Origin of the sequence: Vibrio sp. 1167, assembly GCF_033340375.1 — a bacterium.
Taxonomy (GTDB): domain Bacteria; phylum Pseudomonadota; class Gammaproteobacteria; order Enterobacterales; family Vibrionaceae; genus Vibrio; species Vibrio alginolyticus.
Map to the genome: position 1 here is coordinate 287,842 of NZ_JAWOWK010000001.1, position 57,671 is coordinate 345,512.

The following is a 57,671-nucleotide window of genomic DNA, read 5'->3' on the forward strand; positions in this document are numbered from 1 at the left end:
CGGGTTTACTGCTTCCGCTTCTTTTGAACTTCGGTCTTCTGGAGCTATTTGGTGCGTTACTCAGTAAAATAATGCGTCCGGTATTCAACCTACCTGGCCGCAGTGCAATTGACTGTATGGCATCTTGGTTAGGCGACGGAAGTGTTGGTATCTTGCTAACCAGCAAGCAATACGAAAATAAGTTCTATACTCAGCGTGAAGCGGCTGTTGTCGGGACCACTTTCTCAGCAGTATCGATCACGTTTAGCTTAGTTGTTATCGCTCAGGTAAAACTAGAGCACTTATTTTTGCCTTTCTACGGCGCTATCTGTCTAGCTGGTATCGTAGCTGCGATTATCATTCCTCGCCTGCCTCCGCTTAGTCTGAAGAAAGATCGCTACATTGACGGCGGCAACCCTGATAAAGACGCAGATGCAGTGCCAGAAGGCCACACCACATTCTCTTGGGGTATGGATCTAGCTCTTAAGCGAGCTGGTCAAGTCACATCGGTTCAGTCTGTATTTAAAGAAGGCGTACACAACGCAGTCGATATGGTATTTGGCGTACTACCTGTAGTTATGGGTCTTGGTACCGTTGCATTGGTGATTGCAGAATACACGCCTGTATTTGCAATTCTGGGTCAACCGTTTATCCCATACCTAGAGCTACTGCAAGTCCCTGAACCTGTTGCAGCATCACAGACAATCGTTGTTGGCTTTGCGGATATGTTTATTCCAGCAATTTTAGCGGCCTCAATCGATAACGAAATGACACGTTTTGTTATTGCGGCAATGTCAGTAACTCAGCTTATCTACATGTCGGAAGTAGGTGCCCTACTGTTAGGCAGCAAAATTCCAGTAAACATTGTAGAGCTCTTCGTAATCTTCATTTTACGTACGCTAATCACGTTACCTGTGATTGCTGGCGTTGCTCATCTTATTTTCTAAAATCGAGACGTCAATTAACAAAGGCTCCGCATCGTCGGGGCCTTTTTTATACCTAAAACTCCGTCCACATTAGGCTTTTAGTAAAAAGCTCATAGTTTACAAAGACAAAACTTAAACAAAACACCTGTCAGCACCAACAAAATTTTCATCACCTCACCTGTAAAACCAGTTGATACCACTGTTTGTTAAGCAATTCTTTTCATTATGACGATTTCATTAATCGAGCTCGCAAACATGATCACACTCACAAGTTTTAACGTAAACTATCGTTTTGTTTAAATTTAGTTAAAAAAGACGACAAATGAGTTCATGTTTTTGACAAAGATGTCGATAAAAATATAACCAAACACAATAGGTTTCTCTTTATGCCCAATTCGCCCGGTTTAAAAGAGGCGAAAGCAAAGTGGAACCAACCGGGAGAATCAGAGGAAAGCTCATGAAATTCAGACATAAGGTTGTCACAGCCTCTTCATTTTTGCTGCTAATTACCGTGTCGTTATTGTCGACACAACAAGTTATGACCATCCGCTCCCAAACTCAGGAGCAAATCGACTCAAGTGTCAACGAGATATTGACCAGTGTTGGTAACACTGTGCAATCAGAAATGAATGCAAAGAAGGATCTCGCTCGCTCCATTACTGAAGTGATTGAGCTTGATCCCAGTTCACATAGCTATGTTCAAAACATACTTGAAAGACCCACGCCAAAAAGCAGCTTCCTTGCCATCGGTTTTGGTTATGAAAGTAATGGCTTTGTGATTGAAAATGACGACGGCTGGGATGCGGGTCCAGACTACGACCCACGTCAGCGTCCTTGGTTTATTGCAGCTAAGAGCAAAGGCGATTTGGTCGTAACCGATCCGTACGTCGATGCGTCTTCGAAAAACGTTATCATCTCTGTTGGTACGCCAGTAAAAGAAAATGGCCAGTTTTTAGCCGGTATGTTTTATGACCTCGAATTAACTACCCTTTCAGATCTGGTCAACCAAGTGAATCTGTTTGATGCTGGTTACTTATTTCTGGTCACCGCTGATGGCACAACCATTGCTCACCCTCAAAGTAAATACAACGGTGAGAAAGTCGGTAGCTACCTCCCACAAATCGAACTTACGCAATCAGCACAACATGTTGAGATTGATGGCAACCGCTACATGGTTAACCTGACTCACATTCCTGGCGAGAACTGGTACGTAGGTTCGGTGATCGATGAAGCTGTTGCCTATTCTGCCGTAGGAGAGCTCCGTAACAACGCTATTATTTATTCAATCATTGCCGTGATTGCATCTATTATCGCCCTAACTCTGTTGATTCGCACTCTCATGCGTCCTTTGGACACGCTAAACAATGCGATTAAAGATGTAGCATCAGGGAAAGGCGACCTCACACAACGCCTCGAAACAGATACTGACCAAGAGTTTTCTGAGCTTGCCACAAACTTCAATACGTTCATGGAGAACTTACAACAGCAAATCATTGAGTCGAAACGTATTTCTGATCAAATTTTAAACGGAACTCAAATCACCGCTGAGGGCGCAAAAGACTCGGCAGGCGCAATTCACACTCAGCTGCAAGAGCTAGAACAACTTGCTACCGCGATGCATGAGATGTCTGTCACCGCGACAGAGGTTGCTAATAATGCGCAAGGTGCGGCAAGTGCAGCTAAAGAAGCCGACCAAGCAACGGTTGAGGGGTCTTCTATCGTTGGTGAATCGACACAAACGATAAACATGCTTTCCGATAGCATTGACCTTGCAGTCGAAGAAGTACAAGTGTTGGAATCTGCTACCGCCAATATCGAAACGATTCTAAAAGTCATCAACGATATTGCGGACCAAACAAACTTACTCGCGTTGAATGCCGCAATCGAGGCTGCACGTGCGGGAGAATCTGGCCGAGGCTTCGCCGTTGTTGCAGATGAAGTACGTACACTGGCACAACGCACTCAAGAGTCGACAACAGAGATTCGTACTATGATTGAGCAACTACAATCTGGCGCTTCATCTGTGGCAAATGCCATGCATCAAAGCAAAGGTAGTGCTATAGAGGCCGTTGAAAAAGCGGGTTTAGCAAATAGTGCGTTACAACGCATTCGTGATGCGATTCAGCGTATTTCCGATATGAACTTGCAAATTGCCTCAGCAGCGGAAGAGCAAAGCCTCGTCGCTGAAGAGATCAACAACAATACGGTGAATATTAAAGACCTATCGACTCAAGTCGCCGAATCGGCAAATCGAACCAACGACGCGATGCAGGCGCAACAAGAAGATGTACATAAACAAGATCAAATCTTAAATAGATTTACTGTCTAACACTCATTTAAGCAAAAACAGCGAGCACCGGCTCGCTGTTTTTGTTTTTAACCCTCTACCCTAGTATTGGTCGATGTTACATGTGCCATGTTGGTGCTATTAAGCTCAACATTACAAGAACGCCGACTATGTGTCCTTTCAAGTTTAATTGAGCTCGACATGGATATAGCGATCATTAGAACGACGATAATAGCGGTCGTCCACTTTTAGATAAGTGAAATCTCCAATCTTTATGTAGGTACTATTCCGAGGAATTCGGTCATGGTAATAGTAACTGCGCCTTGGTCGTCTGGTCTCCACATAAATAACGTCACGATGTTTGTGTTTATGCTTGTGCTTGCGCTTGTGTTTATGATGGTGGTGATGCGCATGATGGTGATCGTACCCGTACCGATGTCCATGCTTATGCTTCGGGTCAGCCACCGCTTCTGTACTCAACACACCTAAAGACAACATAACGCCAACCATGGCAAAAGATAATTGCTTTGACACAACAGAGCCTCTTATTCATATCAACATTGATATAATAGGAGGGTGAATCACTGTACATGTCAGCCTTTCGCTAAGGAGTTTTACTAAAAAGTCAGCGCTAACCGTGATTATCAGAGAAACGTCAAACATCACAAATGCTGATGACTTTGAGTGGCCTGGGTTCGGCTATGAATACAAAAAAGCCGCCCGTTTGAATACGAGCGGCTCAGTTTTTAAATAAGCTAGCGTGGTTTTATACTGCTTGGGCAAACAGCAAGAAACAGCCGAATAGGAAGATCATGCTCATTCCCATTGCGCCGCCACCAGCTTCATAAATATTGTCATCTTCTACCGGCACTCGGCGCACTTTCATGGTCATTGATAATGGGACAAAGACCGCGAGAAACACAAGAATAATCCCCGCGTAGCTGAGAATAGCTAGGAAGTGTTCTGGCGCAAATACAGCACCTAATAGTGGTAGCACAAAAGTAGTAACAAAAATCACTGGCTTACTTGCTTTCAGTAGGTCTGCATTTTGATCGTATAGCGCCATTGCAACACCTAAGAACGACGTTAGTAGTGCCAAACCAGTAAACATGGATAGGATGAACTCTAAGCCCTCGTATTGCTGACCTAGTACCGAGATCAACTCTGTTACGTTGGAGTATTGAACAAGCTCATGAGGTGGTAGATTGCCGACAACCGCTAACAACCATAATAGGTAACAAACAAGCGGAATAGTTGAGCCCACGATAATCATATTACGCAGCTGTGTTTTACTCGCTTCTTTGTTGTAAGTTACAAGCGATGGGATCACGACCATAAAACCGAAACTGGTGAAAAGCACCGAACTGGTTTTGATAAGTGCCATTTTATCGTCGCTCACAACCTCATCAAGTCCTTCAAACGAGACGCTTGGTGCAAGCGCAAAAAGTGTCAGGATCAGCGCTACGATCATGCCTAGGAACAAACCGCGATTCAGCTTATCTACTACCCCTGTACCTGCCGAAACAATGATACCAACTAAAAGAGTAAAACCGACTTGGCTTGAGATCGTAGATGTTGGAAGCCCAAATGAGGCTGTTACTTTTTGTACGAGATCACCCGCACCAATGATGTAAGCCATTAATAGACAAACTAACAGGGCGTAAAGCAAGCTGTTGGTTACCAACTGGCCTCCTTTACCAAGCGTTTCGCGAGCAATTGCATTCATGCTCACACCACCACCTACTTTACAACTGGCTTCAAGAAGGAGCAGCGCAGCATAAGTCGTTCCAGCCCAGATGAACAACATAAGAAGAGTGCCCCAAAGGAGGCCAAATTGAGCAAGCACCATTGGTATAGCAAGCATACCAGCGCCAAGAGCAGTACCTGCAACGATCAGGGAGCTGCCGACAAGTTTTAGGTTCACGGTTAATACCTCTAAATTCAATCCGTTAATTTCTCACCAGTTGTGCTTTATCTAAAGCACACAACAAAACGCTCCGACTTAGTCAAAATTTGGTTACAAGAGCACTATGTTACAAGAGCCCTGTATGGCTAAGAAAACACGCAACAAAAGGTGGTTAATCATTTGCACATGAACACTTGAGAGTCGTTTTTGGCGATGTCATCGTTGATGAAATGTGCGCAACTTTGGGTTCGAAGCAAAATTGTTCATCTTAATTCATCAACCCCATTCGTTATGAATGGATTTGGTTCGAAAAGATTGTAAGGCATAAGCAAGACGATTGAAAAGCAAAAGGTCAATCTTATAGCGATATATTTTAACAACTCTTATCTTTTACCTAAGATGTGTTGTTTTTTTCGTCACTAATTAGTCTTTTATCGCTTAAAGAGAAGGAAGAACGTGCTCAATGGCTCATTTTGGCTGGGTGTACAGATTAATTTACAGTTTAAGTGAAGGTGTTAGATTCCAAGGACGTAGCCTAGATCGGACAATATCGCTATTATTCGCTGCGTACCGACACTGTTCGGTTCACATACCTCTAAACACTGATTTACGGTTCGAAAATATAGGTAAATGAGTGTCCGAATGCTGGGTGTGGTTCCCCAGCATTTGCATCCTTTCTTTTAGATGTCATCAATTGATCGAAATTGCGTAAATCTTGTATCGCCCGACTTTACGACTGTGTTAATACGCTTTATCTAGCGCGCCAATGATATAAGTTAACACTGGAATACCCATATCGGCGACCTGCTTCTCAGTCTCACTCATATTTTCATGCGCCATCCGCAGCTCTACTTCACTTATCGATTCTTTGTGAAGGTAAAGCTCTTTGTAGTTCATCAATCGCTGTTGTGACTGTTGAATCAGTGTCACAACATTCTCTTTAGTCTCACGATGTTGCTGATCAATTTCACTAAATAAATGATCTAAAATGCGTTGCATTTTGCGAATAGAAGCTTTCGTTTCTATTGATTTGTATGATTGATACTTTTCCATTGAGTTAATAACTGACTAAAATATTTACGTTTTTATAAGACAGTTATTTTTATACTGATTGCAAAGCAGGTAAATATGTGGTGGTTAAACTGGTCCACTTCTTGCTCCGTTTAGGTCAAAACTGTCCTTTCAGGAGAGCACATGCAGGTAGACCCTATAATTCAAGCACTGATCGCAAGACGAAAATCGAATGGCCTCTCCCGTGAGCAAATGGCAAACATCGCTGGAATGAGCGTAAAAACATATCAAAGGATCGAGCGCGGAGAGTCCGATCTTAAACTCTCACAATATCGTGCCATATTGCGTTCGCTTCATTTGACTGACCTAGATATTGCCTTAGATGTACGTGATGTTCAGCATGTCACAGCAAATGACTTAACGGCCGTGGCGCGATTGCTCTCACCGGAAGCTCAGTCCCTGCTCGTTCGCCTGTTATCGTTAATCCTTGAACAAAAGAACAAGAAAGGTGATTAACCACATTACTCATACTCAAACGATGAATGCCCTGTTGAGCGTTGAAACATGAATCGTTTAGACAAAAATAAAACTCGTCAAATGACGAGTTTTATTCTTTATATCAGTCCGTTACTCTAGGCTTTTCAATTCCGATGTATCAACGCCTTTTATCGCATCTTTCGCCACTTTATCAGGATCAAAGACATCACGTTCTTCATATGAATTATCAATCATGCCTTGTCCTATCGCGGTCGCCTGCTTTTGTAACTTGTTACCCTCTACCTCACCAGCATCCCAGCCTTGCCGATAATCTGAGTCGGTTTGATACCTTGTTTCGTCCTTAATATAGTGTTCAAAATCATTCCCTGCCTCTTGCATACCACTATGCCGACCGTCATGAAAGCCTTGGATATAAGCTTCATCATAACCGCTCTCTTTTAACGCGCTGTCACTCGTACCACAGCCTGAGAGGAGAACAAAAAATAGCGAAACGAATACCTTATGAAACATATTTAGGCCTCAAAGCTTTCAAATAAATTAATCATAGTTCGCGATTTCAACTTCTGCTTACTTCAGGCTATTAGATAGCATTGTGACTCGACGAAGCCTGTGAACTTGAGTCCCTACAGTGAGTACAAAGCTGGACAAAGCATCACACCTACTGATAAACGTTATACTCAACGCGCGTTTAATACTTCCATCGCAAGTGCTTCATCATCTTGCTCAGCCAAACCGCTAATGCCAATTGCACCGACGATTTTCCCCTCTTGTTCTATAGGCACACCACCCATAAAGCCTGTGATCTTCGGGTCAGTCCAATAACTCAACTGCTTACCCGTCTCACGAGCCCAAGCACCCAGATTGCCGCTAGGCTGACGGTCTCTAGCCGAGGTGTAAGCTTTGTTCTGTGCCAACAAACCTGCTTGCACACTCACATCATCCATTCGGGCAAAACCGAGCAATTCTCCATGTGTATCAACCACGGCAACCGCAATGTTTTGCTTGCGAGCAGTCGCAATTTCCAATGCCGTTTGAATCAGAGTTTGAATTTGTACGTATTTCATTTTTCTCTCCTACGGGATCTCATGACCAAGGGTTTTCTCGAACAAGCCATACCAATGGCTACGTGATAGCGTGACGTTCTCTACTTGAGCACAAGCGCGAATACGCTGTGGGTTTGCAGTACCAATAACAGGCTGAATTTGGTTTGGGTGACGCGTTAGGAAGGCTAAAACAATCGCCTCAGACGACACACCATATTCAGCTGCCAGCGCCATTACCATCTCCGCCGTCTGTCTGGTATTGTGATCATCAGAATGTAAGCCACGCTCTGAGAATCTTCCTTGCGCCATACTGCCCCACGCTTGCAGTTGGATATTGTGCCTACGGGCATGTTCCAGTGTTCCCGCAACGTAGTCAGATGCGGACGAAGGAAGCCCCATACCTTGCTTGATGAAGTCAGACTTAGCCAGACTCATTTCCAACTGGTTCGCCACAACAACTTCGCCCGTTGCTTGTTGAAGAAGATCAATTTGAGCACTGTTCGTGTTAGAAACACCGAAGTGGTTAACTTTGCCAGCTTGTTTCAGGGCTTTTAGCGCTGTGCCCAGTTCTTCAAATTCAACCAGAGGATCAGGACGATGCAGCATCAAAACATCAAGGTTTTCCACGCCAAGGCGCTCAAGAATGCCCTCAACAGAAGCCGTCACCCATTTGGCAGAGAAGTCATACTGCTTAACACCTTGCTCATCTCCTAGACGGATGCCGCACTTGGATTGCAGATAAATTCGCTCTCGTAAGGTTGAGTCATTGGCTAAGATGCACCCAAACACTTCTTCTGCCTTACCGAATTTGTAGATATCCGCATGATCAAAGAGATTGATGCCAACCTCTAATGCAGCCTCGACAGCGGCATAAGCTTGGTTTTCATCTTGGGCGGTTAATGGGTTGCGATTCCACTCCCCTCCAAGTCCCATACAGCCGAAGACCAAGCGACTAACGTTAGGTAAGGTTTTGGCGAGCGGTAGTGTTGGATTGTTCATCGTTATTCTCACTTTTCCGATTTCTGCGTTTTCAATTTCTTAAGTTAACTCGAACCATCTTACCGTTCGTAAAAATTAGTTTAATACCGTAAAATCGAATTCATTATCCTCGCTACCGAACAATTAAAGCGAACAATAAAGACGAGCAATCAAGATGGCAGATTATAAGAGAATCGAAAAACTGATGCTGTTTGCTGAAGTGGCTCAAACACTCAACTTTTCTAGAGCAGCAGAGCAACTTGGTATCTCTAAAAGTTACCTGTCGGAACAAATCAAGCGATTGGAATCGGAACTCGCCACGCCTTTGATTGTTCGAACCACACGCAGCGTGAGATTGACGGCAGAAGGTGAATCGATCTTTGCACAAGCGGAAGATCTCAAACGCCGCGTAATGGAAATGGAAAAGAGTTTAAGTCAGCAATCTGAGCAAGTAGACGGTCTGATTCGTCTTACTGCTCCCAAGATGTTTGCCGAAGCGGTGCTGCATGATTTGTGTGTGGCGTTTCGCGCTTTACATCCAAACGTAGAGTTCGAGATTCTTTCTAGCTATCAAGCGTTTAATCTGACGGAAACCAGCGTCGACTTTGCGTTTCGAGCAACAAGAACGCCGCCAGAGAATATGATTGCTCATCACCTTTTGGACTACCACCACTGGCTGGTTGCCTCTCCTCATTATCTGCAAGAAGAAGGTACGCCGGAGACGTTAGCGGATTTAAAACAGCACCAATGCTTAACCACATTGCATCAAAAAGAGTGGCCGTTAAAAACGGGAACAGTTCAAACCCAAGGTTGGCTTTCAAGCAATGAAAACCGCTTACTCAAAGAATCAGCCCTGTCTGGCAATGGCATTGCTCGGTTAGCAAGTTACTTTGTCGAACAAGACGTTGAACATGGTCGTCTAATGCAGGTTTTATCGGAAGAAACCGACCACCAGCACAACGCGGTTTACTTGGTGTACCCACAACTTATCTATCAATCGGCGAAAACCAGAGCCTTCATTGAATTCGTGAAGCAGCACTTTGCTAAATAACTAAGGTAGTTAATCTGCCGACCACACCGAGCGGATATCTGGCCAACCCCAATTGGTTAAAGCAACGTCTTCTAATACACCTTGGAAGCGCAAAGTTTGTGTATGGTGGAACATAGGTGCAATCCAATACTCGCTGATCAACGTCGATGAAATTGGCTCCAATGCATTAAGGTAGTCCTCAAGTGGAACGAAAGATCTGACTCTCTGTAGTTGTTCATCTAACCATTGTGCGTTCTTTTCTCCCAAAGTGTGGAATAGCACAGCGTTGCTGAAGAAGTTCGTGAACGCTGAGGCATGACGATTATCATCTAAGTTTATGTTCGTTACGACCATTGTCTCATTTAGCTCACCGTTCTTAGCCTTCTCGTTCAGCTCACGGTAGGAATACATAACAATTTCTACTTTACTGCCAACACTCGCCAAACGATTAGAAATAGCCCGCGCACAGCGACGCAACGCGGTATAGTTATATCCCGCTATCGTAATATGTTTAGGTAACTTAAGCGGCTCACTAAACGGACGGAGCACTGGCTTCCAACCTGGTAGCAGGTTATAAGCGGGTATACTCCCAAATACAATATTCTCGCGGCGCATCACTTCGGCCAAGTGCTCAGGTTGAATTAGCTCACTAATATAACGGCGCTGCGCTAAAGAAAGTTTGTGCTTAGCGTGCTGATTAAATAAGGCGAATAAGCAACCATCTTCTATTCGGCTACGCTTGCTCGCCGATGAGTTTTCTCGGTTTTGCGTCGACATATAGTGTCCACACAAATCCTCCTCGGGCGAAGTATCCCTTTGCAACGTATTTGCTGCCAATGACGGGTTCTCCATTTGCTCGTCATTAACAATCCAGATAGTCACCAAATCCGTTAGAACTCTACATGCATAGTAACCATTAAATGCTTGCAGTTTTAAACGACTTTCATTGTGCTCGACAACAGAGAATGGGCCACTTCCGACCACCAGCTTGTTATTCGCTACGTTAACTTGGCTTACTGGTTGAATGCCGTATTTCACACCAGAAATAAGTCCAGCAAAGCCCAAGTCAGCTCGATTAAGCTTAAAAACAACTTTCAATGGCGTTGGCGCAGTAATGTTAGCAACATGTGCCAACTCTTTTTCGTAGTACTGTAGTGAACTCAACTTTGCAAACAAGCTAACCACTGTTTCTGCATCAATGGAATTACCATTATGAAAAGTCAGACCTGGACGAAGGTAGAAAGTCCATTCGTAGGTGTCTTCGTCATAACGCCAGTGATGTGCGAGTTCTGGTTGCACTTTCCCATTGTTATCACTCGAAACTAAGCAACAATAGATTTGCCTTAATAAGAAACGTTCGCTGCTACGCTGAAGTTGATGTGGAACGACGCGCTCAAACATTCGCTTATAGGTTAATTGAATATTGAGCTGTCCTTCTTGAACAGAAGCACCAGACGTTGTTTTTAACAAACGGCCAAATGCCATTTCGTCTTCATCTAATATCGCCAGTGCTTTTTCATACTTGCCTAACTTGATACGTTCAAGAGCCAAGCTCTCTTTTAAAACGTCTAACTCCATATTCAGAATAAGAGTCGATCGTTGGTTCCGCCCAGCTTTCGGGTGCCAGCTCAACCACGCCTTCTGCTGCATCTGCGCTAGCAGGCTACGAGCATGCCGAGAAGAAGTGAACATGATGTCGGCAATGTCCTGTAACGTGGTTTTTGTTTCATCACCAACGCTAAACGAGAGTAATCGTTGGTAATAGCGAAACAAATTGAGATCAGACACTGAATCAACCTTAGAGCTGTGAAGTTTGTGGATAGGAATAGTTTACTTAAGTTGGCGGCAATAAAATAAGAAAACTTCCTAATTATCTGTTCCCCTTTTCCACAATTAACCTCCAAATTCGGCTTTAAAGCCCCAGATATTTACGTTATTAGGAACAAAGTTAACAAAAGCACTCTCTTTTTTATCTCCCCTTTTATACGCATAATTTACTCGTCAGCGTAAAGGAGGAAGAAATGAAGAAGCCAATGATGGCGTACTTTTTTCAGCAACGCCTAGCTCAATCGAGTAATAAAATAGAAGTCATGACTCTGGTCTATCTTAACGATATGTTCCAGTGGTCATAGCCTAACCTCAAGCAGAACTTAGCTCCTGATACTACACCCCCACTTCGTTGTATCTTAAGTTCTGCTTTTTCATCTTTTGCACTCTACTACCTTATTGCAGGTTACTAAAAGTTAACTAGTTGAAACACCGCAAAACAGAGTCTACATTGAAGTCTCATCCCCCAATCGCTTTGTTGAGAAAGGGGCATTCATGGATATACACCACCAATTCGGGAGTCAATATGGCAACTTCAGTGAAACTTAAAGCGGGCGACAGCTTCCCTCATCTTCAAGCCACTTTGCTAGATGGTTCAAGCGTAACGTTGGGTCAGCCGCAAGGTGATGCGACTTGGCAAGCAGTATTCGTTTATCGTGGTAAACACTGCCCTCTTTGTACTAAGTACCTCAACGAGCTTGAGAGTTACAAACAGGCTTTCGCTGATGCTGGCGTCGATATTCTTGCCGTTTCTGGCGATTCAAAAGCACAGCTAGAGGGGCATCTAGAGAAACTCGAAATCAGCTTCCCTATCGCTTACGGCCTGACCGAAGAACAAATGAAAACGCTAGGCTTGTATGTATCTATTCCTCGATCTGAACAGGAAACCGATCATAATTTCGCAGAACCAGGTCTGTTTGTGGTGAATGAACACGGCGACTTACACGTGGTGGATATTTCAAACAACCCGTTTGTTCGCCCTGAGCTTGGCGCGCTATCACGCGGATTGGCATGGATTCGCGATCCAAACAATAACTACCCTATCCGTGGCACATTGGATTACTAATATCTTCTACACCCAAGTAAACTTTCTATCCTTAAATAAGCTAGGATTCTTGCCTTAGTGAGAATAACTTGGAATGCATATCAGATCCGTGAGATCTGATATGTATAAACAAGTTGGAAATAAAGTCCTTGTTCATTATACAACGTCTTGATGAAAAACAAGATCAGTGAAGCCCAGACTCCCCTCAAACAACGTTAAGTATTTACTTCTAAGTCACTTTCACGATAAACACATGAAATTAAGACTAAAAACTTAGACTTAACGGATATATAAATCATAACGGTACCTACACAAGTAGTTGGCTAGCGATTATTATCCTATTGCAACTCACAATTGTGCAAATCTAATAATTCATACCATAAATGAAAACATAGATACCGTAATAGACAAAATAAAAGCAAACGATTAAATTACCAATAAAACACCGTTCAATTAAAATAAAAAACATTTCACTTTATAAAAATTTAATTAATCGTTATTTGCAATCACACATCTTAATTGAGAAATACAGTATGAATAAAATCTCTTTGCTTTATATGGCCGTTTGTATCGGATTAGTTGGATGCGGTTCAGGAGGAAGCGACAACGATCCAGCAAAAGATATACATCCCACCATTTCAAATCCGGAACAAGTCAACGCAATGACGGTGGACAAAGGTCATTTCTATTGTTCTGTAAACCAACAAAAACTGGAACACGGAGGGACATCTGCAACTATGTCCTACCTGATTGAAAAGAAAAGAAATTCTACGGTTGTCGACGATTATGAATGTACCGAATACGGTTTAAAGAAAGGTGAGTCAATTATCGTCACTAAAAGTGCAATTGAAAACTTTTCATACTCAAAACATTATAAAAGCACGAAGAAGAATGACATTAATAGGTTTAAAATCATCTACCCTACAGGGCTTACGACTCCGATTAATAAAGATTATGAAAAAATTACGATCACGTATAATACGGAGAGACCTGACGTTAACATTAAGATAATTCAATATTTTGACGAAAAGTCTAAATTATATACCATCAAAAAATATGAAAGCCACGTTAACGACAACTCACCAATAGGTTTAATTGAGAAAGAGGAATTCGATAAATATTCCGATTTTGAAAAGAAACTGGAATTAAATAGTGCTTTTTTAAATTCAACTGAAGTGAGTGATTTATTCTACAACTTATTAAGTATGATAAAATAATAACTAAAAATCAAAAACTTAAAAAGTACGATTATGCTCAAGTAGCTTCGATATGCCTGACTCGAAAGAGTACGTTGTTTTACGAAACAAATTACGATTTGAATGAAGCACATCTAAGTTACTTGGGTATAAACGGCGATGTATTGTTAATCAGCTTTCAAAAGAGAGTGACGTTTGCGATTAACTACTTTGGTCTTAACGAAGCTCAATTTGATGCTTTTCAGACCAAATTCGCAAATCATCAAGAATCTTAAGTGCGGTACGGCCGAACTCTGTTAGTTCATAGCTGACTGCAATTGGGCGGTCGCTGATCACTTTACGCACCACCATACCTTCCGCTTCTAGCTCTTTAAGACGTTGGTCGATCATCTTTTTACTTGCACCGCCTAGCATGCGTGCTAAGTCATTGAAACGAACTGGGCCGTCTTTCAAATGATAAATCAGAGAACCTTTCCATTTACCACCAATTAAACGCATCCCTTTCTCGATAGCACATGGCTCCGCACATACGTTCGCCACTGACTTACGACCTTTGCTATCTACACTGATTCTGCTTTCCACAATACACCCCAAGATACGCACCTAATCTAGGTAACGAAAAGTAAGCTAGATACATTTAGTGCTTTAGAGTAATAAAAACGTCACCTCGCCGCAAACAAATAAAAATGGACCGCGTACAGCAGTCCATCTCAATTCATCATTCAGTTCGCACTATCTTTCTAAAAGGATTAGAGGTTTTCGTTAATGTGAGCTTCGAAACGAACAAAATCGTTTTCGATATCTGCGTTCTTCATCACGTCGTAGCAAGCGAATGTAGGTAATGCTGACATACCAAAGAAGCGGAAGTTAGCGTGCATGTGGAACATCAAATCATCCACGCCTTTACCTTGGAATAGGTATTCGCTCTCATCATCAAACGATTCTTCTGGCGCGTTGAATGTCAGTGAAAGCATGTATTTGCTGTTGGTTTGAGTACCGCCTGTACCATAGTTTTTCTTTGGTTCTTCTGCGCTACGGCCATCAAATGCACACAGTGCGCCGCCCATACCCGCAGTAAACACGTCGTCCATGTATTTTTTGAATGACCAAGGCACAGACATCCAGTTGATTGGGCTTTGGATGATCACGCGATCAGCCCACTCAAAGTGTGCGAGTTGCTCATCTACGTTGATCTCATCTTGCATTGTCACAACGCGAACCTCATGGCCTTTTGCTTGCAGAAGCGTCTGTGCTTTGTCGACAAGAGAAGCATTTAGACGACCTTCTGAATATGGTGATGGTTCGTGTGCATTGATGATCAGTACGTTGCTCATGGGATTGCCTTTAAATAAGTTCACAAGATGACGCAGTAACCATTGTGCGTCGGATGTGGTTTATTATGGTAACCTAGAAATATAGTGCAATTAGTTAACTTTTAGTAACCTACTTAATTTTTTATTATATCACTGTTTTTAAAACATATATTTTTTCAATTTTTTATTCATCGTTATTTTACGATTAATTTTTTCATCGAGTTGTTGCATCTTCCACAGAGCAGGCGTACACTTTATCGCAATTCGACGATTAACTATTAAGGCCAGCGAATGAGTGATAAGTGCAAGGACACGTGCGAAGTTGTTTTTCAGACAACGCAACAACAGCTCGAGAAAGAACAAACTCTCGCAGCGCAAGCAAAAGCTTTGTCGCATCCAGCACGTTTGCGCATTCTGCATATCCTGCACACGCTCGATACCATGGGTGGTTGTTTGAACAGTGATTTGGTTTCTGAACTGGGTCTTGCGCAATCTACTGTTTCCGAGCACTTGCGTATTCTCAAGCAAGCAGGCTTTATCAGCGCCGAGCCAAACCCACCTAAGGTGTGTTACCGCATTCAGCGCGACGCGTTTGATCAGTTCAATCTAGGCTTTTCCAAGTTATTTGATTAATTCCCTTTGCACGCTGGTCAGGCGTGCAGAGATAAACTATACCTTCAACTATCGCCTTTCGACGATAAACGAATAAGAGAACACTATGACTACTCAAGTTTTAAATAGTGCCAGCGACAAAATGAGCTTCTTGGACCGTTACCTAACGGTGTGGATTTTTGTCGCAATGGCAATCGGTGTAGGTATTGGCGCAGCGTTCCCTCAAGTTGCTGAGTGGAATGAGTCAATGTCAGTCGGCAGCACGAACGTACCGCTCGCGATTGGTTTGATTTTGATGATGTACCCGCCGCTAGCAAAGGTGAACTACAACCTGCTAGGTACAGTGACGAAAGATAAAAAAGCGATCACGCTGTCTTTAGTCATGAACTGGATTGTCGGCCCTATTTTAATGTTCATCCTTGCATTGACTTTCCTAGGTGATCATCCGGGTTACATGGTTGGTATCATTCTGATCGGTCTTGCTCGTTGTATTGCCATGGTATTGGTATGGAACGATATCGGTGGCGGTAACAAAGAATACGGTGCAGCTCTAGTTGCATTAAACAGCGCTTTCCAAATCGTGACTTACAGTGTGATGGCATGGTTATTCATCACTGTGTTGCCACCAGTCTTTGGTTACGAAGGTTTCGTGGTTGATATCTCGATGATGGACATCGCGGAAAGCGTTCTGATTTACCTTGGTATCCCATTCCTAGCGGGCTTCCTAAGCCGCAAATGGCTGGTCGCTGCGAAAGGTGAACAATGGTACAACGACGTGTTCATCCCACGCATTTCACCAATTACGCTTATCGCCCTACTTGCGACCATCGTACTGATGTTCAGCTTAAAAGGTGAAATGATTCTTGAACTGCCATTGGATGTATTCCGTGTAGCAATTCCACTGGCTATCTACTTTGTGTTGATGTTCTTTGTCAGCTTCTTCGTTGGTAAGAAAATGGGCATCGACTACGACAAAAATGCATCGATTGCTTTCACGGCAACAGGCAACAACTTTGAATTGGCAATTGCGGTTTCTATCGCGGTGTTTGGCCTAAACTCAGACCAAGCTTTTGCTGGTGTCATTGGCCCGCTGATCGAAGTGCCTGTGTTGATTGCTTTGGTGAATGTAGCATTGCGAATGAAGGCCAAATATTATGGCTAACCTAAAAAGCACAAAAAATACAAAAGCGGTAAAACATTAACTCACTACCGTTTTAATATACTCGCTGGGCGTTAGGCCGAACTTACTTTTAAAGCGTTGGCTAAAACGCCCCTCTGACTGATAACCACACAACTGTGCTAGCAGCGCAACGTTATACGAGCCATTTTGCATCAAGTAAAGTGCGTGATTTAAGCGCACTTCTGCCAATACTTCACGATACTGGGTACCTTCTTGTTTCAGTTTGCGTATCAATGTTGCTCGGCTCATAGCAAAGTGCCCCGCGACCATGTCTAATGGATGCTCATCCCCTGGAGAGCGCGATAAGTAACGACTAAGTTTCTGACTAAAAGAGATATGTGAACTCGAGAACAACCGATGCAATAACCCTCTCTCAGCTAGCTGCTGATATAGGCCCATAATCCAATAGCGTTGTGTCGCTTCACTTAAGCTTTCCCGCCCAAACGAAAACAAAGCATTTAACGTCGCTTTCAATGCTTTATCTGTCGCAACAACGGGTACATAGTTTCCTAATGCGTTGCTCATGCTTAGCTCCAACATTTCATCGCTAGGCACACAGTGAAAACTGAACATTCGAGAAAGAAATCGCCCTTGTAGAGGAAGGTTTTCAAAATTTAGGGATGCATTTGCTTCACAAAGCATGATATTTGGATGATGGATGTCGAGTACTTCATCATTCCAGAAAAGATGTTTATTCCCCTTAACAATCTGAATAAGGCTTGGGGAGTGAATCCTGACATTACGAAGCTTCTGCTGCTGCTCCGCACGAAACAGCGTAACCTGATATTGGTGACCCATTCTCTCCCCTTATATTCAATTATCGCGTGTAAGTCGTGGTTAATGTCGCTTTACCCAAAGCAACACTATTCAAAGTAAACCCTACAATGGCTGGTGGCGTGTTTTCATCCAAATTCAGTTCTTCAGTTGGCAATGCCCACACCGTAAACTGGTAACGATGCATCCCATCATTCTTTGGAGGACACGCGCCGCCGAACCCCGTTGTGCCGTAGTCAATACGAGATTCTTTGCCGCCTAACTTATTCATATCAATGCCTCGAGGCAGCTCGCTAACGGTGGATGGAATATTAAACGCTATCCAATGCCAAAAACCACTGCCTGTTGGTGCATCGGGGTCATACACGGTGATCGCAAAACTTTTTGTGCCCTTTGGAGCTTCTTTCCACATCAATTGTGGTGATTGATTCCCGCCATCACATCCCCAACCAGAGTATTCAAATGTCTTCGCCATCGGGTGGCCTTCTTGAATATCTCTACTCACGAGTTCAAATGCATGGGCAGAACCGACCGCAAAAACACTCAATACCAAAACTGACCTGTAGATCGCTTTCATGTTTTTCTTCCTTTCAATGAATTCAACACTAGTCTAAATACCCAGTAGTCCGAATCCTTTTCAGTAAGTATCAAAAAACACAAAATAATCTATAATTTTGACACTTTAAAATTCTAACACAAACTTCTTACTCTCTTAATTGCACTTGGTTTATGCTAATTAATCGCTCACGGAATAAGGAAGGAAAATGGAATTGGATATCTACGTGGTGGACGCCTTCACCGATACGCAATTCAAAGGCAACTCAGCAGCGGTGGTGCCTTTAGAGGAATGGCTAGCCCCAGAGCTAATGCAAAGTATCGCGACAGAAAACAACTTATCGGAAACGGCCTTTCTAAAATCCATTGGCGCAAACCGATATGAGATTCGTTGGTTCTCTCCGATTACTGAAATCGATTTCTGTGGACACGCAACACTGGCCTCTTCGTTAGTGCTGTTTGATGAGTTTGGCATTAATGGCACGATTGAATTTCATACTCTGGAAGTAAGAACCCTCACCGTAGAGAAGAATGCGCAAGGTAAGATCGAGATGACGTTCCCTGCTCGTCCTCCAAAAGCCGTTTCTGATATTCCCTCGGCATTGATTGATGGCCTAAGTTGCGATGTGGAACGCGTACTGCTTAGCCCTCAAGCGTATTTCGTGGTGGTCGGCAACCAGCAGGAGGTACTTGAGGTTCAATACCGTTCAGAGCACCTCAAGACACTCGCTCCTTACGATGTGGTCGTTACCGCGAAAGGTGATCAACAAGACTTTGTATCGCGTTACTTTTGGCCTGCAAATGGTGGTGACGAAGACCCCGTAACTGGCTCGATTCACGCTGGGTTAGCACCGCTCTGGGCAGAAGCGTTAGGCAAAACATCACTGGTCGCTTACCAAGCTTCTCAGCGCGGAGGCATTTTGCACTGTGAAGTTACTGGCGAACAAGTAAGAGTATCTGGCGACGGCGTGCTCTACATGAAACGCAAGATTTTTGTTTAAATGATATTCATGTAATCAACTTAAAAGAGCCAAGTAAAGCACGGCTTCCGCAGGATCAAGCCAGCTTCAATAATTAATCAATTGATGAATATTGAAGGAATTAACTTCCTAGCCGGACAAAACTGACTCACGTTACACTGAATGCAGTCCCACACTCTTCTATAGCTTGATACGAATTCGAGTTCACCTTCTTAGAGGAAGCGTCGCATGATGAAGCGAATCATTCTTGGCACCCTAGCCCTGACTCTTTTAACTGCCTGTTCCAAAGATGACGGACAGCAAGCCCTTGGCACACTAGAACGTGACCGCGTAACCTTTACTGCAACCTCTAGCGAGATAATTCGTGCCCTTCCCATCAAGGAAGGCAGCCAAGTCACCGAAGGAGAAGTGCTGGTTCAGCTCGATACAAAGAACCAAGAAGCCGTTTTAGCTCACGCCGTAGCCGAACAAGCCAAGGCTGACGCCTATCTTTTGAAATTGACCAATGGTGAGCGACCAGAAGACATTGCCGCAGCGCAAGCTCGCGTTGCCAGAGCGGAAGCTCAATTGGTTGAAGCGCAAAAGAACTACCAACGTAAAGCGGAGTTAGTTCGCAAGAAACTCATCAGCCAATCAGAAAAAGACAGCGCTTTAGCAGCCAGAGATTCCGCCCGTGCAGAGCTAGACTCCTCACAAGAAGAGTTCAGCAAACTGACCGCTGGCTCTCGCCCTGAAGATATTGAACAAGCGAAAGCCGCACTCATGGCTGCAAAAGCCGATGTAGCACTGCAAGAACAAAAGCTGGCAGAACTCACCATCACGGCCACGCGAGATGGCTTGTTAGATAACCTACCGTTTAACCTTGGTGAACGCGTTCCTGTTAATGGTATTGTTGCCGTAATTCAAGCCAGCCGCGTCCCATACGCTCGCGTTTATGTTCCTGCTAACTATCGAGTCGACTTTGTGCCGGGTAAAACGGTTAACGTGCATGTAGATGGCGTTGAGCAACCGTATAGCGGCACCGTTCGTTGGGTAGCAACTGAGCCTTCATTCACGCCCTATTTCGCGCTTACCGAGGAAGAACGCTCGCGTTTGATGTACCTAGCAGAAGTCGACCTACAAGACTCCGCACAATCCTTGCCTTCGGGTATTCCAGCGCAAGTGGATTTGGTGGAGTAAGCCAATGACCGAATACGCGATTCAAGCTGAAAATGTAGTGAAAAAGTTTGGTGACTTCACCGCCATCAACAACATCACGCTCAATGTGCCCAAAGGCAGTATTTATGGTTTTCTTGGCCCGAACGGCTGCGGTAAATCGACAACCATTCGTGTGTTGACGGGTTTGCTTAGCCCAAGTGAGGGCAACGTGGACGTGCTTGGGTTAGAGATCCCAAAACAATCGGAACTGCTGCGCCTCAAGATTGGCTACATGACACAAAAGTTTTCCCTCTATGATGACCTGACGGTTCAAGAGAATCTTGAGTTTATTGGACAAATCTTTGGTATGGAAACCAAGGCCCTAAAGGCTCGCATCGAAGAACAACTAGCCACCTACGGTCTCGACCAACTGCGTAAACAGCGCGTCGGAGGAATGAGCGGCGGCCAGAAACAACGCTTGTCTCTCGCCGCAGCCACCATGCATAAACCAGAACTGTTGTTTCTCGATGAACCCACGTCTGCGGTTGACCCAGAGAACCGACGCGATTTCTGGGAGCAGTTGTTTGATCTCTCTGACCAAGGTACGACGATTTTGGTCACAACGCACTACATGGATGAAGCGGAGCGTTGCCATCGTCTGGCTATCATGGAAGCTGGGGAAATCCGCGCCGATGGTGAGCCAGAAGAACTCATGACGCAAATGGGCGTTAACATCGTCGAAGTCAAAGCGGATAACTTACGCGAGCTAAAAGAGAAAGTCATTCGACGCGAAGAAGTCCGTTCTGCCGCACAGCTCGGCATTCGCTTACGCATTTTGATCCACCAGCACATCGAACAACCGATCGAATGGTTAACCCAAACCTTTCCAGAGCTTGAGGGCTGCGAGATGAACATTGCTCGCCCGAGCTTGGAAGATGTGTTTGTCAGTGTTACGGGAGAAGGTCGCCAATGATGAAATCTATTGCCCGTATGAAAGCGGTAATGATCAAAGAGATCCGTCAGCTTTCACGTGACCGCATTACCTTTGGCATGGTCGTGATGATCCCGTTGATTCAGCTCCTGCTGTTCGGCTTTGCCATTAATACCGATATTCGCAACATTCCCGTTGGCGTCGTCGATCAAAGTGGCAGTACTGCCGGGCGCGTGATTACCGAGTCCGTCAAAGTCACACAAGTGGTCGATGTGGTCGAAACCTTCGCTACCGCATCAGAAGCCGAGCAAGCCATTCAAGACGGCTTGGTACGAGCGGCTTTGATTCTGCCTAGCGACTTAACCCAACGTATGGTGCAAGGTCGAGAACTTGGACAGTGGATTGTGGATGGTTCAGACACCATGATCAGCTCTGCGATTCTCTCGCTACAAACCATGCCGTTAACGGATTTTGATTTTGAGATACGCCCTGCCCCAACCAAAACCTTTGAAGTTGCGCTGTATTACAACCCGAGTCGGCGCTCGGCGGTGAACATTGTCCCCGGTTTATTGGGCGTGATTCTGACTATGACGATGATCTTGTTCACTAGTGCAGCCATTGTTCGTGAGCGGGAACGCGGCAATTTAGAGTTACTGATTACTACGCCAATCCACTCCATCGAACTCATGGTGGCGAAGATCATTCCCTACATCTTTGTTGGTCTGATACAGGTGTTTATCATTTTAGGCTTGGGGCACTGGATATTTGGCGTGCCAATAAACGGCGCCATTAGTCAGATACTGTTTGGCACGCTGCTGTTTATCGCCGCGAGTTTAACCTTAGGTTTGGTGATATCCACCATTGCGACGACACAGCTTCAGGCCATGCAGATGACGGTGTTTATTCTTTTGCCATCGATTCTTCTGTCCGGATTTATGTTCCCTTATGAAGGAATGCCCGTCGCGGCACAATGGATCTCAGAAGCCCTGCCTGCCACTCACTTTATGCGCATTATTCGTGGTGTGGTGTTGCGTGGTGCAGATTTAATGGAGCTATGGCGAGATACAGTCTGGTTACTTGGATTCACTGTTATCGGCCTTATTGTCGCTTCATTTCGCTTCAAAAAATCACTCGACTAATCCCACGATATTGCGTTCATTCCTTAAAAACAAAAATAGCCCCAACGAAGGGCTATTTTTTGTTTGTGTATTCATACACTGTGCTATCGAGCTCAACTCTCAGACAATATTAATAGTACTCACCGTAGGAACAATCTCGTAAATCGGAAATATTGTAGTTTTTCAAAGAGTTTATTTTAAAGTTGAACACTACCTGTTTACAGACAACGCCTTCGCGATCCGTGTACGTGATAATACCTTCACTGTACGCACGCTGACCATCGGAGGATGTCACGTCAGCAACAAGTTCCAAATGGCCCTTATGCGCGTCTACGCGATTCATCATCTCAAACACATCTACCCACTCTTCGCGATTTGCCATTTGTATTAGCATGGACTTCGCCTGTGTTTCCAACTGCTGGGGGTATACATAATAACGGTTGTAACCAAAGTATGCGCACATAAGTAATAAAACGAGTGCAAATGAGGTTGTTCTTGTCATACAAGCTTCCTCTTGTTGTTATAAAAATCTTGCTTCGTTAATTCAGTATAGGAAGCGAGCAAAGTTTAGGTTATAGAACTTGCCCAAATAACAGAGGACAGTCAGAGACAGTCAATTCTATGACAAGCTCAACAACAAACTTTATTGCACTCTCATCATGGGCTTGAACAAAAATACGCCATAGAGACAGTAAGAAGTAAGAAGTAAGAAGTAAGAAGTAAGAAGGGAAAACTAACCGGAGCGCGGTGATAACAGAAAAGTAAAAGGAGTTTGAAGAAAAAGACAATCCGAGTGAATGTAGTGAGAGCGGAAATCAAGATTAGATTATCCGCCCATCAACTAGGCTCAAATTGTCAGTGACAACAACGTGACTCACCGAGTTTAAACGTGTTGGTAACTATCTTCGAGAGACTCTGTCTGCGTTGTCTTTTCGCTCACTTCCACTTTAACCGCAGCGACCTTGAACTCAGGGATCTTAGCATGCGGGTCAGTTGCCGTTGTCGTTAGACGGTTGACTGGCGATTCAACAAAGTGGAATGGAATGAACACCACACCTTTTTGAATACGCTTAGTCACAAAGGCATCAATTTCAATGCTGCCGCGACGTGTAGACACTGTCAGACGCTGACCATTACTGATGCCAAGTGCTTCTGCGTCTTCCACGCTCACCATTGCGCGAGGGCCAGCAAGGTTATCCAACCCTTTGGTTTTGCGCGTCATGGTTCCCGTATGGAACTGTTCAAGTACGCGACCCGTCGTTAACACAAGTGGGTACTCTTCATCTGGCAGCTCAGCCGCATAACGGAACGGTACACCCATCATTTGCCCTTTACCACGAGTAAACTGGGTTTGGTGCATGATGCGAGTACCCGCAGGGTTGTTCTTGTTGCTCGGCCATTGCACACCGTTTGGCGTAATGGCATCCCAACGAAGACCCGCGTATTGAGGTGTCACTCGTGCGATTTCATTAGTGATATCAGACACGCAGTGGTAGTCCCAATCACTCCCCATAGCATTAGCGATTTCCTGAATAATCCACCAATCTTCTTTCGCTTCACCCGGTGCCGTTACGACCGGATTTACGCGTTGAACACGACGCTCCGTATTGGTGAAGTGACCCGCTTTCTCTGCAAATGAGCAAGAAGGCAGAACCACATCCGCGTATTGCGCGGTTTCCGTTAGGAAGATGTCTTGAACCACCAAGAAGTCGAGTGCTTCTAAACCTTCAATCACATGCGCTTGGTTAGGGTCACTCAACACTGGGTTCTCACCCATGATGTACATACCACGAACGTCACGATGGCAAGCCGCATCAATGATTTCTGTCAGGGTTAGACCTTGCTCAGAAGGCAGATTTGGTGCGTTCCATTCAATCGCAAACTTCTGACGCACAATTGGGTTGTATACCTTTTGGTAGCCCGGGAAGCTGTTTGGCAAAGCCCCCATATCACACGCGCCTTGAACGTTTGATTGACCACGTAGCGGGTTAATACCACCACCTTCAATACCGATGTTGCCACACAGCAATTGCAGGTTAGCGATAGAACGCACGTTGTCATGACCTGTCGTATGCTGAGTGATACCCATCGAGTAGTAAACAGCCGTACGATCTGCCGTACCGATCATGCGTGCCATTGCTTGAATGTCTTCAGCTTTAACGCCTGTAACCAACTCCACTTTATCGAGGTTGTAAGCTGGCGACATTACTTCTTGCAACAAGGTATCAAAGCCGTCAACACGTTCTTCGATGTACTCTTGATCGTACCAACCGTTCTTGATGATCTGTTGCATGACGCCATTTAGGAGCATCACATCCGTACCCGGACGGTGCGCCATATACAGTTCAGCATGCTCTGCCATATCGACACGTTTCGGGTCAGCCACAATCAAGCGAGCGCCGTGATGACGAATTGCTTGTTTGATGTGTGAAGCGATGATCGGGTGCGCCGATGTGGTATCCGAACCAATAATAAAGATCACATCCGAGTGCTTAATACTTGGGATGTCATTGGTCATTGCACCACTACCCAGTGACGCTTCAAGTCCGGTTACACTCGATGCGTGACACAAACGCGCACAGTGGTCGACGTTATTGGTGCCTAGTTCACGACGGACAAATTTTTGGAACGCGTAGTTGTCTTCGTTGGTGGTTTTCGCTGAAGAGAAACCCGCCAATGCGTTGCTGCCAAAATCTTGCTTGATGCCAGAGAACTTGCTTGCAATCAGTTGAATCGCCTCTTCCCAACTCGCAGGCTGCAACCAACCGTCTTTACGAATCAAAGGCGTGGTAAGACGCTCTTCACTGCCGATGAAATCAAAACCAAAGCGCCCTTTCACACACAGCATGCCTTGGTTCACTGGCGAGTCACCGCCCTTCACGTAACGAATCGTATTGGTTGCTTCGTCCACGAACATAGTCAACTTACAACCCACACCACAGTACGTACAAATGGTGTCGACCGCTTTCAGATCTTCAGTACGGCCTTGCGAACGGTCACGACTATCGACCATTGCGCCCGTTGGACACACTTGAACGCACGCGCCACATTGCACGCAGTTCGAATCACCCATTAGGGTTAAGCCATTCTTGTTACTTCCAAAGTGCGGACGATCGTCAGGACGTAATGCCGGACGACCTTGTTTATCGCACACGAAGTTCAGTACACCGTGCACGGCTTTGTCGCGACACGCTTGGATGCACTGACCACAGCTAATACAGCGGTTAGCATCAAACTCAATAAACTCAGAGCTACGGTCAACTTCGTACTTATGACGCAAGTCTTTCGCACGGAGATCTAACCAATCTTGATGCGATTTAATCTGCAAGGAGAAGTCAAAGCTTTGCTCGGCTTCATATTCGGTGGAGTAATCACGCAGCGCACAATCGGTATTTGCCTGACAACCACATTCTAGACAGCGCGCGGCTTCCTGCATCGCTTCTTCGTTATCAAAGCCCAACTCCACTTCAGCGAAGCTTTGCTCGCGTTGTGCTGGAGTCAATTCTGGCATGATAGATCGAGCGACTTTCTGGATGTTCTCGAAGTGAAGCGGATCGACTTGAGAGAGTTTCTTCTCTTTGCGCGAGTTGAACGCCGCCTTTGGCATATCGGCCATATCGCCATTCAAAAACAGATCAATGGCTTTTGCCGCAACGCGGCCATCACCCACGGCTTCAACTGCCGTTGCTGGACCACGGCGGAAATCACCAATACTGAAGATGTTGCCCGTGCCGGTGTGCATGGTCTTTTCATCTGCATCAGAGGTATTCCAGCGCGTAAGTGGAATCGACAAATCTTCACCTTCGAGGAAGCTCAGATCTGGCTTTTGCGATACTGCCGCAATCACGGTGTCGAACTCTTCGGTAAAGAACTCGCCGGTTGGTTTTGGGCTTCGACGACCAGATGCATCCGGCTCACCCAACGCCATGCGCTCTAGACGAATCGCATTCACGCGTCCGGTTTCATCGGCAAGGTTTTCTGCAGGGTTGGTCAAGAAGTGGAATTTCACCCCTTCGTGTTCCGCTTCGACAATCTCGTAGTCTTCTGCCGGCATTTCGTCACGGGTACGACGGTAAATCAACGTGGTGTCTGCACCAGCGCGACGCGCAGTACGAGCACAGTCAATTGCCGTGTTACCACCACCGATCACCGCGACTTTCTGACCCGTTACATAGTTTTGTTCGGTAACGTAATCTTTTAGGTAATCAACGCCTAAGTAGCAACCTTCAAGGTCACTGCCTGTGTAGTGCATTTCGACCGCTTGAGACGCGCCGACCGCCAAACACACCGCGTCGTATTCTTCACTCAATTGAGAAAGCGTGAAATCCACACCCAGCTTTTGATTGGTGTGAACTTGCATGCCATTGCGGCACATCAGTTCGATTTCTTTATCGAGAATGTCTTTTGGTAAACGGTATTCTGGAATCCCATAACGCAACCAACCACCCGCTTTGGGCATGGATTCAAAGACCGTAACGTCGTAGCCTTCGTTCGATAGGTAGTAACCAGCCGTTAGACCACCAGGGCCACTGCCAACGACGGCAATGTTCAAACCTTTGCTTGGTTTCTTTTCTGGTACGTAGGCTTCATGCGCAGACAAATCCGCATCCGCGGCATGACGTTTTAGCTGACGAATTGCGATTGGCTCATCGACTAACGAGCGGCGACATTCGCTCTCACAAAATGCAGGGCATACGCGGCCAATCGATAACGGCATAGGAAGCGTACGCTTAATCACTTCAATCGCTTTTTGATGGTCGTTCTGTGCGATGTGATAAAGGTACGATTGGATATCCACGCCCGCAGGACACGCGGTTTTACATGGCGCTTCACAATCGGCGTAATGGTCCGTCATGATGCGGTTGAGTGCTTTTCTGCGGTGCTCGCTTAATTGTTCTGATTGCGTGACCACATTAAGGCCGCGGTAAACTTCGAGCTCACACGCACGCTTAGTACCGCCACTTTCGACTTCAACCACACACAAGTCACACGGTACTTTTTCATTGCTTTTGTTCATTCCGCACAGCGATGGGATCTCGACCCCACACACTTTTGCTGCTTCTAAAAGGGTTAGACCCTCTTCTACAATTCTATATTTTCCATCGATGACAATTTCTATCATGCAACCCCCGCAGCAAAGCAAATCCAAATCTGCACAAGTAAAACCATGCATTCTATAAGGATAATCATTTGTAAGACAAGTTAGTGTGATGTAAAACTTATAAACCACATTTTTCACGTGTCATAAAAAGCGAGGGCTTCTTTCGCTAACTTTCAACACTCGGTGTTTAACAAACGTTTTACTCCCTCGAAAGTGCGAAAACTGAAGGTGTGGACTATTTTGATAATAAGAGTAATAAATGATTGACCTTACCCTTAGGTTAACCTTTAGAATCGAAGGGTTTTCATCATTTTCATCAAACACATGGGAAAGGGTATGCACTTAAAATCGCTGCATACAATCTGGTTAACTCTCTTCACGACGCTAGTACTATTGGTATCTAGTGTGGCGAACAGTGAACCGTTGATGAATATTCAAATGATGTCTACTGGCATGGCTCACCATCCTTCTATGATGAGTGACAGCGAACACTGCGGTATGCCTGGCATGATGGACGTATCCATGACTGACGCTTCTATGTCCGAAGATGGCGATGCAAGAGAAACCAGCATGAACTGTGGTGGAGGCTCCGGCATGGTTCATACCTGCTGCACTGCCGCGTGTACGATAGTTTTCGTCCCCCTCCCGAATCCTGTCAATAGCCCGATGCCCGTCGTCTATCGCGCAACTATTACTCCTGAAGTTGCTTCCCCTGTCGTACACGTCAGCCGCGACCTGTACCGACCTCCTATAGCCTAAATCCGTTCTAGCATTCGACCCTGCGTATATCTCGCAGGTTGTTTTAATGCGCCTGAACGATGAGGTAACAAGGCTTTACTGTTCCCGCAATAAAACCCGCACCTCCATCGATCCGGCGAACACTGGATTTAGATTATGGATATCAAACCATACCGCTTAGCTGCAACTATTTTTATGGTGGCTCTGGTCGCTGCGCCAACCTTGGTTAACGCCGCTGGTAAAGAGACGCACGCAGCACAAAATTCCGCATCAAGTGAGCGAGCTTCAACGACCAAGCTTGCCCAACTGATCAACGTCGCTTTGAGTAACGATGGCAATCGTAAGCAATACTCTGCGCAATCTGCTGCCATGCGTGAAACGGGCGTCGCGAGCGCGACCTTGATGGACCCAAAACTGAAAGTGGGTTTTGGTGGCTTGCCTGTCGACAGCTTCAAATTCGATGAAGACCCAATGACCAACATCTCCGTTGGTTTAATGCAACAGTTTGAGCGTGGATCTACCCTTGATTTGCAACAGAAGAAAGCCAACCAACAAGCCGACGGCCTTGGGCTTCAAGTCCATGCTCGTGAGCTTGAGGTAGCCAACAGCATGACTCAACTTTGGTTAGAACTTGGTTACCAGCAACGCGCGGAGCAAATCATGCTTGAGAACCGCAAGTTGATGAAGGAAATGGAAAGCTTTATTCAAACCAACTATTCGATTGGTAAGAGTGAAGCGCAAGACCTACTCAACGCTCAATTACAAGTCAGCAAGTTGGATGAGAAACTGCAAGCCAATGCACAAATGCAACGTCGTCTTATCTCTCAACTCTCCGAATGGTTGGGTTCAGATTGGTTGGCGAATGAACAGGCTCTGCACGCGAGCAACCAACTTAATTGGGACACACTGAACGGCAAACTTGCTGCTAGTCAGGGTTCCACCAAGCATTATCAACAACTCAGCCAACACCCGATGGTCAAGATGGCCGACGTCAGCATCTCTGCCAATAAAACTCAGGTGGAAATTGCTGAGCAAGCCTACAACCCACAATTTGGCGTCGAAGTAATGTACGCCTACCGCCAAGCCGACAATATGATGGGTGAGCCAGCATCAGACTTGGTCAGCGCTTACCTCACCATGGACATTCCGTTGTTTACGGGTGACCGCCAAGATCGCAATCTCGCGGCCGCTCAATACCAAGTTGGCGCGGCACAATCGCAAAAAGACACCTTACTAACGCAGATGAATGCCAAGGTGAACACTTTGCTGGTTGATCGCGGCAACTTAACCCAGCGTTTAGAACGTTATCAATCCACCTTATTGCCTCAAGCGAAAGCGCGCATTCAAGCCGTTGAGCGGGGTTATCAAAACAACACAGCGCAGTTTAACGATGTGATTTCTGCCACGACTGACGAATTGGCTCTGCAATTAGAGCAACAACGTCTACTGACCGATCTCAACATCGCAAACAGCAATTTAGCCACCCTACTCGGTGGTTTCGACTACCAAGTGGCTTCACCGGAAGCTCGCTCTATTTCGACATATTAATTTGTGATTCCCCAAGACAGTTGGGGCTGCAGCTAGGCGGCAAACGAGAGAATCCCATGAGCACTTTCCCTAACAAACTAAGGGATCTGCTATGTGATTTGGGTGAACGAGAGCAGGCAACAACGCTGTAGCGTCAAATGTGAAGGGGAAAATAAGGTAAAACAATGAAAACATTTAAGATTGCAACCATCGCGCTGATTGTTGGTGGAGCTTTAGGGTTTGGTGCTAATCATTTTCTTACGGGCTCGGCTCACGACATGAGTGCAATGGGTGGCGAATCTGCCGCGAGCTCTAATGATCCACTTTACTGGGTTGCCCCAATGGATCCGAATTACAAACGCGACAAACCGGGTAAATCCCCAATGGGCATGGATTTGATTCCGGTTTACGCAGAAGACCTATCCGGTGAACAAGACGCACCGGGTACAGTGACTATTGACCCTTCAGTAGAAAACAACCTCGGGGTTAAAACCGCAAACGCGACACTGCAACAGCTATCACCACGCATCGAAACGGTTGGCTATATTGCCTTTGATGAAAGTCTGTTATGGCAAACGAACGTTCGTGTGGCGGGTTGGGTAGAAAAACTCTACATCAATGCCGTGGGTGAGAAAGTGAAGAAAGGCGATGTGCTTTTCACACTCTACTCTCCAGAACTGGTTAAAGCGCAAGAAGAATTGCTGAATGCGTACCGCACTGGCCGAAAAGGTCTGGTAAAAGGCGCGACCGAACGCTTGGTAACACTTGGTGTTGACCGCGCTCAAATCAAATCCATTACTCGTAGTGGTAAAGCATCGCAAACCATTGAAGTCAAAGCACCTGCTGATGGTGTTATCGCAAGTTTAAACGTGCGTGAAGGTGGCTATTTATCCCCTGCGCAAGCGGTGATCAGTGCAGGTCCCTTGGACAATGTTTGGGTTGATGCAGAAGTCTTTGAGCGTCAAGCACACTGGATGAAAGCGGGCTCTCAAGCCACAATGACCCTTGACGCGATTCCGGGCAATGAATGGCAAGGTGTCGTAGATTACGTGTACCCAATCCTCGATCCGAAAACACGTACGTTGCGTGTGCGCCTTAAATTCCCTAACCCAGATGGCGCATTGAAGCCAAACATGTTCGCCAATATTGCCTTGCAGCCTGTTACTGACGACGCAGTATTAACGATTCCTAAATCATCAGTTATCCGCTCTGGCGGTATGACTCGCGTTGTTCTGGCTGAAGGCGACGGCAAATACCGTTCTGCTCGAATTGAAGTTGGCCGTGAAGCTGGCGAACAAATCGAAGTATTACAAGGACTTAAACAAGGCGATAAGATCGTCACTTCATCTCACTTCATGCTCGACTCTGAATCAAGCCAGTCGGCGGATCTGTCTCGCATCAATGGTGTAGAAGCAGCGGCGGAAACAGCATGGGCCAAAGGTGAGATCACAGACGTAATGAAAGATCACCGCATGCTGACCATCAACCACCAACCTGTACCAGCATGGGATTGGCCGGGCATGGTAATGAACTTCACTTTCGCAGATGGCGTTGAAATGGGTGACTTGAAAAAAGGTCAGGCTATCGAATTTGAAATGCAAAAGACGGAGTCCGGTCAGTACCAAATCATCGACTATAGGGCAGACAACAGCGTCATTGCAGCAGAAGTTTGGTTGACTGGTGACATTAGCATGCTGATGGCTGATTTTGGCATGATCACCTTAAACCACCTACCGGTTGCAGAATGGAACTGGGATGCGGGCGAGATGAACTTCTCTGTGGGTGAAGACGTTGATCTATCTGGTTTTGAAGAAGGACAGAAAGTTCGGTTTCTAGTTGAAAAACAAGGATCTGACTACGTTCTTAAACAGCTAGTTCCTGCAACAACAGCCGTCGAGGGTTAATTATGATCAATGCTATTATTCGTTGGTCACTGAGCAACCGATTCCTAGTGTTGGTCGCGACCTTAGCCCTTGTATTAGGCGGACTTTACAGTGTAAAGAATACACCTGTTGATGCGATTCCGGATCTTTCTGATGTGCAAGTGATCATCAAAACAAGCTATCCGGGTCAAGCTCCTCAAGTCGTCGAGGATCAAGTTACTTACCCACTCACCACCGCCATGCTTGCCGTGCCGGGTGCTGAGACGGTTCGTGGCTACTCTTTCTTTGGTGACTCTTACGTTTATATCATTTTCAACGATGATACCGACATGTACTGGGCTCGTTCACGCGTGTTGGAGTACTTAAGCCAAGTAGCACCAAAGCTGCCACCGAACGCAAAACCAACCCTAGGTCCTGATGCAACGGGCGTGGGCTGGGTTTACAGCTACGTATTACAAGACAAAACTGGCAAGCATGATTTGGCGGATCTTCGCAGCCTGCAAGACTGGTTCTTGAAGTACGAATTGCAAACCGTTGATGGCGTTTCTGAAGTTGCGACCGTGGGCGGTATGGTGAAGCAGTATCAAGTGCAGATTGACCCTGCCAAGCTTCGTGCTTACAACCTCACCCTGCAACAAGTGAACATGGCAATCCAAAACGGTAACCAAGAAACCGGCGCGTCCGTTATCGAAGTGGCCGAAGCCGAGCACATGGTTCGTACCACGGGTTACCTAACCAGCATTGAAGACATCAAATCACTGCCTCTCAAAGTCACTGAGAAAGGCACGCCGTTGCTATTAGGAGACATCGCAGACATTAACCTTGGTCCACAAATGCGCCGTGGTATCTCAGAGCTGAATGGCGAAGGTGAAGCGGTCGGTGGCGTTATCGTGATGCGCTTTGGTGAAAACGCCAGTGAAGTGATTGCGAAAGTCAAAGACAAACTCGCAGACCTACAACGCAGCCTGCCAGAAGGCGTGGAAATTGTTGCAACCTACGACCGCTCTACCCTTATCGATTCAGCGGTAGAAAACCTATGGAAGAAGCTTGCAGAAGAGTTCATCGTCGTTGCGATTGTGTGTGCGTTGTTCCTGTTCCACATTCGTTCTTCGTTGGTTATCGCTCTGAGCCTACCGGTCGGCATTCTCACTGCGTTTATCGTGATGCATTGGCAAGGCATCAACGCCAACATCATGTCCCTTGGTGGTATCGCGATTGCCATCGGTGCCATGGTAGATGGTGCAATCGTGATGATTGAAAACGTTCACAAGCACATTGAACGAACGCCACTGACCGATAAAAACCGCTGGCAAGTAATTGGCAAAGCCGCAGAAGAGGTTGGCGCACCTCTGTTCTTCTCGTTGCTGATCATTACTCTTAGCTTCGTACCAGTGTTCGCCTTAGAAGGCCAAGAAGGCAAGATGTTCTCGCCGCTTGCGTTCACTAAGACTTACGCCATGGCAGCGGCAGCAGGTTTGGCAATCACACTTGTCCCTGTTCTTATGGGCTACTTCATTCGAGGTAAGGTGTTACCGGAGCACAAAAACCCGGTTAACCGTGGCTTGGTCGCGTTGTACCGTCCGCTGTTGAACACCAGCTTAAAATACCCTAAGACCATGATTGTTATCGCATTAGGTCTAATGGCATCGGCTTACTACCCAACCAGTAAACTGGGTAGCGAGTTCATCCCGCCGCTGGATGAAGGCGACTTGATGTACATGCCAACGACCTATCCGGGTATCTCGATTGGTAAGGCGCGTGAGCTTCTACAACAAACCAACAAGCTGATCAAAACCGTTCCAGAGGTGAAAACCGTATGGGGCAAGATTGGCCGAGCTGAGACCGCAACCGATCCAGCACCACTCACCATGATTGAAACCGTGATTCAGTTGAAGCCACGCGACCAATGGCGTGAAGGGGTAACAACCGAGTCACTGCGCAAAGAGTTCGACAAGCTGGTTCAGTTCCCTGGTCTTACTAACGCTTGGGTAATGCCGATCAAAACGCGTATCGACATGTTGGCAACGGGCATCAAAACCCCTATCGGCATTAAGATCGCCGGACCTGATCTGAAAGTGATTGAGAAGATCGGTTCTCAGCTGGAGCCAATTCTTAATGGCGTACAAGGCACGGCATCGGTTTACGCAGAACGTGTAGCAGGTGGTCGTTATGTCACGATCGACATTAAACGTCGTGCAGCAGCGCGTTACGGCTTGAGCATCAAAGACGTTCAGCAAGTGATCTCCACTGCGGTGGGCGGTATGAATGTGGGTGAAACCATTGAAGGCTTGGAGCGTTACCCAATCAACGTTCGTTACCCACAAGACTACCGTGATTCAGTGGTTAAACTGCAAAACCTACCGTTAGTGACACCAAATGGCGCTCGTATTGCGCTGGCTGATGTAGCGGACATTCGTTATGAAGATGGCCCTCCGATGATCAAGACAGAAAACGCACGCCCGAACGGCTGGGTATTTGTCGACATCGATGGTCGTGACCTTGGCTCTTACGTCGTAGAAGCGCAACAGGTTGTTGCTGATCAATTGGAACTTCCTGCGGGTTACTCACTGGCTTGGTCTGGTCAATACGAATACATGGAGCGTGCGAAAGACCGCTTGAGCGTCGTGGTACCAATCACCATCGCCATCATTATGCTGCTGCTTTACTTCAGCTTCCGTCGCGTTGGCGAAGTGATGATCATCATGCTTACGCTACCACTCGCTATGGTTGGTGGTTTGTGGCTCATGCATATCCTCAACTACAACTTCTCGATTGCCGTTGGGGTCGGCTTTATTGCCCTAGCAGGCGTCGCGGTTGAGATTGGGGTTATCATGCTCGTCTACCTCAACCAAGCATGGCACTACAAGAAGCTGGATGCGGAAGAGAGCCAACAGAAGCTTGAGGCGAAAGACCTAACCGATGCCATTCGTGAGGGTGCAGGCTTGCGTGTTCGCCCAGTAATGATGACGGTACTGACAGTAATTATTGGTCTGATTCCGATCATGTACGGCGAAGGTACAGGATCAGAAGTAATGCAACGTATCGCCGCGCCAATGATTGGCGGTATGGCATCGGCACTGCTACTGACGCTGTTGGTACTTCCAGCCATCTTCAAGCTGTGGAAACAAAGTGAGTTGCGCCAAAGCAATGCGTCTAATAACCAAGCTAGCACACAAGCTAGTGATGTAAACAACAAGGCTTAATCCCTACCTTCCCCTCAATCAATTCGTTTGGGGGGAAGCAACCAAGTTATTAATGAATTAAAACAAGGATATAAAAATGAAAAAGACACTAATCACTCTTGCTCTAGCCCTAACAACAACGACTGCGTTTGCCCAAATGGATCATTCAAACATGGACCACGGCAGCATGAAGATGGACCACAGTAAAATGGACCATTCAAACATGATGGATATGCCGGGCATGTCGGCAGTAGGTATGCCAGCAAAAGGGGCAAAGCCAGACAAGGTGGTACACGTTATCTTGGGTGATGACATGACCATCAAGTTCAAGAAAGACGTTAAAATTGAGCCAAACGATGTGGTGCAATTTGTGGTGATGAACACAGGTAAGATCAACCACGAGTTCACTATCGGTTCTGCCAAAGAGCAGCTAGAGCATCGTGAAATGATGAAGACAATGACTGGTGGGCACATGCACGACTCAGGCAACGCAGTTACGGTAGAACCAGGTAAAGCGAAGCAATTACTGTGGCACTTCCACGGTGACAACAAGGTTGAGTTCGCGTGCAACATTCCGGGCCATGCAGAATCGGGCATGGTTAAAAAGATTGAACTGTAAGTAATTATCCAACTAGACAAAGGAGCTGATGATTCAGCTCCTTTTATTTCTCTGGATCAAACTATTCGTTAGCTCATGATAAGAAATTCTGAGCCAGTGTCTCACGCTAAGATATTTTTATGACCGAATTACCGACGTAATATATAAGCCAAACTACAGGCCTTGATAGCAACACTCTTCTCCCCATATTGAGACCGTTTAAGCGTATTGCAAAGAATCCTACATAAAATAGACATAGATTTAACAGTGTTTAGAGTATTGGCTCGTTATAGTTTACGTGACATCGCTACCGTGCGAACTAAAACTAAAATTGAAGAACACGATCCATGAAAAAGTTATTTTTGTTGGCTGGGCTAATGGTTTGCTCAACCCTAAGTTACGCGTCCCAACTGAATGAGGACATTTCTCTCCTCGAGCAACAAACCTCAAGCAGAATTGGGGTGTCAGTTTGGGATACTCAAGCAGACGAGCGTTGGGATTACCGTGGCGATGAACGCTTCCCACTCATGAGCACATTCAAAACCCTAGCTTGTGCCAAAATGCTAAGTGATATGGACAGCGGTAAGCTAAGTAAAAATGCGACCGCAAAAGTCGATGAGCGCAGTATCGTTGTATGGTCTCCAGTGATGGATAAGCTCGCAGGCCAAAACACACGCATAGAGCACGCGTGTGAAGCCGCTATGTTAATGAGTGATAATACCGCAGCCAACTTAGTATTAAATGAAATTGGCGGCCCTAAGGCCGTAACAATGTTTCTGCGAACAATTGGAGATAAAGCAACGCGCCTAGACAGAATAGAACCTCGCTTGAACGAAGCCACACCAGGCGACAGCCGCGACACAACCACACCTAACGCCATACTAAACACTCTTCGAACTTTGGTCGAAGGCGAAACGTTGTCTTATGAGTCTCGTGTACAATTAAAAATCTGGATGCAGGACAACAAAGTTTCAGACTCGTTAATGCGTTCTGTATTACCAACAGGTTGGTCTATTGCAGACCGTTCTGGTGCGGGAGGTCATGGTTCGCGTGGCATTAACGCGATTATATGGAAGGAAAATCATCGACCTGTTTACATTAGTATTTATGTCACAGAAACCGAGCTCTCACTTCAAGCTAGGGACCAACTCGTTGCGCAGATAAGTCAGTTGATTTTACAAAAGTACAAAGACAATTAAGTCACCACTCACCTGACCCTATTTGTATCCTTTTCTAGCCCTTCTCTTCCAGAAGGGCTCATCCTGTACTTCCATCTTAAAAACACCACTTATTGAGTAATGACTTACTTATAAATAGGTATAAGATTTACTTATTTAGGGTGAGTTAACGCCCACATTAAGCAACCAAATTCACACAAATGGCGATAATTAAACCATACTCTTACCAAGAAGCACATTTTCTACAAAATAGCTTCACGTAATTTATTGTTGTTATTTGCAACATTGCCAAGGAGATGTCTATTGAGACTTGAAAGAACTTTTAACCCTGATGACTTATCGATGCAAAACATGGAAAGTCCGATATGTATGCCGATAGGGTTTGTTCACTTTTTAGCTCAATCGGAAACACTACAGCAAGTACTTGATACGGTGGCAGAATGGATAAATCGTATATTTAATTCTGACCGTGCGAGTATCACACTTTATGAAAACAATGATCATTTAAAGGTCTACTCTTTCTCTGGTAGTAAAGCGATTCCCGCTGAATTTTTAGTGCCCATTCATCAAGCGTTTGTTGGCCGAGTGTTCAAAAAGCAACAACTGATGATCTGCGACGATGTTACGCAATCTGATGAGATCGATTGTGTGATGCTCGCATCCAATGGTATGGGTACGTGTATGGACGCGCCTTTAATGCACGGTAAAGTCTGCCTAGGAACGCTTAATGTTGCGCATCATCAAACGCACATTTACACAAACGAACAAGCGGCACAGCTTCAGTGCATCGCTAATTGGATTGCTTTAAACATTGCCCTTCATATACAGATTATGAAAATGGAACACCTCGCCACGACGGATGATCTAACAGGTATTCCAAACCGCAGAGAGTTCATGCGACAAATCGAAAGCCGCCTAAATGAATACCGAACCCTGGGCATTGACTTCCATGTTGCTATTTTAGATCTCGACAATTTTAAAAGCCTCAATGACCGATTTGGTCATGACGCAGGCGATAAATCACTGATCCATGCAGTCAATACTATTAAAAGTCATCTACTTGATTGTGACTTACTTGCCAGAGTTGGCGGTGAAGAGTTTGCCATCGTATTAAGAAGTCGCTCATCACAGCAAGCTCTAGACACATTAGAAACAATTCGTAATGCACTAGAAACGACGACCGTTCAACATTCAGGTTGTGATATGAGCTTCACCGCGAGTATTGGGGTAACTCAAGTCTGTCGTCTCGACGACTCATTTGAACCATTAGTTAAACGCGCCGACTTAGCACTTTACAAGGCAAAAGAAACTGGAAGAAATCGCGTTGAGTTTCATATTGGTGAAGAAAGGTAGAAAAAATAAAAAAAGGTAGCGACTCATTGCGCTACCTTTTATCGATTCTAACCCGCTTAAAATAACTAGTACGAACTTTAAGCCAGTTAAAAATAAGAGTGAGCAAATTTAATTATGCTTTCTTAAGATCTTTAGCTGGGTAAGTTAGTGTTTTTTCGCCTGCTTTTACATGTGTGTAAAAACCGCCACTGCTTAAACCTGTAACAACCATTTCGCCAAGATCGATACCTTTAGTCGCTACTACTACGTCACCGATTGAAAACATATTGAATACCTTGTTTGTTTAGATTAAGACACTAAGTCGTTGCGCGGTATTTAATACGATATTAGGCAAAGCACCTAATCGAGTTTTTTATCGTAAAGATTAATTTATATTTGTCGTGAACTCTAAGTTTCCACATTGAAAATCACAGGATATTTTCCAAAAAAAGATGCGCTATTCTTGTGAAATACGGTAATATTTTCTAGCATCAAGTGCGGAGGTATTCTCCGCCCTCATTGGAGAAAAATGATGAAGAAAGGCCTAAAAATGCGTGCATTAGAGCGTTCTGATTTGCGCTTTATTCATGAACTGAATAACAACCGAAATATCATGGCCTACTGGTTCGAAGAACCTTACGAGTCTTATGACGAGCTCGAAGAACTTTATCGAAAACATATACATGATGACGCTGAAAGGCGTTTTGTCGTCGAAGATGAAGACGGCATCGTAATTGGCTTAGTTGAGCTGATCGAGATTAACTACATTCACCGCAGCGCGGAATTTCAGATAATCATCGCCCCAGAGCATCAAGGCAGAGGTTATGCGACAGAGATGATTAATCGTGCGTTAGATTACTCATTCTCAATTCTTAATCTACGTAAAATCTACTTATTAGTCGCAGTGGATAACGAAGTCGCTATTCACTTATACAAAAAATGCGGCTTTATCGAAGAAGGTCACCTTGTAGAAGAATACTTTATTAACGGCGCTTACAGCGATGTTAAGCGCATGTATATATTAAAACACCAGTACCAGAAAAAGATCGAAGAAAACAACTCAATTCACTAGTTCATTCTATCAAAGTAAAAACGCAGCTATTTGGGCTGCGTTTTTATTTATTCAAATTGATATTGATATGATAATACGATGCGCTTGTCTGCTTCATCCAAATAAGTGTTGTTGTCCATGACAAACGTCATTACGTTAAAAGAGTGGCGTTTGCTCACGAGGTAACCAAGACCAATACCACCAAAGAAGCCTTTGTAGTTCTCTCCTTCACTGTTTTCTGAGCCGTAAGTGCCTGCTGCGAAGCTGATTAACGTCAGCTCTTTGGTAAACGATTTCAGCGCAAATGCACCAACGTAACCGCTACTGCCTGAAGAGCTCATCATATTGAAGCCATTCTCTGCACTTGGCGTACCCGTAAAGTTAGGCTCGCTACAGAGACTACTTTCTGCACCGTCACAAACAGGAACATCACCAGTGTTGTACGTATAGCCTGCCATTGGGAAAATTTGGAAGCCTGCTGGCTCAATCCCGAAATAACTTAGCGGCATAAAGGTACCAACGCTGTAGTTGGTTTGATCCGCGCCGTTTACGTATTCATTTTTACCGAAGTTGAAGTTCACGATACCGACCGGAAACAACCACGAGCCACCAATACGCCACTCGCTCGCATCATCATTGATACGCAGGTTGATTTTGCGCGCTTGGTCAAGCGCAAGTGAGCCCGAGAATGAGATGTTTTGATCATCAAAATCGTAGTTGTTTGCGTATGAGGCGCCAAATTTCGTGATGACTTTTGTTGGGTCATCCGCCAACTTGTTTTTATTGTCTTTTACTCGATGCTCGGCACCATGAGCCAGCGTACTGACCAACAAAGTCGTACACACTAACGCTAGTTTATTTTTCATTTTTTAGTCCTTTGAGATGTTGAATACCCGCACTTAGCTGCGCAGATACTTTTTGAATCATCACTCACTGGATGTGACAGAAGCGCCCTAACTACCTTAGATGGCATGACAGCATCCAGTGCAGGTAGTTAGGGTAGAATGGCCTGTAAGGAAGGCGTTTTAGCGATTAGGAATGATTAGTTTTTCCAGTTGTAGCTCATGCTCATGAAGTACAGAGCAGGCTCATCAAAACCAGCTTGTAAGCGTGGCGTTTCTGACGATTCCATCAAGATCGCTTCAAACGCGAAACCAATTGAGTTTTCTGAATCCAATTTGTAATCAATGCCTGTACCAATGCGGTACGCCTTGCCAGTAGGAACGGTAATGTCACTGTTTGATTGACTTTCATACATGCTGGTATCGAATGCAAAACCTGCATTCCACATCATTTTTTCATTCAGTTTGTACTGAGTACCCAATGCGATTTGGTAAGTGTCTTGTGTCTCTACGTTCAGCGTGGTTGTGTATTCGCTCCAGTCTTGCCAGTTCACGTTCCACATCACCGCTAGGTCATCATTCACTTCGTGGTAAGCACTGAAGATCAGTTGTTGCGGAGCAATGGAGTTACTATTGTCGAATTCAAATTCGGTTTCAGAAGAGTAAGACAACCCAAGACGCGTGCCTGGTGTTGCCTCATAAAGCACACCTACTCGGCCGTTGAGCTGAGTATCTTGGTCTTCGTCATTGAAGTTCAGGGCTCCCTTCGTTTCCACTTCATACATACCGTACTGAATGCCAAGCGCCGCACCCACAGACCAGTGATCATTGATGCGGTAAGAAGCGGAAGGTTGAATGGTTAAGGCTTGCGTCGTTGCTGTAGGAATATCTAAATGATTATTCAAAAGACCTTCGTACTCGAGGCCAAGACCGTAGTTGCCATACAGACCAATACCCAGCGTCCATTTGTCGTTTACTTGTTGGCTGTAAAATGCCGACGCCATAGGAACAAAACCAATCACGTTGCCCGCATCGCCAGTCATCGTGTCTAGTTGCGCGTCACCGTAAAGGCCAATCAGGTTACCAGAGAAAGATTTACCATAAACATTCGCCAGACCAGCCGGGTTTGCTGCCATTACTGAGGCATCTTGCGCACGAGCCGCCATACCAGCGGATGCCAAACCAATATCCGATGCTGTTGTTTCGTAAAGGTATAACCCACCCGCTTGCGCAGCAGCACACGTCAGTAGAGAGCTCGCTACGACGATTTTTGAAAGATTTTTCATGCTAAAACCTATTATTGTTTGGGGAACCCACGCTGCGACGGTGGTTGTATATCAATGAAAGGCATTGGCCAATCGCACACAGCGTGGGGGTGTTGTGGAGTCAGTCAGTTGAAATCAGCGTTATTGCTCGCTCACCTCAAGTTCAGTGGGTTTCTTTCGCTTAAACTTCTCGCGCAGAGATTGCATCATCACGAAGAACACTGGCGTCAGTAACGTGCCTACAAACGTAGAGAGAATCATGCCGCCGAATACTGCAAAGCCCAGTGAGTGACGAGATGCCGCACCGGCACCCGATGCAATCACCAACGGGAATACCCCCCAGATGAAGGCAAATGCGGTCATCTGTACTGCACGGAAACGGATTCGAGCAGCTTCTTTGGCAGCATCAATGATGGATAAGCCCTTTTCTTCTCGCAGAACTTTGGCAAATTCCACGATAAGAATCGCCACTTTGGCGGACATACCGATCAAGATGACCACACCAATCTGCACGTACAAGTCGAACGGTTGTCCCACCAGCAGTAGCGTGCCCATTGCGCCGAGAATCGCGACTGGAACCGCCATCATTACCGCTGCAGGAATGGTCCAACTTTCGTACTGAGCCACCAAGAACAAGTATGTGAACAGCAAAGACAATGCGAACGCGATCGGCGCCATGTTGCCTGCTTTCATCTCTTGGTAAGTCATGCCTGACCACTCGTATGAGTAACCACTTGGCAAAGATTCCGCAGCCAGTTTTTCAATGGCTTTTACAACATCACCCGAGCTGTAACCTGGCGCTGGCGCACCGTTCACGGTTGCAGAACTGAACATGTTGTAGTTCGACAAGGTATCTGGGCCGAAGATCGGCTTCACTTTCACTAGCGTTGCCAGTGACACCATTTTTCCAGAGCTTGAGCGAACAAACAGATGGTTGATGTCGTCGATATTGTCACGGTATTGCTCTTCTGCTTGCACTTTCACTTGGTACGAACGACCAAACAAGTTGAAGTCAGAAATGTAGGCACCGCCCAACTGTGCTTGCAGTGTGCTGAAGATTTCATTCAACGGTACGCCCATCGAAATCGCTTTATCGCGATCAATATCGATGTAACGTTGCGGAATATTCGCACGGAAAATCGAGAACGCACGCGCCACTTCAGGCAGTTGATTGATTTGGGCAACAAAATCAGCGGTTGTTTTTGCCAACTCTTGTGGAGAACGGCCCAAGTTGTCCTGCAGCACAAGGTTGAAACCATCCACCGCACCCATGCCTTTGATTGCCGGCGTCGCGAAAACGAACGAAGCGGCATCTGGCGTTGAGTTCAGCATTTGGTTAACTTTGTTCATCAACGCACGTTGGTGTAGTTCAGGGTCTTTACGTTTGCTCCAGTTATCCAGTTTGATGATCAACATGCCCGAGTTTGGAATCGACGCCATGTTAATTACCGAGAAGCCCGCAACCGAAACCACGTTCTCCACACCTTCCATCTGTTTTAGCTCATCAACGTACTTCTTCATTAATGGTGCAGTACGCTGCAATGCTGCTGCGTTTGGCAAACGCATTTCGACCATGAACACGCCTTTATCTTCGTTCGGTACGAAAGAAGAAGGTACGGTCATGAACGCAAATGCCAGCACCGCAATAAGCGCGCCATAAACACCGATACTCAGCACAATACGACGGCTCAAGAAGCCAACTAAACCTTGGTATTTGCGCGTTATTGCTTCAAAACCTCGGTTAAACGCACGCAAAGGCGCAATAGGTTGCGAGTGAGTAGATTTCAACATCAACGCACAAAGCGCTGGCGTTAACGTCAATGCGTTGATCGCAGAGATCAGCACCGATACACAGATGGTGACCGCGAACTGGTTGAACATTCGACCAGAAATACCCGGCAATAGCGCAACCGGTACGAATACCGCCAACAAAATAAGCGTTGTTGCCAATACTGGCCCCGTCACTTCTTTCATAGCTTGGATCGTGGCCGGAATCGGGTCTAAATGCTCTTCATGGATAACCCGCTCCACGTTCTCTACCACGATGATCGCATCGTCCACCACGATACCGATGGCGAGGATCAAGCCAAACAACGAGATCGTGTTAATGGTCATGCCCATCACGCCCATGATTGCGAACGTCGCAATGATGGAAACCGGAATCGCTAAGGTTGGAATGATGGTCGCTCGCCAGTTCTGCAAGAAAACGTACACAACGAAGGTGACAAGAAGTACTGCAATCACCAGCGTCTCGTACACTTCATCAATCGATGTCTCTACGTATTCGGTAGAGTCATACGCGATGTCGTAGACCAAATCATCTGGGAACGATTTCTCGTACTCTTTCATGGCCTCTTTCACGCGTTCCATCACGTCTAGCGCGTTCGCGGTCGGCAACTGGTACAAGGCCAGAACGGCGGCTGGTTCGTTATTCATACGACCATCAGCTTCGTAACCTTGTGCACCAACTTCCACACGAGCCACATCTTTCAAGCGAATCAAAGAACCTTTCTTGCTCGCACGAATGATGATGTTCTCGAACTCTTCCGCAGAAGTGAGGCGGCCTTTGGTTTGCAAAACATATTGATATTGCTGGTCACCTGGAGCTGGCATACCACCGATCTTACCCGCCGCCACTTGGATGTTTTGCGTTTTAATTGCGCCAATAACATCGCTAGCAGAAAGCTTCAAGGTAGCCAGTTTATTTGGGTTCAACCAAATACGCATTGAGTAGTCTTTCTTACCCAGCAGCGTAATGTCACTCATACCTTCGATACGTTTTAGACGCTCGACAATATTGAGATCCGCGTAGTTAGAAAGGTAGATACTGTCGTGAGACTGTTTCGGAGAACGCAGTGTGATAACGCCCAGCATGTCGGAAGATTTCTTCTTAACCGTCACACCGATTTGGTTTACTTCTTGTGGTAGAGACGACGTCGCCTGTGCCACCAAGTTGTTCACACGAACCTGCGCCATATCGCCATCTGCGCCCACTCGGAAGTAAATACGCAATGTGTATGAGCCATCGTTACCAATCACAGAAGACATGTAAATCATGTCTTCAACGCCGTTGACTTTGGCTTCTATCGGTTGTGCTACGGTCTTTTTAACCACGTCCGCGTTTGCACCCGGATACATGGTGCTCACCGTAATTACCGTTGGAGAGATTTGAGGATACTCAGAAATTGGCAAGACTTTCAGGGCGATCATACCCATCAATGTCATCGCCAGTGAGATCACCAAAGCAAACTTCGGCCGGTGAATGAAAAATTTACTTAACATCAGTACTCACTCAGCCTTGTTCACTCTGTAGCTCAACGTCTTTCACCGTTGCACCCGGACGCACTTTTTGTAGACCATTGACGATGACTTTTTCGTTAGCCGCCAAACCAGTCAGCACAGCACGTTTCACACCGTAGGTCTGACCGAGTTCAACGTTACGACGAGACACCACGTGATCATCACCAACCACCATGACGTAGTCACCCGCTTGGTCTTGCTGAACAGCCGCCGATGGGATAAGCAAACCATCAATGGTTTTGTTGCGCAGCTTGATGGTCAAGTTGCCATATTCACCCGGCATAAGCGCGTAAGTTGGGTTATCGAATTGTGCTTCTGCTCGAATTGAGCCTGTTTCTAAATCGATCTTGTTGCCAACGGCGTAGATCTTGCCATCAAGCGGGTACAATGAACCGTCTGAAAGCGTCAGTGTTAAATCAACATCCAGTTTGTCATCGTTACGATGGGCCACATCAATCGCACTTCTTACGCGGCGGTAGAGCTTCTCATCCACATCAAAGCCAAAGCGAATTGGGTCGATTTGAGTGATCGAAACAAGAGGAACGAGTTGAATTTTCGAAATACGGTCACCCACTCGGAAGTTGCTGAAACCCACGCGGCCAGAGAAAGGAGCGCGCACAGAGCTAAATTCAAGATCGAGCCTTGCTGAAACCAGCGTCGCTTTCGCCTCTTCTACCGAGGCAATCGCTGCGGCGTGCGCAGCAATGGCGTCATCGTATTGCTGCTCACTGATGCTTTTATCTTTGATGAGTTTCTTCACACGTTCTGCATCACGCGTAGTTTGAACGAGTTGTGCTTTTGCTTTTTGCAACGACGCTTTTGCATACGCCAGTGCCGCTTTGTAAGGACGGTCGTCGATTTCAAACAGCAATTGGCCTTTTTCGACCATATCGCCATCTTTAAAATGAATCGCGGTTAATTCGCCACCGACTCGAGGCATAATATCAACGTCATTTACCGCTTCAGTTCGACCGATAAAAGTATGATAAGGAGTGATTTTTGTTTCGGTTAGGGTAACGGTTTCAACAGAGGGTGCTTGGGCTGTTTTCGTTGCGATATCGCCAGTTTTGCATCCTGATAGTAATGCAGAAGATATAGCAATAGATACCAACGCAAATTTATATTTGGCTTTCATGATAAACCTACTTTATTTAGAAAGTGCCCTAGCCTAAATATTTAAATATATGGATAAACACACTTTCTATTCTGGAAATAAACGAGGGAGTTAGAATTGGTAGTTAAATTCGATACGGTGATCACCATCACCGAAATTAACGTGCTCATTCCAGTTTGCAAAGTAACGAATATTTGCGCGAGGATTAATTTGATAAGACAACGCAAACTCATGAGTCAAGATATTATCTTCACCCGCGTAATAAGTATCTTTATATTGACTAGACCCTGACAACGTATGCATATACATTGGGTTGTAGTTAATCCAGATTTTATCGGTTAATTCAATTTTTGAGTACATACCCACAACAGTGAAAGTACCTGGAATTTCATAACCTTTGTCATCACCACTAAAATCATTAGCAATAGTGACACCCGCACCAGCTAAAGGAAATAGCTGCAACATACCAAACTTAGGTAGACCTTGAATAAAGCTATAAGATGCATCTAATTTATCGTTATCAACGTCGTAGTTTACATCTAATTGACGGCCTAGACCTTTTGCGACTTCTACTTGGAAATTACGTAGTCGGAAAGAGTCAATGCTGTCATCAACGTTGGCATATATTGGATCGTCATTGTCGCGAATGCCAAATAGCTCACCACCAATGCCTTTCATTTCAATGATGTTCATCGCCATGGTACCAGGCTGGCTAGATTGGTAAGTTTGACCGATTTTGATGTTCGCGCCTTTATCAGTAATACCAAAGCCAGCTTGGGTGTATACCGCAAGTGGGTCAGACATATCTTGTAGTTCTTCGTTATTGTTTGTCTGCGCATAGGCAGAAGACGCGAGTTGTAGGGCTGCAACCATAATGGCAACAGACGGTTTCACTAAATTCATAAAACTGTATCCATTTTAATGATTATAAAATTATTCACGTCATGAGGTCATCATAAATAGCAAGCAACACAACTCGCTTTGGATAACATAAATTATCAAAGCAAATTCAATAATGACGAAACATTCGACGTTTTAATTAAAATAAAATAAAGCATCGTAAAAGTTCAATCACCGCTACTTATATCTTATATAACTTGAAATTTGGTAATACCAATGAAGAAGGAAATATTAAAACTTATGAAAATTCAATTATCATTAGAACAAATGATTAATTAATTTTACCATATGAATAGAGAGTGCAATGGATTTAGGTGATCGCGATCAATGTTTCATTTCGATCGTACAACACTCTTCAGATTAATTAGAACATTATAATAATTTAAAAACCTTAGTTTGATTAGCCTAGCATCAGATTAGAATAGTAGGCCTATAATAAATAAAAAGGGAATCACTCTCTGTGATTCCCTTTTATTATCGAGCGATAAATCGCCGATGCGTTTCGATAACTAAAACGCAAACAATTCGCACTATTGCAGTTTCTCTATTCCCATATTGAACAGTGCAAAACTATAAATATCTGCATTTGTCTCAATTATTTTACGCGTTGGTGTGCCTGCACCATGTCCTGCATTGGTTTCGATGCGAATTAAGGTCGGATTTGAACCCGCTTGCTTCGATTGCAACTCAGCAGCAAATTTGTATGAGTGAGCAGGAACAACACGGTCATCATGATCACCGGTTGTAATCAATGTTGCTGGGTATTCCACCCCTGCTTTTACATTGTGCACCGGCGAATAACTTTTCAGATATTGGAACATCTCTTTACTTTGCTCTGCCGTGCCGTAGTCATACGCCCAACCAGCACCTGCGGTAAAAGTATGGTAACGCAGCATATCCAGTACGCCGACTGCTGGCAGCGCCACTTTAAACAGCTCTGGACGTTGCGTCATAACGGCCCCTACTAACAAGCCACCATTCGATCCACCGTTAATGGCTAACTTGTTTGATGACGTTACCTTTTCATCAATTAGGAATTCAGCCGCAGCAATAAAGTCATCAAACACATTTTGCTTTTGCATTTGAATGCCAGCGTTGTGCCATTCTTTGCCATATTCCCCACCACCACGAATGTTCGCTACCGCGTAAACACCACCAAGCTCTAACCAAGCCGCACGTGTCGGGCTAAAAGATGGCGTGAGGCTAACGTTGAAACCGCCATAACCATATAGGATGGTTGGTGCACTGCCGTCCATCGGTGTCCCTTTTTTATAGGTGATGATCATCGGCACTTTTGTTCCGTCTTTTGAGGTGTAAAACACCTGGCGAGATTCATACAAAACAGGGTCAAATGGCGCTTTAGATTTGTAGTACACCTCGCTATCACCGTCTTTGATGTTCAGACGATAGGTAGTGCTTGGCATCTTGTAGTTGGTGAAAGAATAGTAGACTTCGGTTTCTTCTTTTTTCCCCGAGAAACCGTATGCGCTGCCAATATCAGGCAATTTGATTTCTCGGATGAGTTTGCCGTTCATGTCGTATTGCTTCACCATCGAGATCGCATCAACAATATAACTCGCAAACAAATTGCCACCCGCGGTAGAAACGCGTAACACATTCTTTGTTTCAGGGATCAAATCTTTCCAGTTTTTGGGCTGCGGCTGACTCGCATCCACCGTCACGACGCGTTTGTTCGGCGCATTAAGGTTCGTAACCAAGTACAGTTTCGTGCCTTGGTTGTCTATCACCCAAGTATCAGAACTGGTGTTATCTAAAATGGTTTTGAGCGAGCTATTTGGCTTACTCAGGTCTTTGAAGAACAGTTTGTTGCCCGACGTCGATACGCTAGCTGAGATAAACAAGTAGCGTTCATCTTCCGACGTGTAACCCCCAACGTAGCGATACTTTTCGTCCTTTACACCACCGAAAATTAATTGGTCTTCACTTTGTTTCGTCCCTAGTTTATGAAAGTAGAGCTTGTGTTGGTCTGTCTTCGCAGAAAGTTCACTCCCTTTTGGCTTGTCATAACTTGAGTAATAGAAGCCTTGATTGCCGAACCAACTGATGCCACTGAACTTAATATCCACCAGCGTTTCGCCGACGGGCTTTTTGGTTTCTGTGTCTAACACAATGACTTTGCGCCAATCGCTACCGCCTTCCGAAATGCTATATGCAACCAAAGAACCATCACGTGAAAAGCTCACTCCCGCTAACGATGTGGTGCCATCTTCACTAAAAGTATTTGGATCGAGGAAAATTTCTGCTTCGCCATCACCTAACTGCCGATAAAGCACATCTTGGTTTTGTAGCCCGTCATTTTTGTAGAAATAAGTGAACTTACCCTCTTTGAACGGTTGGCTTTGCTTTTCGTAGTCCATGAGCTTAGTGATGCGCTCTTCAATCTGCTCGCGGTAAGGGATTTTCGACAGATAATCAAACGTCACTGCATTTTGTGCCTTAACCCATTCTGCGGTTTCTGGGCTGAGATCGTCTTCCAACCAGCGATAAGGATCACTCACTTTTGTACCAAAGTAGTCATCGACAACATCCACTTTTTGTGTGGTTGGATACGTGATGGTTTTCGGGGTTACCTGTTCAACCGACGATTGCGCCGCTTCATTTGCATACGCCACCGACAACACACTTCCGAGTGCGAGAGCCGTTGTGAGTGCTAGGGTATTCTTTTTCATGAAATTCCTTTTTATTTTTCTGTTGTCTTTTTGTGCAATACATCAGAACTCTACTATATATCGACAAAATGAATCTAATTTCATTAAACGAGTTGTGAAAGCCATCCTAACTCCCTCATTTCCTTCCAGTTCTACAAACTAGTAAGTGGCGGTGTAGAACTTGGGAACAATACTGAAGAGCTACGATGGCGTTTACTCTCTTTCGTCTAAGTCAGCTCGATTTGGCGCAAAACCCCAGACTCAGAAGCGAAATCTTGGTCGTGACTGATCAGAACAAATCCACCTTTGTATGTATTTAACGCCTGACTAAGCATTATTTTTGACTCGAGGTCGAGATGATTATCTGGCTCATCAAGCAGCAGCAAAGGCTGAGAGTTTTGGTGGCTGACTATCAGCATCGCGAGCTTCATCTTCTCGCCACCGCTCAGTAGGCGCCCCAATCGAAACACAGCATCTCGACGAAAACCGATCCCGGCCAATAAGGTCCTCGCTTCACTTTCCGTCATCTCTTGGCAGCTCTCCATTACGTTCTCAAGTAACGAAAGATTTGGATTCACTGTACCAAAATGTTGGTCGAGATAGTACAAAGGCGTATTCACTTGCCACTCACCACTCTGCAACGATAACTCGCCAAGCAACGTCTTTAACAAGGTTGATTTTCCGCAGCCATTTCTCCCTTTGAGATGGACTTTGTCGTTCGCAAAAATCTGCAACGTGATAGGCGTAGAATTCCCAAAAGGTAATATACCTTCTTGTATCGACAACACTTTTCGCGAACGGTTCGGATTATCTGTAAGATAAAGCTTTTGCGCCTTGAGTTGCTCATGTCGCGATTGCAACGCCTGTTCTTTGGCTTGTAAATGCGCTTGTCTGAGTTGCTCATTCTTATTGCGATTTGAAGCGCTGGCGGTCGCGCTATCCTTTTTTCCATCAAGCAAAATTTTGGGCTGACTGCCGTCTTTGCGCAGTTTGTTCCCTTGCGCGGCGCGTTGGTCTGCTTTTTCGCGATTTTTCTGGGCTTGCTCGGCTAACCGTTTTTTCTGTTTATCGACTTGCGCTAACTGCCTCTCAACCGCTTGCAGTTCAGTGCGTTTTTTCTCGGCGTACACATCGTAATTTCCACCAAAAGCCTGTAAACCTAGGCCCGATAGCTCCCAAATTTCCTCCATCTCTCGCAGCAGCTCACGATCGTGACTGATGAGTAAAATCGCACCGCTGAAATGCGTCATAGACTCTATCAACCATTGTTTCGCCTCGGTATCGAGGTGATTGGATGGTTCATCGAGAATCAAAAGCTCCGTTTCGTTTTCAAACAACTGCCATAACTGCAAACGTGCCAACTGACCACCACTGAGCCGAGCACAAGAGAAGTCAGGGTCTTGCGGCAAGCCCATCGCAGCAAGCTGCTGTTTGAGTTTCAGTTCAATATCCCACTGTTCGCCAACCAGTTCGAACCAATGCTCAGAAACATCACCTTGTTCAATCTGCTTCAAAGCATGTAAGGCCGAGTCTGTTCCTAGAAATTGGGCGATCGATTGCTGACCTGAAAGCAGATCAGACGGCTGCTGGCGATACATCATGAAAGAAGAGGGAGCAGTCACAACACCGCTGGCAGGCTGAATTTCTCCCGCTAAAATGGAAGCCAAAAGCGACTTGCCGATGCCATTGCGCCCAACCAAACCAACACGTCGTTTAGTCATGGAACAAGAAATAGGCTGGAATAGCGTATCGCCATTATCAAACTGATGGCTAACATTAAAAGCTTGTAAAACTGGCATAATTTGCCTCCTGTATGACAGGGACAACAGCCGTAGCTATGATTTGAAATGGCAACAAAACGCGTGCACAAACGCATTAAGCTCTATGTAAAGCTCGACGATATACGTCAAATCAAAAAGTCGTCTTGTTGCAAAGAAATATCGGAAAGTGAGCTACGCCTACTAACCCTGCAGATCCAAAAAATAAGTAAAAATATGGATGACAGGTTTAGTTCTTCATGTTGGCGTAATCTCCTAGAGAAATGATGCGCAGAGTGTAGCCGCTTTTTTGTTCAAAAAGCAAGCTTTCTAACCAAATGTGAACAAAAAGAAAGTTTCACAGTAAGTTGTTATATCACATTAACTTTTTAACAAGTCTTTGAACAATTTCGAGATCTTAGCAACACAATTTTTATCCAAGCCATACTATGCTTAGGGTAAAGATAATCCACATAAGGGCGTGGTTATGAAATACAAACATATCCTTGTTGCACTCGAACTGTCAGATGAAAGCACCGTGCTTATCGACAGAGCGGTATCAATGGCAAACTATCTCGACTCCGATATCTCCTTTATTCATATTGATGGTACGCACGGAGAAATCTATCGTGAGCTTGTAGACATTAAAGAAAACCCGGATCAAAGGCCGTTGAATGAGCATTCAATGGGATGTTTAAAGACATTTAGTGATTACATGGATTACCCACTTAAACATTTCTTCGTAGGTACTGGCGACTTGGCTGATAAATTAGAGGTCACCATTAAAGAGCAAGAAGTGGATCTTCTGATTTGTGGCCACCACCAAGATTTCTGGAGCAAGATTATTTCTTACTCCAGACACTTAATTAACAAGTCACCGGTGGATATTCTAGTCGTCCCTATTCATGATTAGTAAAACGTAACGCTTCCCAAAACCACCAATTTATTTGGTGGTTTTTTATTGATATTGAAACAGCTTAAACAGTTTTCCAAACTAGCTTGGCGATCATTTATGAGTTACATTTTCTAACCAACCCGCGCTCCTACTGGGTATGGTTACTTAGATAGCAAGGATCCCTATGGCAAATAAAAAAGTACTCATTCTCTTTGCTCATCCTTCCCAGCATCGTTCAGAAGTGAATACTCCACTTTTCAAAGAAGCTCAAAAAATTGAAGGCGTGACATGTGTTGATCTCTATGGCGAATACCCTCGTTTCGATATTAATATCGACCGTGAGCAGCAACGCTTACGTGAACATGACGTGGTGATTTTCCAATTCCCACTATATTGGTATTCAACGCCTGCGATTTTAAAAGAGTGGCAAGATCTGGTTTTGGAATATGGCTTTGCTTACGGTACAGATGGCACAGCACTGCAAGGCAAGACCATGCTTTGTGTGCTGTCTGCAGGGGGTAAAGAAGAAGCTTATAAGGCAGAGGGCTACAACCACTTTACGATTCGTCAACTGCTTGCGCCTATTGAACAAATGTCCGCACTGACAGGCATGAACTACATTGCCCCTCTCGCGATGTTTGGTGCACGTACAGCAGATGAAGAAGGGCGAATCCCTCGTCATGTTGAGCGGTACAAGAGCCTGCTAACAGCTTTAGTCGAAGATAGGTTGGATGTTGAAGCTGCGGCGTCATTAATCAAGCTTAACAGCGCATTGCCAGAGCTCATTAAGGAGGCTTCATGACAGGGATATTCTTACAAGCCTTCGTATATTTGATTGCTGCTGTAATTGCAGTCCCACTTGCTAAGCGTTTGGGACTTGGGTCCGTTTTAGGCTATCTCATCGCAGGTGTGGTCATTGGCCCAATTATCGGTTTAGTCGGTGAAGAAACAACAACAATCCAGCACTTTGCCGAGTTTGGCGTGGTGATGATGCTGTTTCTCGTTGGTTTAGAGCTCGAACCCAAAATGTTGTGGGCGATGCGCAATCGCTTAATGGGTTTAGGAGGTCTGCAAGTCGGCGGTACCGTCGCGGCGATTATGGGTATTGCCTTATACTTTGACCAGCCTTGGACCATAGCCTTAGCCATAGGTTTGATCTTCGCCCTCTCTTCTACTGCGATTGTTTTGCAAACTTTTAGCGAAAAAGGATTAACGAAGACGGAAGGTGGACAAAACGCTTTCTCCGTGTTGCTTTTTCAAGATATTGCAGTGATACCAATGTTGGCGTTCATTCCCCTATTGGCCTTACCTGAATTAATTGAACAGGCACAGTCCGCAGCACAAACAGCCGCAGCGCACCATGAAGAATTAAGCCTCGTTGCGGGGTTGCCCGGCTGGGCATACGGCATCGTAATCACAGCATCGATTGCAATCGTCGTCGTTGGTGGACACTTTTTAAGTCGACCGCTGCTCAATTATGTGGCTAGCTCTGGTTTGCGAGAAATCTTTACCGCAACTGCACTCATGCTTGTCATTGGTATCGCTGCACTGATGAGTTTAGTGGGCTTATCTCCTGCCTTAGGAACCTTCTTGGCTGGCGTTGTATTGGCGAACAGTGAATTCCGCCACGAGTTAGAATCCAATATCGAACCATTTAAAGGCTTATTGTTAGGTCTGTTCTTTATTACCGTTGGCGCAGGGATCAACTTCTCGGTTCTATTTGGTGATTTCTGGCTGATCATGGCGCTGACCATTGGCGTGATGGTATTGAAAGCCTTGGTGCTGTTTATTCTTGCACTGATATTTAGGGTGAAAGGCAGCAACCGCTGGCTGTTTACCCTAAGCTTGGCTCAAGCAGGTGAATTCGGCTTTGTGCTTCTAAGCTTTTCAGTGCAAAACCACGTCATCCCATTTGAACTTTCACAAACTCTTGCGTTAGTGGTTGCGATTTCGATGTTCCTGACACCAGGTTTGTTTATTCTGTTTGATAGAGTGATTCTGCCGCGCTTTGAAAGCCAGTCAAATGAACGCGAAAGCGATACGATTGAGGAAACAGGCACGGTGATCATCGCCGGCATCGGCCGCTTTGGACAAATAGTGAATCGCCTATTGGTATCAAACGGCGTGACTACCGTGGTACTTGACCATCAATCTGACCAAGTCGATAACATGCGCCAGATTGGCACTCGCGCCTATTTTGGCGACGCGACTCGACCAGATATGCTACATACAGCCGGCATTGAGCACGCCGCTGCGTTGGTTGTGGCGATTGATAACCAAGAATCGAGTGTAGAACTGGTGAAGTACGTTAAGCACACGTACCCAAAAGTAACAGTGATTGCACGTGCCTTTGACCGTGGACATGGCTATCTTTTGCGTCAAGCGGGGGCTGATATTATTGAATCAGAGACCTACCATTCTGCATTGGAGATGGGCGGTCACACAATGAAAGCCCTTGGCATTCACCCCTTCTTTGTTGAACAACAGAAGGCGACATATAAGCGTGTTGAAGCACGTAAGTCAGAAATACTTTACAAAGCTTGGGAAGATGATTCTGAAGGTGAACGCTATGACAACAATTTCCGACAACTGTTTATTCAGTTAGAGGAGAAAATGGCGGAAGAGATGCAAAAAGATCGTCATGACAAACTATCGCGGTCAGAACGTGGTTGGACACCGCCACCTAAAGGTTACGCCGATGACTTTAATGAAGATAACGTCCAAGAGCTAACACCACCAAGAGAAGAGTCTATCCAACGATAACGCACTCCATATTAAAAACCTCCCGCTTGGGAGGTTTTTATTTTTTCAGTACAGAGCCACACGCCGTGCAGGATAAAATGATCTTCTCGATATTACATAAGATCATTCATTAAAATCTCATACTCTTCGTTTGCTTCTTCCACTAAATGAGAAAGCTCTAACGCATCAGTAACCGCAAGATTGAACTGCCACGGAGTTGTGTCTTCTTTACCACAGATTCGAGTTTCACACCCACGACTCTCAAAAGACAAATCATCAAACTCTGTAGTGTGGCGCTCTTGAAGTTCAACAATCTCAACTTCTAATTTACCGACAGGATTGACTTTAACGTGGGCATGTAACTCCGAACTGTTAGACAAACAATAATCTCTATGAACCGCAATCATGGCCGCCTCCTTGGTCTGCCAACTGACAACTCAACATTGAGTGTAGACGAGGGATTTTGAACGTGGCGTGAAATAATAATGAAGATTGATCTGTCTCATTAGAACAGACAATTGTTGTCATGAAGGCATGAGCCAGTATGAATCTCATCTGATTTAAATTGTTCTGAGATCGTAATAGTTGGCATTTACCGAGACTTTCCCTATTATCGAAACAAAATTACTGTGGTCATTCTTTAGAGGTCAGTATGGAGCTTGAAGCCGTTGCTAAAGCACTAAAAGAGTTAGGGCATCCGACTCGTTTAAGTATTTACAAAGAAGTCGTCAAAGCGGGATACAAAGGTATCGCGGTAGGCGGCGTACAAGAAAAGCTTGGCATTCCAGCATCCACTCTCTCTCATCATATCTCGAGCCTTGCTTCAGCTGGTCTTCTCACCCAGCGCCGCGAGGGTAGAACCCTTTTTTGTGTTGCAGAGTATCAGTGCTTAGATGACGTAATTGGTTTTTTAAAAGCAGAATGTTGCGTTAACGAGTGCTCATAAATTTCTAGCAAAAACGAGAGAGTTTGAGTTTCTATTGAACTTCAGCAGAACGTGAATGACGATGAAAAACATACACACCGAAGTTGCTAAGCTCGGTGTGTACATCTTCTAGTTCGCGACAAGTAACATCGACGACTTAGATGGTACGATTAACTTACCGTCAGTTGGAATGATTTGTTCTGTCATCAAATCAACCCAATTGCCATCCGTTTTTAATGTCAAAGACTGTTGACGCTGTGATTTATTAAGCACCACAATACCTTTGTCACCTCGCTTAAGTACGAGCATGTCATCGTTACCTTCAAGAACACTCATCGGCTCGCCATGCGTCATATTATGGAACTGGATCATTTTTGCCATTCTCGGGTCGCTCCATGCACCTTGCCACCTTGGCTGACCATTTTTACCTTTAATACCGCTGGTGTTTAAGTCGGTATAAATCAACGGCACACCGCCATCTCGGCCTAGAATATAGGCATAAGCTAACCATTCGTTTTCCTCGTCCATGATGAGATCAAGAAAGACATCATTGTTAGGAATATCATGTGTGATAGCAAATGTAATCGCACGACCGGGGGACAAAGCCTGACCAAAACAATAGGGATCAATCAGAGACTTGAAGCTGCCCTTTTTAGCAAACGCCTTAAACATGGTTGAGAACAAAGGGAAATCGTACGCACCTAGGCGAGTTTCCTGTAGATACGGCTCAAGAAACAGCTGATACTCTTCTTCCGTCGCACCGCCATCGGTAATAATTTCACCAAATATATGCACATCCCGCGTGATGTCGTCTGTCCAAACACGCTTAAGATGCTCTAACGTCATGTGTTTCGCAGCGTCAATACGAAAACCTTTCACACCAATAGCTTTCAGCGCCTTTAGGTACGCTCGCTGCTGCTCAACGACATGGTCACAAACACGAAGAGTTGGCAAGCCAGGATCGGTTGGTCCACCTGTGATACGTCCGTTTTGAACCTGCCACTTATCTTTCCAGTCTTTGATGCCGAATGCTTCAACAAAGTCCTCTTCATCAAAAAGTGGTTGAGATAGATCGCCAAACAACGCTAGCGACTGATATTTCTGTTTGTTGTTCTGGTATTCCTCCAAGACCTCTTGTCTTGGGTACTGAAGGTCTCTGCGAAGGTGGGCCTCATTTGCCATATGGTTAAACACTACGTCGGCATAAACCCACACACCAACTTGCTCCAGTTCACGAACCATATGAATAAAATCTTTGGTATCACCCAAAGCATTATCGATAACACGATAATCTTGTGGTTGATAACGCTGCCACCAGCGCTCATCGTGTGCGCTTTTCATTGGTGGCGAAACCAACACAGAGCCATAACCAAGCTCGCGGATTTCTTTTGCTCGTTGGGCAATGTCAGCATACTTCCAATCAAACGCATGTAAGATAACGTTTGCACCGAATGATTGTGTTTCCTGTGAGCCACTCATGTTGTTCTCCTGCTCGTTTCCACTCACGATTACTTGTTTGCATTTTTTTGTGAGTGAATTCAATAATCGAAATTATAAAAGCTATTCATCAGAGGCACTCACCCTTTTAGCACTAACTCAAGGCTGAAATCGAAGGCGTAGCGACTCATCCATTGCACAGCGATAAATCGTTCTGAGTGAATAACGGGCACACGACATACAACCCGAACAGACAAACACAAAACTAAGGCATTGTTTTGATTAAAAAAAACTTAAATTTAAAAAGATAGAACATAAGACCTATGTACGCCCTAAAATAGGCCCAAAGGATAAAAATAGCCAAGCCAACCCGTTGAGTAATCAATTGTTAATAAAACGAAACTGGCAGATGGATCACGTTTGGCGCGTTTCAAAAATCCAGTAAATCACCATACCTAGCGTTAAAAGACTAAAGATTTCTGTTTGTATCTGTCCCGAAATGACTTCAAAATGCGAAACTTAGCTTATCTCTATGGGGTATGCTCTACCTTGGAGGATAATAATGAATATCAAAGAATTTTCTGACCTCGTCGGGCTATCTGCTCATACACTTCGATACTATGAAAAAATCGGTTTACTTAAACATGTCCATAGAAACGCGAGTGGACATCGAATGTATAGTTCGAAAGATCTAAACTGGATAAGCTTTGTTAAGCGTTTAAAAGAAACTGCAATGCCACTTGAAGAGATTCTAGAGTATGCCAAATTAAGGGAAGTCGGCTCTCAATCTGTACCACAACGTCAAGCCCTGTTAGAACAACACCAAGAAAACCTCAAACGCCACATTGAGCAACAGAAAAAGCACTTATCGGCTCTAGAAGAAAAAATTGCCTTGTATAAAAGCGGAAA

General features: G+C 45.2%; 48 protein-coding genes (2 of these 48 only partly in view). 25 read left to right on the forward strand and 23 right to left on the reverse strand.

The genetic code is table 11. The features are described 5' to 3' along the window. On the forward strand, positions 1-926 hold the 3' portion of the coding sequence (locus R7Z78_RS01265) for a YjiH family protein (protein WP_047101646.1). Its footprint begins 439 nt before the window's first position; the window shows 926 of its 1,365 coding nt (coding positions 440-1,365); its start codon lies off the left edge, out of view; its stop codon occupies positions 924-926. A gap of 436 nt (positions 927-1,362) precedes the next feature. Then, the gene (locus R7Z78_RS01270; RefSeq protein WP_017821611.1) at positions 1,363-3,234 is read left to right on the forward strand and encodes a methyl-accepting chemotaxis protein; all 1,872 of its coding nucleotides are present in this window, start codon (positions 1,363-1,365) and stop codon (positions 3,232-3,234) included. A gap of 144 nt (positions 3,235-3,378) precedes the next feature. On the opposite strand, the gene R7Z78_RS01275 is transcribed toward R7Z78_RS01270, so the two are convergent. The 3 genes from R7Z78_RS01275 to R7Z78_RS01285 form a co-directional block, all read right to left on the reverse strand. Beyond that, positions 3,379-3,726: a hypothetical protein gene (locus R7Z78_RS01275; RefSeq protein WP_080996664.1), complete on the reverse strand. Its 348-nt coding sequence runs from the start codon at positions 3,724-3,726 to the stop codon at positions 3,379-3,381. Positions 3,727-3,958: 232 nt separating this feature from the next. Then, positions 3,959-5,116 carry an amino acid permease gene (locus R7Z78_RS01280; RefSeq protein WP_053303777.1) on the reverse strand — a complete coding sequence of 386 codons (1,158 nt, stop codon included), beginning with the start codon at positions 5,114-5,116 and terminating at the stop codon, positions 3,959-3,961. A gap of 723 nt (positions 5,117-5,839) precedes the next feature. Next, the gene (locus R7Z78_RS01285) at positions 5,840-6,151 is read right to left on the reverse strand and encodes a hypothetical protein (protein WP_005375472.1); all 312 of its coding nucleotides are present in this window, start codon (positions 6,149-6,151) and stop codon (positions 5,840-5,842) included. Positions 6,152-6,292: 141 nt separating this feature from the next. On the opposite strand from R7Z78_RS01285, the gene R7Z78_RS01290 reads away from it, so the two are divergent. After that, on the forward strand, positions 6,293-6,625 hold the full coding sequence (locus tag R7Z78_RS01290; protein ID WP_005375470.1) for a helix-turn-helix transcriptional regulator: 333 nt from the start codon (positions 6,293-6,295) through the stop codon (positions 6,623-6,625). Between the two features lie 111 nt (positions 6,626-6,736). Here the strand turns inward: R7Z78_RS01290 and R7Z78_RS01295 are convergent, their stop codons facing one another. The 3 genes from R7Z78_RS01295 to R7Z78_RS01305 form a co-directional block, all read right to left on the reverse strand. After that, positions 6,737-7,117 (reverse strand): hypothetical protein, encoded by a 381-nt coding sequence (locus tag R7Z78_RS01295; RefSeq protein ID WP_005375467.1) that lies wholly within the window; start codon positions 7,115-7,117, stop codon positions 6,737-6,739. Positions 7,118-7,284: 167 nt separating this feature from the next. Further along, positions 7,285-7,671 carry a GlcG/HbpS family heme-binding protein gene (locus tag R7Z78_RS01300; protein WP_104976496.1) on the reverse strand — a complete coding sequence of 129 codons (387 nt, stop codon included), beginning with the start codon at positions 7,669-7,671 and terminating at the stop codon, positions 7,285-7,287. A gap of 9 nt (positions 7,672-7,680) precedes the next feature. After that, a complete protein-coding gene (locus tag R7Z78_RS01305; protein ID WP_104976495.1) occupies positions 7,681-8,649 on the reverse strand; it encodes an aldo/keto reductase in 969 nt (322 codons plus the stop codon). Positions 8,650-8,803: 154 nt separating this feature from the next. Here R7Z78_RS01305 and R7Z78_RS01310 point away from each other — a divergent pair, with 154 nt between their 5' ends. Next, positions 8,804-9,679 (forward strand): LysR family transcriptional regulator, encoded by an 876-nt coding sequence (locus tag R7Z78_RS01310; RefSeq protein ID WP_104976494.1) that lies wholly within the window; start codon positions 8,804-8,806, stop codon positions 9,677-9,679. Between the two features lie 9 nt (positions 9,680-9,688). Here the strand turns inward: R7Z78_RS01310 and R7Z78_RS01315 are convergent, their stop codons facing one another. Beyond that, complete coding sequence (locus tag R7Z78_RS01315; RefSeq protein WP_104976493.1) at positions 9,689-11,446, reverse strand: SgrR family transcriptional regulator; 1,758 nt, start codon at positions 11,444-11,446, stop codon at positions 9,689-9,691. A 565-nt stretch (positions 11,447-12,011) separates the two neighbouring features. On the opposite strand from R7Z78_RS01315, the gene R7Z78_RS01320 reads away from it, so the two are divergent. After that, a complete protein-coding gene (locus R7Z78_RS01320) occupies positions 12,012-12,551 on the forward strand; it encodes a redoxin domain-containing protein (RefSeq protein WP_005385152.1) in 540 nt (179 codons plus the stop codon). Positions 12,552-13,063: 512 nt separating this feature from the next. Further along, positions 13,064-13,747 (forward strand): hypothetical protein, encoded by a 684-nt coding sequence (locus R7Z78_RS01325; protein WP_047101659.1) that lies wholly within the window; start codon positions 13,064-13,066, stop codon positions 13,745-13,747. A 195-nt stretch (positions 13,748-13,942) separates the two neighbouring features. Here the strand turns inward: R7Z78_RS01325 and R7Z78_RS01330 are convergent, their stop codons facing one another. Both R7Z78_RS01330 and R7Z78_RS01335 read right to left on the reverse strand, forming a co-directional pair. Next, the gene (locus R7Z78_RS01330; RefSeq protein WP_005375456.1) at positions 13,943-14,308 is read right to left on the reverse strand and encodes a winged helix-turn-helix transcriptional regulator; all 366 of its coding nucleotides are present in this window, start codon (positions 14,306-14,308) and stop codon (positions 13,943-13,945) included. A gap of 167 nt (positions 14,309-14,475) precedes the next feature. After that, positions 14,476-15,060, reverse strand: a complete 585-nt coding sequence (locus R7Z78_RS01335; RefSeq protein WP_169644569.1) for an NAD(P)H-dependent oxidoreductase — start codon at positions 15,058-15,060, stop codon at positions 14,476-14,478. A gap of 270 nt (positions 15,061-15,330) precedes the next feature. On the opposite strand from R7Z78_RS01335, the gene R7Z78_RS01340 reads away from it, so the two are divergent. Further along, positions 15,331-15,672: an ArsR/SmtB family transcription factor gene (locus R7Z78_RS01340; protein ID WP_005375451.1), complete on the forward strand. Its 342-nt coding sequence runs from the start codon at positions 15,331-15,333 to the stop codon at positions 15,670-15,672. An 85-nt stretch (positions 15,673-15,757) separates the two neighbouring features. Then, a complete protein-coding gene (gene arsB, locus R7Z78_RS01345) occupies positions 15,758-16,813 on the forward strand; it encodes an ACR3 family arsenite efflux transporter (protein WP_104976492.1) in 1,056 nt (351 codons plus the stop codon). Between the two features lie 36 nt (positions 16,814-16,849). On the opposite strand, the gene R7Z78_RS01350 is transcribed toward arsB, so the two are convergent. Both R7Z78_RS01350 and R7Z78_RS01355 read right to left on the reverse strand, forming a co-directional pair. Further along, positions 16,850-17,629: a helix-turn-helix domain-containing protein gene (locus R7Z78_RS01350; protein WP_104976491.1), complete on the reverse strand. Its 780-nt coding sequence runs from the start codon at positions 17,627-17,629 to the stop codon at positions 16,850-16,852. 19 nt (positions 17,630-17,648) lie between these two features. Next, complete coding sequence (locus R7Z78_RS01355; RefSeq protein WP_104976490.1) at positions 17,649-18,182, reverse strand: YbhB/YbcL family Raf kinase inhibitor-like protein; 534 nt, start codon at positions 18,180-18,182, stop codon at positions 17,649-17,651. Between the two features lie 187 nt (positions 18,183-18,369). Here R7Z78_RS01355 and R7Z78_RS01360 point away from each other — a divergent pair, with 187 nt between their 5' ends. The 4 genes from R7Z78_RS01360 to R7Z78_RS01375 all read left to right on the forward strand — a co-directional run bounded on the left by R7Z78_RS01360 (position 18,370) and on the right by R7Z78_RS01375 (position 22,347). Then, complete coding sequence (locus R7Z78_RS01360) at positions 18,370-19,161, forward strand: PhzF family phenazine biosynthesis protein (protein ID WP_104976489.1); 792 nt, start codon at positions 18,370-18,372, stop codon at positions 19,159-19,161. A 207-nt stretch (positions 19,162-19,368) separates the two neighbouring features. Further along, on the forward strand, positions 19,369-20,319 hold the full coding sequence (locus R7Z78_RS01365; protein ID WP_017635231.1) for an HlyD family secretion protein: 951 nt from the start codon (positions 19,369-19,371) through the stop codon (positions 20,317-20,319). A gap of 4 nt (positions 20,320-20,323) precedes the next feature. Continuing rightward, the gene (locus R7Z78_RS01370) at positions 20,324-21,250 is read left to right on the forward strand and encodes an ABC transporter ATP-binding protein (protein WP_017635232.1); all 927 of its coding nucleotides are present in this window, start codon (positions 20,324-20,326) and stop codon (positions 21,248-21,250) included. After that, positions 21,250-22,347, forward strand: a complete 1,098-nt coding sequence (locus R7Z78_RS01375; protein WP_017635233.1) for an ABC transporter permease — start codon at positions 21,250-21,252, stop codon at positions 22,345-22,347. Before R7Z78_RS01370 ends, R7Z78_RS01375 begins: the two co-directional genes overlap by 1 nt. Positions 22,348-22,456: 109 nt before the next feature. Here the strand turns inward: R7Z78_RS01375 and R7Z78_RS01380 are convergent, their stop codons facing one another. Both R7Z78_RS01380 and fdhF read right to left on the reverse strand, forming a co-directional pair. Further along, complete coding sequence (locus tag R7Z78_RS01380) at positions 22,457-22,828, reverse strand: hypothetical protein (protein ID WP_005375433.1); 372 nt, start codon at positions 22,826-22,828, stop codon at positions 22,457-22,459. Between the two features lie 381 nt (positions 22,829-23,209). Continuing rightward, complete coding sequence (gene fdhF / locus R7Z78_RS01385; protein ID WP_104976488.1) at positions 23,210-27,448, reverse strand: formate dehydrogenase subunit alpha; 4,239 nt, start codon at positions 27,446-27,448, stop codon at positions 23,210-23,212. A 315-nt stretch (positions 27,449-27,763) separates the two neighbouring features. On the opposite strand from fdhF, the gene R7Z78_RS01390 reads away from it, so the two are divergent. The 7 genes from R7Z78_RS01390 to R7Z78_RS01420 all read left to right on the forward strand — a co-directional run bounded on the left by R7Z78_RS01390 (position 27,764) and on the right by R7Z78_RS01420 (position 37,886). Next, positions 27,764-28,186 carry a hypothetical protein gene (locus R7Z78_RS01390; protein WP_039840344.1) on the forward strand — a complete coding sequence of 141 codons (423 nt, stop codon included), beginning with the start codon at positions 27,764-27,766 and terminating at the stop codon, positions 28,184-28,186. Between the two features lie 135 nt (positions 28,187-28,321). Beyond that, positions 28,322-29,713, forward strand: a complete 1,392-nt coding sequence (locus R7Z78_RS01395) for a TolC family protein (RefSeq protein WP_104976487.1) — start codon at positions 28,322-28,324, stop codon at positions 29,711-29,713. A gap of 164 nt (positions 29,714-29,877) precedes the next feature. Further along, on the forward strand, positions 29,878-31,596 hold the full coding sequence (locus R7Z78_RS01400; RefSeq protein WP_104976486.1) for an efflux RND transporter periplasmic adaptor subunit: 1,719 nt from the start codon (positions 29,878-29,880) through the stop codon (positions 31,594-31,596). 2 nt (positions 31,597-31,598) lie between these two features. Then, positions 31,599-34,778, forward strand: a complete 3,180-nt coding sequence (locus tag R7Z78_RS01405; RefSeq protein WP_104976485.1) for an efflux RND transporter permease subunit — start codon at positions 31,599-31,601, stop codon at positions 34,776-34,778. A 76-nt stretch (positions 34,779-34,854) separates the two neighbouring features. After that, positions 34,855-35,376, forward strand: coding sequence for a copper-resistant cuproprotein CopI (gene copI / locus R7Z78_RS01410; protein WP_104976484.1), 522 nt, complete (start codon positions 34,855-34,857; stop codon positions 35,374-35,376). A 326-nt stretch (positions 35,377-35,702) separates the two neighbouring features. After that, complete coding sequence (locus R7Z78_RS01415) at positions 35,703-36,554, forward strand: carbenicillin-hydrolyzing class A beta-lactamase CARB-42 (RefSeq protein WP_005375420.1); 852 nt, start codon at positions 35,703-35,705, stop codon at positions 36,552-36,554. Positions 36,555-36,836: 282 nt separating this feature from the next. Beyond that, complete coding sequence (locus R7Z78_RS01420) at positions 36,837-37,886, forward strand: sensor domain-containing diguanylate cyclase (protein WP_025998663.1); 1,050 nt, start codon at positions 36,837-36,839, stop codon at positions 37,884-37,886. Between the two features lie 112 nt (positions 37,887-37,998). Here R7Z78_RS01420 and R7Z78_RS01425 read toward each other — a convergent pair whose 3' ends face one another. After that, positions 37,999-38,151, reverse strand: a complete 153-nt coding sequence (locus R7Z78_RS01425) for a hypothetical protein (protein ID WP_005375418.1) — start codon at positions 38,149-38,151, stop codon at positions 37,999-38,001. A gap of 246 nt (positions 38,152-38,397) precedes the next feature. On the opposite strand from R7Z78_RS01425, the gene speG reads away from it, so the two are divergent. After that, positions 38,398-38,937, forward strand: a complete 540-nt coding sequence (speG, locus tag R7Z78_RS01430; protein WP_005375417.1) for a spermidine N1-acetyltransferase — start codon at positions 38,398-38,400, stop codon at positions 38,935-38,937. 47 nt (positions 38,938-38,984) lie between these two features. Here speG and R7Z78_RS01435 read toward each other — a convergent pair whose 3' ends face one another. From R7Z78_RS01435 to R7Z78_RS01465, 7 genes are all read right to left on the reverse strand, one after another. Continuing rightward, complete coding sequence (locus R7Z78_RS01435) at positions 38,985-39,782, reverse strand: hypothetical protein (protein WP_005385112.1); 798 nt, start codon at positions 39,780-39,782, stop codon at positions 38,985-38,987. 176 nt (positions 39,783-39,958) lie between these two features. Then, entirely contained in the window at positions 39,959-41,044 is a 1,086-nt protein-coding gene (locus tag R7Z78_RS01440; protein ID WP_104976483.1) for an OmpP1/FadL family transporter, read from the reverse strand. 120 nt (positions 41,045-41,164) lie between these two features. Beyond that, positions 41,165-44,305 (reverse strand): efflux RND transporter permease subunit VmeQ, encoded by a 3,141-nt coding sequence (vmeQ, locus tag R7Z78_RS01445; RefSeq protein WP_104976482.1) that lies wholly within the window; start codon positions 44,303-44,305, stop codon positions 41,165-41,167. Between the two features lie 10 nt (positions 44,306-44,315). After that, a complete protein-coding gene (vmeP, locus tag R7Z78_RS01450; protein ID WP_005391278.1) occupies positions 44,316-45,458 on the reverse strand; it encodes an efflux RND transporter periplasmic adaptor subunit VmeP in 1,143 nt (380 codons plus the stop codon). 90 nt (positions 45,459-45,548) lie between these two features. Further along, positions 45,549-46,340, reverse strand: coding sequence for a hypothetical protein (locus R7Z78_RS01455; RefSeq protein ID WP_017635247.1), 792 nt, complete (start codon positions 46,338-46,340; stop codon positions 45,549-45,551). A gap of 527 nt (positions 46,341-46,867) precedes the next feature. Continuing rightward, positions 46,868-49,027: a prolyl oligopeptidase family serine peptidase gene (locus R7Z78_RS01460; protein ID WP_169644574.1), complete on the reverse strand. Its 2,160-nt coding sequence runs from the start codon at positions 49,025-49,027 to the stop codon at positions 46,868-46,870. 206 nt (positions 49,028-49,233) lie between these two features. Beyond that, entirely contained in the window at positions 49,234-50,805 is a 1,572-nt protein-coding gene (locus R7Z78_RS01465; RefSeq protein WP_104976480.1) for an ATP-binding cassette domain-containing protein, read from the reverse strand. 445 nt (positions 50,806-51,250) lie between these two features. Between R7Z78_RS01465 and R7Z78_RS01470 the strand changes: the two genes are divergently transcribed. The 3 genes from R7Z78_RS01470 to R7Z78_RS01480 all read left to right on the forward strand — a co-directional run bounded on the left by R7Z78_RS01470 (position 51,251) and on the right by R7Z78_RS01480 (position 54,421). After that, positions 51,251-51,676: a universal stress protein gene (locus R7Z78_RS01470; protein WP_104976479.1), complete on the forward strand. Its 426-nt coding sequence runs from the start codon at positions 51,251-51,253 to the stop codon at positions 51,674-51,676. A 166-nt stretch (positions 51,677-51,842) separates the two neighbouring features. Next, the gene (locus R7Z78_RS01475) at positions 51,843-52,460 is read left to right on the forward strand and encodes an NAD(P)H-dependent oxidoreductase (RefSeq protein WP_005375391.1); all 618 of its coding nucleotides are present in this window, start codon (positions 51,843-51,845) and stop codon (positions 52,458-52,460) included. Further along, positions 52,457-54,421, forward strand: a complete 1,965-nt coding sequence (locus R7Z78_RS01480) for a monovalent cation:proton antiporter-2 (CPA2) family protein (RefSeq protein ID WP_104976478.1) — start codon at positions 52,457-52,459, stop codon at positions 54,419-54,421. Before R7Z78_RS01475 ends, R7Z78_RS01480 begins: the two co-directional genes overlap by 4 nt. Before the next feature lie 92 nt (positions 54,422-54,513). Here the strand turns inward: R7Z78_RS01480 and R7Z78_RS01485 are convergent, their stop codons facing one another. Continuing rightward, positions 54,514-54,807: a hypothetical protein gene (locus tag R7Z78_RS01485; protein ID WP_005375389.1), complete on the reverse strand. Its 294-nt coding sequence runs from the start codon at positions 54,805-54,807 to the stop codon at positions 54,514-54,516. 245 nt (positions 54,808-55,052) lie between these two features. On the opposite strand from R7Z78_RS01485, the gene R7Z78_RS01490 reads away from it, so the two are divergent. Continuing rightward, a complete protein-coding gene (locus R7Z78_RS01490) occupies positions 55,053-55,346 on the forward strand; it encodes an ArsR/SmtB family transcription factor (protein WP_005375388.1) in 294 nt (97 codons plus the stop codon). 108 nt (positions 55,347-55,454) lie between these two features. Here the strand turns inward: R7Z78_RS01490 and R7Z78_RS01495 are convergent, their stop codons facing one another. Beyond that, the gene (locus R7Z78_RS01495) at positions 55,455-56,804 is read right to left on the reverse strand and encodes an alpha-amylase family protein (protein WP_005385092.1); all 1,350 of its coding nucleotides are present in this window, start codon (positions 56,802-56,804) and stop codon (positions 55,455-55,457) included. Between the two features lie 520 nt (positions 56,805-57,324). Between R7Z78_RS01495 and R7Z78_RS01500 the strand changes: the two genes are divergently transcribed. Beyond that, positions 57,325-57,671, forward strand: partial view of a MerR family transcriptional regulator gene (locus R7Z78_RS01500; protein WP_005375386.1) — the 5' portion only. Its footprint extends 10 nt past the window's final position; only the first 347 of its 357 coding nucleotides appear in the window; its start codon is at positions 57,325-57,327; its stop codon lies off the right edge, out of view.

What these genes read in the sequence shown, in the direction of transcription:
- R7Z78_RS01270 (WP_017821611.1), top strand. Translation starts at nt 1,363, where the DNA reads ATGAAATTCAGACATAAGGTTGTCACAGCCTCTTCATTTTTGCTGCTA.
- R7Z78_RS01285 (WP_005375472.1), bottom strand. Translation starts at nt 6,151, where the DNA reads ATGGAAAAGTATCAATCATACAAATCAATAGAAACGAAAGCTTCTATT.
- R7Z78_RS01290 (WP_005375470.1), top strand. Translation starts at nt 6,293, where the DNA reads ATGCAGGTAGACCCTATAATTCAAGCACTGATCGCAAGACGAAAATCG.
- R7Z78_RS01295 (WP_005375467.1), bottom strand. Translation starts at nt 7,117, where the DNA reads ATGTTTCATAAGGTATTCGTTTCGCTATTTTTTGTTCTCCTCTCAGGC.
- R7Z78_RS01300 (WP_104976496.1), bottom strand. Translation starts at nt 7,671, where the DNA reads ATGAAATACGTACAAATTCAAACTCTGATTCAAACGGCATTGGAAATT.
- R7Z78_RS01305 (WP_104976495.1), bottom strand. Translation starts at nt 8,649, where the DNA reads ATGAACAATCCAACACTACCGCTCGCCAAAACCTTACCTAACGTTAGT.
- R7Z78_RS01310 (WP_104976494.1), top strand. Translation starts at nt 8,804, where the DNA reads ATGGCAGATTATAAGAGAATCGAAAAACTGATGCTGTTTGCTGAAGTG.
- R7Z78_RS01320 (WP_005385152.1), top strand. Translation starts at nt 12,012, where the DNA reads ATGGCAACTTCAGTGAAACTTAAAGCGGGCGACAGCTTCCCTCATCTT.
- R7Z78_RS01325 (WP_047101659.1), top strand. Translation starts at nt 13,064, where the DNA reads ATGAATAAAATCTCTTTGCTTTATATGGCCGTTTGTATCGGATTAGTT.
- R7Z78_RS01335 (WP_169644569.1), bottom strand. Translation starts at nt 15,060, where the DNA reads ATGAGCAACGTACTGATCATCAATGCACACGAACCATCACCATATTCA.
- R7Z78_RS01340 (WP_005375451.1), top strand. Translation starts at nt 15,331, where the DNA reads ATGAGTGATAAGTGCAAGGACACGTGCGAAGTTGTTTTTCAGACAACG.
- arsB (WP_104976492.1), top strand. Translation starts at nt 15,758, where the DNA reads ATGACTACTCAAGTTTTAAATAGTGCCAGCGACAAAATGAGCTTCTTG.
- R7Z78_RS01350 (WP_104976491.1), bottom strand. Translation starts at nt 17,629, where the DNA reads ATGGGTCACCAATATCAGGTTACGCTGTTTCGTGCGGAGCAGCAGCAG.
- R7Z78_RS01355 (WP_104976490.1), bottom strand. Translation starts at nt 18,182, where the DNA reads ATGAAAGCGATCTACAGGTCAGTTTTGGTATTGAGTGTTTTTGCGGTC.
- R7Z78_RS01360 (WP_104976489.1), top strand. Translation starts at nt 18,370, where the DNA reads ATGGAATTGGATATCTACGTGGTGGACGCCTTCACCGATACGCAATTC.
- R7Z78_RS01365 (WP_017635231.1), top strand. Translation starts at nt 19,369, where the DNA reads ATGATGAAGCGAATCATTCTTGGCACCCTAGCCCTGACTCTTTTAACT.
- R7Z78_RS01370 (WP_017635232.1), top strand. Translation starts at nt 20,324, where the DNA reads ATGACCGAATACGCGATTCAAGCTGAAAATGTAGTGAAAAAGTTTGGT.
- R7Z78_RS01375 (WP_017635233.1), top strand. Translation starts at nt 21,250, where the DNA reads ATGAAATCTATTGCCCGTATGAAAGCGGTAATGATCAAAGAGATCCGT.
- R7Z78_RS01380 (WP_005375433.1), bottom strand. Translation starts at nt 22,828, where the DNA reads ATGACAAGAACAACCTCATTTGCACTCGTTTTATTACTTATGTGCGCA.
- fdhF (WP_104976488.1), bottom strand. Translation starts at nt 27,448, where the DNA reads ATGATAGAAATTGTCATCGATGGAAAATATAGAATTGTAGAAGAGGGT.
- R7Z78_RS01390 (WP_039840344.1), top strand. Translation starts at nt 27,764, where the DNA reads ATGCACTTAAAATCGCTGCATACAATCTGGTTAACTCTCTTCACGACG.
- R7Z78_RS01395 (WP_104976487.1), top strand. Translation starts at nt 28,322, where the DNA reads ATGGATATCAAACCATACCGCTTAGCTGCAACTATTTTTATGGTGGCT.
- R7Z78_RS01400 (WP_104976486.1), top strand. Translation starts at nt 29,878, where the DNA reads ATGAAAACATTTAAGATTGCAACCATCGCGCTGATTGTTGGTGGAGCT.
- R7Z78_RS01405 (WP_104976485.1), top strand. Translation starts at nt 31,599, where the DNA reads ATGATCAATGCTATTATTCGTTGGTCACTGAGCAACCGATTCCTAGTG.
- copI (WP_104976484.1), top strand. Translation starts at nt 34,855, where the DNA reads ATGAAAAAGACACTAATCACTCTTGCTCTAGCCCTAACAACAACGACT.
- R7Z78_RS01415 (WP_005375420.1), top strand. Translation starts at nt 35,703, where the DNA reads ATGAAAAAGTTATTTTTGTTGGCTGGGCTAATGGTTTGCTCAACCCTA.
- R7Z78_RS01425 (WP_005375418.1), bottom strand. Translation starts at nt 38,151, where the DNA reads ATGTTTTCAATCGGTGACGTAGTAGTAGCGACTAAAGGTATCGATCTT.
- speG (WP_005375417.1), top strand. Translation starts at nt 38,398, where the DNA reads ATGAAGAAAGGCCTAAAAATGCGTGCATTAGAGCGTTCTGATTTGCGC.
- R7Z78_RS01435 (WP_005385112.1), bottom strand. Translation starts at nt 39,782, where the DNA reads ATGAAAAATAAACTAGCGTTAGTGTGTACGACTTTGTTGGTCAGTACG.
- R7Z78_RS01440 (WP_104976483.1), bottom strand. Translation starts at nt 41,044, where the DNA reads ATGAAAAATCTTTCAAAAATCGTCGTAGCGAGCTCTCTACTGACGTGT.
- vmeQ (WP_104976482.1), bottom strand. Translation starts at nt 44,305, where the DNA reads ATGTTAAGTAAATTTTTCATTCACCGGCCGAAGTTTGCTTTGGTGATC.
- vmeP (WP_005391278.1), bottom strand. Translation starts at nt 45,458, where the DNA reads ATGAAAGCCAAATATAAATTTGCGTTGGTATCTATTGCTATATCTTCT.
- R7Z78_RS01455 (WP_017635247.1), bottom strand. Translation starts at nt 46,340, where the DNA reads ATGAATTTAGTGAAACCGTCTGTTGCCATTATGGTTGCAGCCCTACAA.
- R7Z78_RS01460 (WP_169644574.1), bottom strand. Translation starts at nt 49,027, where the DNA reads ATGAAAAAGAATACCCTAGCACTCACAACGGCTCTCGCACTCGGAAGT.
- R7Z78_RS01465 (WP_104976480.1), bottom strand. Translation starts at nt 50,805, where the DNA reads ATGCCAGTTTTACAAGCTTTTAATGTTAGCCATCAGTTTGATAATGGC.
- R7Z78_RS01470 (WP_104976479.1), top strand. Translation starts at nt 51,251, where the DNA reads ATGAAATACAAACATATCCTTGTTGCACTCGAACTGTCAGATGAAAGC.
- R7Z78_RS01475 (WP_005375391.1), top strand. Translation starts at nt 51,843, where the DNA reads ATGGCAAATAAAAAAGTACTCATTCTCTTTGCTCATCCTTCCCAGCAT.
- R7Z78_RS01480 (WP_104976478.1), top strand. Translation starts at nt 52,457, where the DNA reads ATGACAGGGATATTCTTACAAGCCTTCGTATATTTGATTGCTGCTGTA.
- R7Z78_RS01485 (WP_005375389.1), bottom strand. Translation starts at nt 54,807, where the DNA reads ATGATTGCGGTTCATAGAGATTATTGTTTGTCTAACAGTTCGGAGTTA.
- R7Z78_RS01490 (WP_005375388.1), top strand. Translation starts at nt 55,053, where the DNA reads ATGGAGCTTGAAGCCGTTGCTAAAGCACTAAAAGAGTTAGGGCATCCG.
- R7Z78_RS01495 (WP_005385092.1), bottom strand. Translation starts at nt 56,804, where the DNA reads ATGAGTGGCTCACAGGAAACACAATCATTCGGTGCAAACGTTATCTTA.